Source organism: Kribbella sp. NPDC051718 (assembly GCF_040681515.1).
GTDB lineage: Bacteria > Actinomycetota > Actinomycetes > Propionibacteriales > Kribbellaceae > Kribbella.
Map to the genome: position 1 here is coordinate 115,344 of NZ_JBFAYZ010000010.1, position 57,671 is coordinate 173,014.

Consider the following 57,671-nt stretch of genomic DNA (forward strand, 5'->3'; position numbering starts at 1 on the left):
GTCGCAAGAAATACAGCGTCCGAAGTGCTCTCAGCTTCGACCGGAATAATCGTAGCGGCTTCCCGAGCATCCCAGCATGATGCTGGGAGAGTGCTGCGCCAATTCAACGCTTCGCCCCTCGCTTTAGAGTGACATGGGTTATCCGCGCCTCGTCGTAGCGCGACAGCCGGACTCCTTCAGCATCGGCAAGGGTCTCGAACGTCACTCGACCGCGGTCGGCCAGGATTCGCAGTGCCTGACCGACTGAACTGTCGGCGCAACTGGCGGCGACGCCAGGGTCCGGGTCTGTGCCGAGGAGCGCGGCGAGACTAGTGCGTGCAACACTCCCATGCAGAACCGGAAGCGCCAGCGCTAACTGGGTCAGGAACTGGTTGATCGGGATACGTCCAGCCGGCAGTTCGTCCAGGACATCGTCTATGGCCGTGGTCGGCAGCGGGATCAGGCCGGGCTTCTTCTGCACCAGCGACGGCGACACTAGACCAAGCGCCGGCGCCCACCGGCTGAAAGCACCCCAGCGCGTGTCATTGGTCAACGCCCAAGTCTCATTGTCGTTTGATGGAAACTGCGTCAGTTGCAGCGTTTGGACCGGCGCAGAGGAAGCGGTCCAAGTCAGTGATCCGCCGAGCGCGTCCTGGGCCAAGAACCAGGACAGCGCTCGTGTGATGTCGCGGGCACCACTGGTGTTTCCCTCCCCATCGCGGATCTGCCATGGGTCGCCATCACGATCGGTATCCAAGACCTGAATTTGAAGCAAACGCCGGAACGAGGTCCGCGAGAGCACGTGGCCGCTGGAATGCTTCAGCACGGCCTCCGAGGGGGTCAGCCCGTCCTCTATCGTCAACAGGCCGATCGACCGGAGCGCCAAGATGGTGTTCTTTACGCCGTGTTGTGCAGTTATATCTTCATTGAGTCCGCTCGGCTTGAACACATCCAAAAGTGCGTCCTCGTCCCAGGAGCGCTGCGACTCTAGTAGTAAATTGATGATCGTGCGCCCGAGGCCAGGTAACGCACGGGGTGGGTTCAGGACGGCCATCAGACTCTCCGGAGGAAATCGTCTGCACCCAGGTGCGGACTGCGGACATTCTTGACGAGTTGCTCTGGGTACACCGGGTCAGGGGTGCTCTGCGGAAGCAGCACCACTCGCAACGGCCCGGCGCTAGGGGCGAGCCAGGACACCTGAGGGATGTCGCCTCGATCAAGCACGATGAGGGTCGGGACTGCGAACCGAAGCGGCTGGGCGTCTTGGGGAACTGTGTCGACGATGATCAGCCCTTCGTCAGAGAAGCGCGCCGCCGAGGCGATCGCCCTTGCATTGACCAGTGACCGTGAAGCAACGATGCTCCGGATCCCGTGGGTGACGCATGACTGGACGATGGTGGCGAGAACCGTCCGCAGACGCTCGTCCGGATAGGTCACCACGATGCTGTGGTGCGTTGTTAACCCGGCGAGCGTTGGACTCACTCTACGATGCAACATCGTCATCGACGCGTCGGTCACCAGTGGGCGAGCGGCGCTATAGGTAGGGTCAAGCCGGTGCCCCGTAGCCGGGCATCCCGAGCACGCTGAACCGACACTCTGGCTAGCCTTCATTGACCCGACATCGCTGTAGACGTATTCCTCGCTCAGAATCGTGCCCCAGCACTCAGACCTGGCCAGCAGTCGATCGATGCGGCGGGAGGAAGCGGCCTCAGAAGACTTGATTTCGGCACGGACTGCGGCCAGCGCCTGCTCGAACCCTGCCTCACTAAGGTTGACATTGCCCCTTACCAGCACCGCGACATGGCTGCGGAACGCCTGCCAGGCGACTTCTACGCGGGCATCCCACGAGCCCTGGGTTTCGTTCGGGTCGCGGTTCAATCGAGGGGCCTGCGTCCGTTCCATGTCGATCAGACCTGCCCGCTGCATGAGGATCAGAGTGTTGCGGTTCCACAGGCGGTTGCTGTCCGAGGGCTGCTCATTGTGGGCCGGCACAACCTCGGTGTCGACAACAATTAGCCCGGCAGGACCGGTAGCCGGACTACGGAGGCGCATACTTTCCCACCGTTTCCAGGCCTTCTCATGTCCGATCATGGTGGCTCTCTCAATGCGCTGGCCGTCGGCACGATCCTGGGCGGCGGGCAACCACACCGATACAGCTGCGTGACCGTCGCGACCCGCCCGTCCGACCTCCTGATAGAACCTGTCGACGGACGCCGGGATGCAGGCGTGCACCACCGTGCGGACGTCGGCTTGGTCCACTCCTAGCCCGAACGCACTTGTGCCGACGACGACGTCACAGGAGGTGGGCACACCATCACCAGACCACTTCTTGAGGATCTCCAGGCGCTCAAGCGAGTTGACGTCACCGTGGAACACTTCAGTGCGATTGAAGCCGGCCTGACGTAGCCGCTGGGTGATCGTGACGGCCTGCTCCTTTCGTGTGGTGTAGACGATTGCCGGTCTCGGTAAGTGGTGTAGCGCCTCGACCAGTCGGTCTAGGCGCTGGTCGGCTGTCGTCGTCTCTCCAAGCAGGTAACGCAATTCGGTGCGCAGGAAGGTGGACCCGACGAACAACGACTCCGCCGGGCCGCCGAACAAGGCGTCATTGAGGCGAAGTCCCTGCTCAGACAGGGTGGCGGTGAGAAGGGCCACCCGAGGCGCCGGATGGCCGGCTGCCGATGCGATGCCGCGGAGTTCGGCAAGCAACGCTGCGAGCATTTGGAACTGGGGCCGAAAACTCAGTCCCCAGGACCGGATCAGATGTGCTTCATCGATCACAAAGTGTGTGAGCCCGCCCATGGCAACTAGCGCCTGTAGCGCTGTGGAGAGGCTTTCGACGATGGCCTCGGGGGAGCTGAACAACACCCGTTGAGTGCCTGCACGCAGCCGCTCTCGGATTGCGCCTTTCTCCTCCGCGCTGCGGTCCCCGTAGTAGGCGAGTTCGGCTGGCAGTCCGGCCTTGGGGAACCGGGCATGCAGTTGCCTTTCCTGGTCCAATGCCAGGGCGATGGTGGGCACCACGAACACAGTCGTGCCACTCTGCTGGAGCAGGCCTGGCGCCAAGCCGACTACGGATTTGCCCGTCCCGGTCGGCAAGACGACGTGCACCGTTGATGCCGGGTCCGCCAGTGCAGCCGTACGGACAGCGGTGGCTTGGGTACGGGATCTGTATTCCTTTATGGCGGGCGCAATCGCGTGGAGAGCAGGATCGACCGGGATGGGCCTGTCCGGCCGAGCGTTGGTTGATACGGGATTGCCTGTTGCCTGGGTCAGTTTTCCTGGGCTCGCGCACGCGACGTCGATCCAGTGCATGTCGCCGTGTAGCCACCCCGGTTGCCAAAGGCGGCCGAGGATCACGCGATGGTTCGAACCCCCGAACCTTGCAACGCCCAAGTTGCTCACGCGGAAGACCTCCGGATCGACCCCACGCGCGTCGAGCGGAACTTCGAGATAGTGCCTGCTGTGCCCGGTGGTGGCGCACTGGTGGCGGAGGATCTGGCCGACCAGTGCCGCGAGGTCACCGCTGATCGCGCGCCCGTCGACATCTGACGCCCACGCGTCTGCCAGGCGCCGGTATGGACCGGTCAAGACACTTGGGTCAATCGGCCCGCCGAGGAGCGCACGCTGAACGAGATCGAACTCGTCAGTCATGCGATATCCACCGGATCGAGAGCTCGGCCCGAGAGCACGACGACTCCGGTGCTATCGAGGCGAAGAGTAGGCCTCCGGATGGAACTCTCCAACATCCTGGTGACGGTCGATTCGAGTTCGATCTCCTGCTCTAACCGGGCAAGTTCGGCATCCTCAGTACGCGCCGATCGCAACCGCAGTTGGTTGAGACGGGTCACGGCCTCGCGATGGGCGATCGCCAATGCACGGTCCAATGCATCGCGAACCACTGGGTCGCTGGAGACGTGCCCACGGGCAGCCGCCTCGGCTGCGCGCCATCGCTCACTCCACACGGCTGGTGGGATCAGTTCATAAGCGTGCTGAATCCGACTGCGATTCAGCGCGTAGTCGCCCCCCGACACACCAGCGATCGGTTTCGCGTAGGGAGCCTGAAGGGCGCCGAGTTGACGAGTATCGGTGAGCAGTGCCCCCTCTTGGTCCAGCCACAGCGACACGATGAGCGGTGGGAGGAGTCCGTCGGCCCGTCGGCACAGGGACAGCCGATCCAAGCCGTGAGCGAGGGCCACACTCGGGTGTCGTTCGTCGCTCCCCTCGGTGGTTCCGAGCGGATTCGCTTCGACTGCATAGTCGAACCGATAGAGCAGACGCTCTTCATGCATCCAGTCTGGAAGCCAGCGCCACATGCCGAACGCCCGGCCACGATCATCGTTCCACAAGAAGTCGGAGACGGCGTCAATGAATCGATCGCCATAGCGGTAGAGGCGCACGTCGCTGCGCTCGATCGCAACTCGACGCCGAAAGGTACCTAGATGGCCCTTGAGCGGAACGAAGTCCCTTAGCAGCCGCCACCCCGGCACCAGTGGCGTCTGAGCGTGCTTGCCCGGGACTCTCCCGACGACTTCGTAGCTTCCGACGCCGTCCATCGGATCCCCGACCCGCTCGAAGCGGAGATTCCCACCCATCCTTCGCGCCGAGAGGAGCGCATCACTCAGATCGGCGAACTCCGAAGCGTCTGCCTCCACCAAGTTCATCTGGCTGAACACGGAGCGCCCGTCGCCCGACGACTCGATGCTGTCGAGGGCATCTTGCTCGCGGACACGCTCGGCCTCAGCGGCGAGATACTCACGGACCATTTCGATAGCATCTTCGGCGGCCTCGACACCACGGTCGAAGAGCATTTCCCAGGCAGCTACTGAGGCGTTGTCAACCGCGTGCTGCAGACTGGCAACGGAGGACTCCAGGACCCCAAACCCGTGCCTCAAAATGCGGAGCCAGGAAGCCGAGAACGATGCATCATCGCCTGCCTCGCGGACCCAGTACGACCGCCAACCGGCACAGTCCTCGCGGACGCTCCATCGGTCGCACCGGCCGATCCGCTGTTCGAGACGGTTTGCATCGGCTGGCACGCCAACATGCACCAAGACATCGACGAACTGCAAGTTGCGGCCTTCCTCCGCGGAGGAATCAGCGACAAGCACCCTGGCTGGCCCTGGCGCCGCGAATGCCCGGATGGCTCGCTCAGTGACCGCTGGATCGTCGGATGACAGGTGCTGGGTGACGTGCCGAGCATTGATCAGGTCACCCAACTCCGTGACGAGTTCGGATGCCATCTGAGTCGACTGGCAGAACACCACAACGCGTTCTATGGCCCCGAACAGGTAGGTGATGGCATCCGCCAGAGGCCGCGTGATAGCGGCGCGGCGATCGACGTAGGCCAGGTTACTCTCAATGTGATCGAGAGCACGCTCTTCGTCAGCGTTCGCAGGCTGGCGAGACCGCGCCCATTCCCGCAGTCCCTCCGGATCCAGCGACATCGAGACCGCCCTCGCCAGCGCGCGGGCCGCCGCGGAACGAGCCTGACCGTCATGCTCGCTGGCAGCCAGCGCTGCCTGCCGCCAATCATCCAGCAGACGAGTGGTGTCCAAGAAGGTTGTCGACTCCAACACGATTGGCTCGGGCGTTGTCCGCCCGGTCACTCGGTAGGACTGCTCCAGCGCAGTCGTCCGGCGGGTGCGGAGCATCCGCCGATGCACCCGATAGACCTCAGCAACGTGCGTCCGAAGAGCCCCAATCGCAGCAGCGATCTCCCTTTCCGTGTGCAATTCGACCGCCGTTTGTACAGAGTCGGCCAGTTGAGCGACGTCGCCGTCGTCGGGGAAGGCCGATCTCACTTCGGCAAGACGGTTCTTAAGCAGCACCCCAGGGAGTTCTGGTATCAACCCCAGGAACAGTCGACCTAGATGAGCGCGCGATTCGAGGCGCCGACGCAGATCTTCGACGGTGCTCCGACCGTATACCGCGGGGTCGAGCAGTTTGAGCATCGCCAGAAACGTCTGCTCGTTGTGAAGTGCAGGCGTCGCCGAGAGCATCAGCAGTCGCGGGCTCGCGGTGGCAATTTCTATCAGGCGATGGTGACGCGCCGCCAAGGCCTCCTGACGGCTCGTCGCAAGACGGGCCAGATTGTGGGCCTCGTCGACGACCAACAGGTCTGCGGCCTTCCAGGTGGTGGGGTCGTCATCCCGGGAGAACCTGATTTGCGCTCGGGAGAAGTCTCTGATTCGGAATTTCTCCTCCAGTTCGCGACGCCACTGGTCAATCAGAAATGGGGGAAGCACCAACTGGACAGTGAGTTCCGGATCGTCCAGTAGCAGTTGCCGGATTACGATGCCGGCCTCGATGGTCTTGCCGAGCCCGACCTCGTCGGCGAGAAGGTACCGCTGGATCGGATCCTGCAGAACCCTCCAGGCCGTCTCGATCTGGTGCTCGTGGAGCTCGATACTGCTTGACAGTGCCGAACTCATTCCGTGGGCCGCCGACCGCTGGCGTAGAATGCTCTGCAGGAAAGGGCGCCGTACGTCGACCAGCAGTGGCGACTCCAGCAAGCCGACGGAGGCAAACCCAACAGGATCGGTCAGCGGGCGGGCCCACCGCACATGGATGCGCTCCTCAGAAACGAACCCCTCCCACTCATGCCCTTTGACGTAGATGTCCCCGTGAATGTTGGTCTCGAGGATACGCCCCGACTGCCAGCGCCCAACTTCATCAGACCAGAAGACTCGGAGTTCGGGAGTTAACACCAGTCGTTTCAAACTCGCCCGCGAGACACTCTCTCGGTATCGATCATCAACGGCCTGCCCCGGAGTGTCGAAGTATTCCAAGGTCAAATCGTCACGCTCGCGACCGACGAGTTTGCCAGGGCCTAACGCATTGTCACTGGAGATCAGGAGATCGCCACGCTTGAGTGAGAGGCGTGCGTTCGCCGCAACGCTCCCAACTGTCCGTGAAACACCGCTCTTTGACGGTGACCGTTTTGCCGATGCTGCCGATCCGTCAGCATTCCGGGAACCTCGACAATGCGGGAATCTAGAACATCCCCAAAACGCCTTGCCGACGTTCCGTCCCCGCGAGGCGATCTGCATGGACATCGGCGCCTGACACAAGGGACAGTCCTGGACTTCATCACTCATACGCTACTCACCATACGACGGAAGGTGAGTACTGTAGCGCGAGGTTCCTTCGAAGAACAGCAAGCCAAACTCCCATCAAGGACGTCTGGGACTACTTTCGCAGCTTTCTCAAGAGGTGACTAGTCAGCAACTTGATGTCGTTGGGGGTATTTTGGAGGCTGTTCCACCGGCGATGGTCTGTCTCCGACATCCGCCATGTCCCAGCCGTCCAGGCGCAGTGATCGCGGAGGCCCCACAGAGCAGTCGCGAGATCGTGAGTACCCTCGGCCACCAGATCGTGGTCTTCGGTTAGTTGGTCCATGACGTACCCCATGGACTGGATACCGACACCGTGGGTCAAACGAGACTTACGTGGCTCAAGTTCCCATGCCTCGTAGAAAACCTCAACAACCGTTGTCCAGAACAGGTTGAGGTGCTCGATGATCCCCTGGACATCGCCGGCCCCGTCTTCACGGCGGAACCGGTACAACGCACCGTCCGACAAACTGTTCTCGATCATCTTGAGGACACTGTTGTCCTTGATATAGCCATTTGGCTGAGTAGGGGTGGCGATTCGTCCGGCAAACGGATGACCGACCCAGTTCCGCGGCCCAGAGTTCAGTTTAATCATGATCTCGGCGGGAAGTTGTTTCCGTGCATACGCGGGCGGAAGATGCCCTATCGAGTCCGGAAGCAACTCGTGAATCAAGCCCTTGGGTAGGGGCTTGGTGTTGTTGACAAGAATGAACTGCGATCGCTGCTCGGCCTCATCTTTGGCTATGAAGCCGACCGCCGCTACGGGGAACTCCGCCACATCAGCATCCCTGATCGCCGCGGATCGCTGCTGTCCGTCGACCAACCACGCGGCACGATCCTCCTCGGCGAGACGTTCGTCCACAGGAATGACCAACTCTCCTGTCGCTACGTAGTCGAGCGCCGACTCGAGCGGTGCAGTCTCGAAGGTCACTCGCTGATCGAAGGCAAGAACCACCGCGTTCGGAAGCATGGCGTCCGGGGATTCGAGGTAGCGACGGATCGCCTTGATGTGGGTCAGCACCTCAGGTCGTTGGTAGCCCTGAAGGGAGTCATCGTCACGATGGACGCGGGAGACGGCGGCGAAGTCGTGAATGCGCTTGCCGTCGACGCCGAAGCAGTAGATGAAGTGGCTGCCCTGCCTGATCCGAATAGCCGGCAGGCGGATGTCGTAGCGATCAGCCACTGTTGCTCCTTTGCGTGGGCCTGACTGGTAGACGTTCCATCTTCGCAGCAAGGACCGACAGGTTGTGAAAACCGCGCCGCTTGTTCCGTTCGGTGCCCCGGAAGATGGCGATCTCGATCCCCAGTTCACGACAAAGCGTGCATTCGCAGGCAGTCCACGGAGCAGCGCTGAGTGTGCGCTCGTACTCCGCGCCGTACGACTTCTTGGACTGGCAGAGAACCTCGTAGTCTGCCAGGAGAGCCAGGGCACCCTGCAGGCTCGCCTCACTGCGATCGAATTCACGCAGCGCCTTCAGGCATGCGCGCTCGAGTTGAATCGCATCCTTCTGTGAAATCTGGCCCGATAGGATCCCCCGCCTCAGAGTCGGATTGCCATCGACCTGTGGAACTCGCAGGGCGACGAACGAATCGTTCTCGGTGTGGAAGTTGTCCCTGTCATCCATGAAAGCTTGACGGAACGCGGAGGTGCTGTCGAAGCTCGTCACGCCGTATCCCGCGAAGGCGTTCATCGAGCCAACCCGAGTCACGCCAAGTAGGTGCAGTTCCGTCTCCGGGCCACGGACCTCGTCGATCGCGGCGAGACAGTCCATGATATCCACGGTCTTGAGCGGCACCATGCCGCCCAGCGCGATACGGCGATACCCCATGTCTTGTAACTGCCGGACGCTGTCCGCATAACTGGCCGGACTCCACCCCTGCGCCGCCCCTACCGGCTCAACACGCAGTCCCTGGTCAGAAATCTGGCCGATGAATTCCTCCGCCAGGCGAAGAGTGAGCAGACGCCGCTCTGCCCAGGCAGGGTCGACGGTCTCGAAGTCATGGTCGCGCTCGTAACCGAAGATGATGTGATCCACGCTGACACCCGAGGTGAACCCACATCCTTCGTAGAAGTCGAGAGTCTCTGACACGGAAACCGGTGGGACCTGTTCGTCGGCATAGTTGAAGGCCCCATTGTCACCAAGCGACTCGATGGTATCGGGAAGACGAAAGAACTTCTCAACACCTAGCCGGTACAGCCGGGCGCGTTGGGCGGACGTGTACTTGCCGGCGCCTTTGACGGACCCGTCAACTATCGACTTGCTGACCAACATCCCGTGGTATGGCGCCCGAGCGAGCACTTCGTGCGCGTAGCGATCGTCACGCTGGCGAACCCGGAACGGGGAGTATTCGTCTTGAACGAAGTTGTATGTCGGGCTGACAAGGTCCTGGCTGTCCGGAAAGTAGAATTTCACCTCGCCGCCCGCTGCGTCACGTAGGTCCGTGCAAGGAAGTTGGAGAGTGCGCTGATATGGCGCGGAGTGTTCTGAAGTTCGTCCCAGGGCAGCCCGAGTTCACTCCACGAGCCTTTCGTCCAACTACAAACGTCGGCCACTAAAGCCAACTCCTCCTCTGCTTGCTTCACACAAGCGGGGTTTGAGACGTCCACATGCGCCATCACACGTTCCATCAGTCTCCCCATTGCCCGAATCCCTACTCCACCCATCAAACGCGACTGAGTCGTGGGCTTCGCCCACGCATCCGGGAAGGTGTTTCGTACTGCGGACCAATAAGTGATCAGAACGGCTCTGATGCCGGCGGTGTCCGTCGTTCCCGCCGCGATATTGCGATAGGGGAACAGCACGCCCGACGGTGACTCGAGCGATTCTTTGAGCGCCTCCACGAGGCTTGTGTCTGTGACGACGGCAGCCCGCTTTCCTTCGGCAGTTGATGATGCGCGGCGGATCAGTTGATAGAAAGGAGAATCCGCGTCCTGGTTCAGCATGTCGACAAGTGCAGATGGCAACTTCCGCGTGGACATCCGAGATGACGGCACACGCGCAATCTCCGGTAGGAGTTCGGTGACTAGATTCGAAGGCAATGGCTGCACTGTATTGACCCGCAGAAACTGCTCGCGTTGCAACTCGAGGTTCACCGCGACAAAACCAGCCACCGGAACTGGCAGGCGAGTATTCTTTGTTTTTGCAAGCGCGAGACTCCGCTGCTGACCGTCAACGATCCATGCTGGACGTGGCCCTTCGGCGACACTACTGATAGGCATCTCCAACGTTCCTGAAACTGCAAGGCCATCCGAAGCACCTGGCCCACGGCTTGACTTGAACCTGACTTCCTGCGGTAACGCTAGGATAAGTCCGTTTGGGAACAGCACGTTTGCACTATCGAGGTAGTCTTGGATCTGCTTCACATGCTTGCGCTTCTCCGGACGCTGATACCCGATCAACTTGCCGGCTTCGTCGCGGCCGATACGTGCTACGTCGGCTACCAGATCAACCTCTTCTGCTGCCAGAGCAAAGAGATACAGTGGCATGTCCTCGTTCTGCAGGATGCGGAGCGCGCGCCTCTCGATCCATCCCTCAGTCATACGTCCTCCGTAAGTCGGCGGAACAGTTCGCCGAATCGGCGCTGCTCGCAGGCCGCCCCTGAGTCGCGGAGAAGACGCAGCGCAGCCGTCTTGCTCAAACTCGGCTGCCTTTTCCGGGCGTCACGAATCCAGTCGATGACAGCCGCGTCGTCCAGTGGCTGGCGACCATAAGTGGTAGTTGCGCGTACCTCGACCGCCCAGGTCTCCCAGTCCTCACGGTTGCGATTCGCTTCCACCTCGATCTCATCTTGCCGCTCCACCCACGCAATCGCCATCCGCAGATTGAGGCTGACCGCGGTACCTCCCAGCACGCTTCGAAGTCCGAGGTCCGACGGGAAGCGCTGCCTCTCGAGGAGACCGTCGCTTCCGCCGAACACAACCACGTCATTTCTGCGCTCGAGCAACGCTAGATCATTGGTCATAGCGGACGCGTACGTCTCCGACAGCACTAACAGTGTCGGACCGCCGAACGGCTGTTCCAGTTCGCTTGTGGCAGCAGCTTGGCGGAGTTGGTCCCACCACGCGCGCGATTGAAGACGATTGGCACCCACGCTATCGGGATGGCCGGGTGCGAAGGTGGCAGAGTACGACGGGCTCTCGAAATCGAGAGAACACAGTCCCAGCCCGGCTGATGCAACCAGCACTCGCGGCGTGACACCTTTGGCTCGTATCGCGGCTTGCAACTTGCTCACTTGGTGCCAAGCCTCTCCGCGGTACAGACGACCAAGGGGCCAGGTGTCAGTTGCCCGCGAGATGATGTCGCGCCACGTGGCAGCCCGTACGTCCGTAGGCGCCTCCGGCAAGTGGCGAACTTGATACTGCGGCGGCGCCGGGGCCGCTTTGCGATCGGTGCACGTCACCACTACCGTCAGTTGTTTCGCCATCGACACTGACTCCTGAACCCGAAACTGTCGCCCCGTTGCGGCTACTCTAGCGTGCAGTTACTAGCAGTCGAATCGGACATGCGCCGATAGATAGGACCGATGACATGCCTCGCAAGGCCGTAGTTCTACTCAGCGGTGGACTCGACTCAACCACGGTGCTGGCGCACGCCAAGAGCCAGGGGTACGAAGTCTTCGCGATCAGCTTCAGATATGGCCAACGGCATGTGGTGGAGTTGGAGGCGGCACGTCAAGTAGCCGCCGCACAAGGAGTCACCAACCATGTGGTTTGCGATATCGACCTGCGGGTCTTCGGTGGTTCGGCCCTGACCGCTGACGTCGACGTTCCTAAGCATGAGTCTGCCAACGAGGTCGCCGATGATATACCGATCACCTATGTGCCTGCCCGCAACACGGTGTTCCTCTCGTTCGCCCTCGCCTATGCGGAGGTATTGGGCGCAACCGATATTTTCATCGGGGTGAGCGCTCTCGACTACTCGGGCTACCCAGATTGCCGGCCAGAGTTCATAGCCGCCTACGAGACCATGGCGAACCTCGCTACGCGCGCGGGAGTCGAAGGAAACGCCGTCAAGATCCACACGCCTTTGATCGACCTCACCAAAGCGCAGACTGTGGAACTTGGACTGTCTCTCGGCGTGGACTACTCGCTGACATCGTCGTGCTACGACCCTGATGCGCAGGGGGCCCCCTGCGGACACTGCGATTCGTGCTTGCTCCGGATCAGGGGCTTCGAGGAGGCGGGCACCACTGACCCACTCGTGTATCAGGTGTCCTGAATGACGTACAAGATCAAAGAAATCTTCTACACCCTCCAGGGGGAGGGTACGCATGCGGGCCGGCCGGCCGTTTTCTGCAGATTCAGCCTCTGCAATCTCTGGACCGGGCGCGAGAAGGATCGAGCACGCGCAATCTGCCAATTCTGCGATACAGATTTCGTGGGAACGGACGGACCCGGCGGTGGCCGCTTCACCGATGCGAACGCGCTAGCCGACGCAGTCGAGGCAGCCTGGCCTACTGCGCCGACCGCGAATCGAATGGTCGTCTGCACGGGCGGTGAACCTCTTCTTCAACTCGACTCAGACGCAATCGACGCTCTTCATGGCAGAGGCTTCTACATCGCCGTTGAAACCAACGGCACGCGAGTGCCCGCACCAGGAATCGACTGGCTCTGCGTGAGCCCCAAGATCGGCGCTGACCTGGTAGTCACCGGAGGCAACGAACTGAAGTTCGTCTTTCCACAGGGCGGCGTCGATCCGCGGGTCTTCGAAGAGTTGGATTTCGACACCTTCCGGGTCCAGCCGATGGATGGCCCAGACAGCAAGCGCAATACGGAACTGGCGGTCGAGTATTGCCTGAACAACCCGAAGTGGCAACTCAGCCTTCAGACTCACAAGTTCCTGGGGATCCCGTGACCTACGACGCAGAAATCTATCGCGAGTTCACCTTCGAGGCGGCACATCGCCTACCCAATGTGCCGGCAGGCCATAAGTGCGCTCGCCTGCACGGGCACTCGTACAGAGTTGAGGTCCACATCAGCGGTCCGGTGCCTGACGAGACGGGGTGGGTTCGCGATTTCGGAGACATCAAGAGCGCCTTCAAACCGCTCGATGAGCAACTTGATCACCGCTACCTGAACGACGTGGAGGGTCTGAGCAACCCGACGAGCGAAGTACTCGCCAAGTGGATCTGGGATCGGCTGAAAATAGACCTCCCCGATCTGTGCGCTGTCCACGTTCGTGAGACATGCACGTCCGGATGCATCTACAGGGGGTGAGCGAGATGCTGCCAGACATCCAGGATCAGTATGAACCGCGGGGCATCCCTCTCCACCGAGTGGGAATCGCCGGCGTCCGCTATCCCACCCGGTTCTGTGACGGCGAACTCAAGCAATCAGGCATAGCCACCTTCGATCTCGCAGTCACACTCGAAGAGCATCGGCGCGGCACGCACATGAGCCGGATGGTCGAGGCCATTCACGAAACGATGCAGGAATTGGATCCTCGATCTCTTCCCGTTGCCCTCAAGTCTGCAGCAGGTCGGCTCGATGCCGCCGAGATCGAAGTCCGGATCGCACTTCCAGTCGCTACTACAGTGACGTCTCCTGCGTCGGGACGCGAATCCTGGCAGGCCAGCGACGTTGAGATCGTGGCTACCTGGAACTCACAGATGTCTCGAGTCGCAACAACTGTCATATCCGAGGTCACCAGCCTTTGTCCCTGCAGCAAAGCCATCAGCGACTTCGGTGCACACAACCAGCGCAGTTCGGTAAGGGTAGCGATCATAGGGCGAGACGACACTGCTTACCCACTCGACGTAATGAGCATCATCGGCCTCATCCGGGAGGTCGGATCCTGTCCTATCTATCCGTTGATCAAGCGACCGGACGAACGCTTCGTCACAATGCAGGCGTACGAGCACCCTGCCTTCGTGGAAGATATGGCACGCGACGTATCCACTCGCCTTCGCGAGCAGCAGTTGGAGCATTCGGTGCAGGTTCGCAACTTCGAGAGCATCCACAGCCACGACGCAATCGCCGCTGTTCAATGGAGTCCGGACAGCGCCATGTGAGCGCCTCCATGGCGCCTTTCCTTAAGGGATCAGCAGTTTGGGGAGGGTTTTGTCGACGCCGTCTTTGAGGGTGTCGAGGGCCTTGGGGTCGCCGGAGAGGTGGCGGAGCAGGGCTTGCTGGAAGAGGCCGTCGAACTGGGCGTAGGCGGTGGCCGGTGAGACCGTGATGGGCTTGCCGCTCAGATCGGCGTACGTGCTGACGATCCGCCAGATCATCAGCTCGAGCGTCTGGTCGATCTCCAGCACGTCCTCACGGAACGACTCCTCGAACAGCGCCTGGTTGCGCAGGTCGTACCAGAGCCGGTGCATCGTCCCGTCTTCGTCACAGGTAGTGGCCAGGGCCTGGGCGAAGTCGACCCGGAGCTGGTCGGCCGTCCGGGCGGTGGCGACGATCTGGTCGTACCGGGTGACGCACTCGGCCTTGTAGAGTTTCACGCAGAACATGATCAGCTCGACCTTGTCGCGGAAGTAGTAGTGCAGGACGCCGTGCGAGAAGTCGGAGTTCTGAGCGATCTCCCGCAGGCTGGTGCGGGCATAACCGAGCTCGGACAGGGTGCGCAGCGCCGAGGTGGCGAGCTGGGCACGGCGCTCAGCGAACTTGTCCACCTGGCGGCGCGAGATCCGGTCCGACACGTCGGTCACGGTCAGCCTCCCGAGGTTCGTTCCAGCGAGTTTAACCCGGAGTTCAGATTTTCTGGACGGCTGTCCAAGAAAGTCTTGACGACTGTCCAGAAGTCCGTGACGCTGTGCTCATCGCCCGATCACCGCCTCACCGGTGATCGGGCGGACCGAAGGGGTCCAGCAGCCCGGCCGAAGGGGACAGTTATGAGCGGGTACGACCTGACCGGACGAAAAGCCTTGGTGACCGGGGGTGCACGCGGACTCGGGGCCGGGATGGCCGAGGCGCTCGCGGCAGCCGGCGCCGCCGTGGTGATCGCCGACATCGCGGAGGATCTCGGCAAGGCGACCGCCGATGCGCTGAACGACAGCGGCGCGACCGCGGCCTTCGTACCGCTCGACGTCACCGACGACGCGAACTGGGAGGCGGCGATCAGCGCCACCATCACCGAGCTCGGCGGCCTGGACATCCTGGTGAACAACGCCGGTGTCGAACTGTCCGGCCTGGTGATCGACCTCGACCCGGCCGACGTCCGCAAGATGCTGGAGATCAACGTCCTCGGCACGGCGCTGGGACTGAAGCACGCATTTCGCGCGATGCGGCCGGAGGGGCCCGCCGGGACTGGCGGCTCGGTGGTCAACATCTCCAGCGTCGCGGCGACGATCCCGTTCCCCGGTATCTCCGGGTATTCCGCGACCAAGTCGGCGGTCGACCGGTTGACCCGGGTGGCCGCGATGGAGTCCGGCAAGCTCGGGTACGGCGTACGGGTGAACTGCGTGTACCCCGGTCTCGTACCAACCGAGATGGGCATGAAGCTCGCCGCCGACATGGTGACGCTCGGGCTCTGGCCGTCGGCCGAAGCGGCGGTCGGGGACGTCATCGGACTGACGCCGCTGGGCCGGCTCGGCGAGGTCGGCGACATGGCCGACGCGGTCGTCTTCCTGGCCTCGGACGCGGCCAAGTTCATCACCGGCGCGGGCCTGCCGGTCGACGGCGGAATGGGGATGTGACGATGAGCAAACCCGTCGTCGTCTACGGCGCCTCCGGCTACACCGGGCGGCTCGTCTGCGAGTACCTGCGCGAGTTCAACGTCCCGTTCATCGCGGCCGGCCGGGACAAGAAGCGCGTGCAGGAGGTGCTCGACAAGGTCCCCGGCATCGACACCGTCGACCACGAGGTGGTCGAGGTCGAGCACGAGGTGAGCGCGCTGACGGACCTGTTCCGCGGCGCGAAGGTGGTCAGCAACATGGTCGGCCCGTTCGTCAAGTACGGGCCGGAGGTCGTCGAGGCGAGCCTGGCGGCCGGCTGCCACTACCTGGACACCACTGGTGAACAGGACTGGCTGCTGGACGCGCAGAACGGGTGGGGTGACAAGTTCACCGCCGAAGGACTGTTGCTTGCTCCGGGAGTCGCTCAGATGTACACGACCGGCGAGATCGCCGCGAACATCTGTCTGGAGACCCCTGGCCTCGACACCCTCGACATCCTGGTGCTGTGGAAGGGATTCCCGACCTATGCGTCGACCCAGACCATCTTCACCATCCTCAAGGCGGACTGGCACTACCTCGAGCAGAACGAGCTGGTGAAGTGGGATCCGCTCACCACTACCGAGGTCAATGTCCCGGGCCAGCACGCGACCGCACTCGCCCTGCCCTGGGGCGGCACCAGCCATCCGGTCTGGTTCAAGAACGACCCGCGGGTGGCCAACGTCAAGGTGGCGGGTGGCGTCTTCGACCGGACCGTGATGCAGGGCGTGGTCGAGGCGGTGAAGATGGTCGAGTCGCAGATCAAGACGCTGCCGGCCGAGCAGCAGGACGCCGCCCTCGCCGAGGTGGCCGCCTCGGTCCAGGCCAGCATGCCGCCGCGGGAGAACCCGCGGATCAACACGTCGCTCGACTCGGTCCACGCGTCCGGTCCGCTCGGACGCGCGCACTGCGTCATCTACGGCAACAGCAACTACAAGCAGACGGGCGTGCTGCAGGCCTACGCCGCCTATTCGCTCCTCCAGCAGCCACCGAAGCGTGCCGGGCTCGCCTCAGCCTGTCAGGCCTTCGGGCACCGCGAGCTTCTCGGCGTACTGCGGAGCTTCGGGCTGGTCCTCGAACCGGTATTGACCGTCCACCACTGAACCGGGTGCGGGGGCGCCCACTCTCACCCCCCAAGGGTTCCCCCGCACCTGTACCACCTGGAGTTCGCGTGAGGCTGTACGACTATCTGGACAAGGGCGCATCGCTCGGAGCCGATGCCCCATGCCTGACGATGGCCGGTACTTCGCTCAGCTACGCCGAGGTGCAGCAACTGTCCTGGCAGGTCGGCCGAGCCCTGCACCGCTCGACGGTGCTGCCCGGTGACAAGGTGGCGATCCTCTCGGCGAACAACCCGATCTCGTTCGCCTGCATCTTCGGCATCGCCCGGGCCGGCGCGATCTGGTGCCCGATCAATCCACGCAACGAGGCTGCCGAGAACCGGGACCTGCTCGACGCCTTCGACTGCTCCGCACTGATCTTCCAGCGCGCGTTCCTCCCGCTGGTGGAGAAGGTCCTGCCCGAACTGCCGAAGCTGACCACGGTCATCTGCCTGGACGATTCGTTGCCTGGGGCAATCAGCCTGGCGGAGTGGCTGGCGGACGTACCGGCCGATCCCTGGTCGTTGGAGCCGTTGGACGAGACGGCGCTGGTCGTCGGTACCGGCGGTACGACCGGGCGGCCGAAGGGTGTGATGCTGACCGAGCGCAACCTCGAGACGATGTCGGCGATCACGTTGATGAGCTATCCCTTCGACGGGCGGCCGGTCTACCTGGCGCTGGCGCCGCTGACCCACGCGGCCGGAGTACTGTGCTTCCCAGTACTGACGCTCGGTGGCGAGATCGTGATCATGCCGTCGCCCGACCTGGACGAGTTCCTGGCGTTGATCGAGCGGCATCGGGTCACCCATACCTTCCTGCCGCCGACCGTGATCTACATGGTGCTGGCGCATCCCTCCTTGTCCACCACGGATCTCGAGTCACTGCAGTGCTTCTGGTACGGCGCCGCCCCGATGTCCGCGGCCCGGTTGGAGGAGGCGCTGACCCGGATCGGGCCGGTGATGGCGCAGCTGTTCGGTCAGAGCGAGGCGCCGATGATGATCTCCACGATGGCGCCGGCCGACCACTTCCGCACCGACGGTTCGTTCGCGGTCGAGCGGTTCACGTCGGCCGGGCGGCCGTCGCCGCTGACGCAGGTGGCGATCATGGCCGACGACGGGCGGCTGCTGGGGACCGGGGAGCGCGGCGAGATCGTCGTCCGGGGCTCGCTGGTGATGGCTGGTTACTACCGGGACGCGGTGGCGACCGCGGCCGCTTCGCAGTACGGGTGGCACCACACGGGTGACATCGGATTCCTCGACGAAGACAACTACCTCTACATAGTGGATCGGGCGAAAGACATGATCATCACGGGCGGATTCAACGTGTACTCGGCAGAGGTCGAGCAGGCGCTGATGACGTACCCGGCGATTCGCGACTGCGCGGTCGTCGGCCTACCGGACGAGAAGTGGGGCGAGAGGGTGACCGCGGTCCTGCAGTTGCACCCCGGACTGACGGTGACCGAGTCGGAGGTCCGCAACTACGTGAAGAGCAAACTCGGCAGCGTCAAGGCGCCGAAACAGGTGGTGGTCTGGCCCGATCTACCACGCTCGAAGGTTGGCAAAGTGCTGAAAACCGAGGTCAAAGCACGCCTGTTAAATCAGTAGGCCACCGCCGCAGGCAACGCTACTGTGTGCCTCAATGAGCCCTGTATCGCGTCCCCCGCTGACGTCTGACGAGCGGACCCAACTCACCGGCTGGCTGGACCTGCAGAGGTCCTTCGTCCGGATGAAGTGCGAAGGCCTGACCGAGGCCGACGCGCACCGCAAGATGCTCAGCACCTCGCCGTTGATGACGATGGCGGGGCTGGTGGCGCACCTGCGCTGGAACGAGTACTCCTGGTTCCAGCTGAGCCTGATCGGCGTACCGGACACCGGGCAGACGCCGTGGACCAAGGACGGTCATCCCGACGCCGAGATGTTCGTCGACGACGTACCGCTGGCTCAACTGCTGGACGAGTACGACGAGGAGTGCGCGCGCTCGAACGCGACCATCGCCGACCTCTCCCTCGACGCCCTCGAACAGGGCACCGGCGACGACCCGCCCGCCTCCCTGCGCTACATCCTGTGCCACATGATCGAGGAGACGGCGCGCCACGTCGGCCACCTCGACATCATCCGCGAACTCCTCGACGGAGCAACCCGCTACGACTGGCAGAACCCCGCGTGAAGGCACTCCACACAGCCGATGAGCGAACCAGCCTCATCGGCTGGCTCGACCTGCAGCGCTCACTCGTCCGGCCGAAGTGCGAGGGGTTGAGCGAGGCCGACGCGCATCGCCAGCTCCTCCCGACCTCGCCCCTCACCACCGTGGCGGGCCTGGTCTCCCACCTCCGCTGGGTCGAGCACTCCTGGTTCACCGAGAACCTGCTCGGCACCCCCGACACCGGCCAGACCCCTTTCACCGAAGGCGGCCACCCCGACGCCGAGATGTTCGTCGACCACCGGCCCCTGCCCGACCTGCTCGACGAGTACGACGCCGAATGCGCCCGCTCGAACGAGATCCTCGCCAAGTTCACCCTCGACGACGTGGAGACAGTGGTTCCTCCCCGCCCCTCGGGCCAGCCGGCCTCGACCCGCTACATCCTCAACCACATGATCGAGGAAACCGCCCGCCACCTGGGCCACCTGGACATCCTCCGGGAACTCCTGGACGGCAAGCGCGGCTGACCTCTTGCGAGTTTAGTCTGCACGGAGATAGTCTTCGTGCAGACTAAACCGAAGGAGCTTCTGCCATGTGGGTTCACGAGCACACCGCCGAGACCGCCGTACCGCGCGAGCTGATCTGGAAGACGCTGGCCGACATCGACGGCTGGATCGCGTGGGACACGTCGATGGAGGCAATCAAGTTGGACGGCCCGTTCGCCGTCGGCAGCAGGGTGCTGATGACGCCCGCCGGCCAGGACCCGATCGAATCAACCATCGTCGAGGTCACCGAGCTCGAGCGCTACGCCGACGAAACCAGCTTCGGCGGCGCCGTCCTGCGCTTCAGCCACACCCTCTCCACCCCCGCTGAGGGCACCACCCGCATCGTCCACCGCCTGGAAATCACGGGCCCAGATGCAGACCGACTGGGCCCAGAGCTCGGCCCGATGATCACTGAGGACTTCCCCGAGGCGATGACCGCCCTGATCGCCCACGCCGCCAAGTGACCCGCTACCCCGGCGGCCCCGCCGAAAGCCCCGGCTTCCTCCTCTGGCACGTCACCCACAGCTGGCAACGCGCCGTCACCGCCGCCCTCGCTCCGCTGGACCTGACTCACGTCCAGTTCGTCCTCCTGGCCTGCACCTGGTGGCTGACCAACGAAGGCCACACCCCCAACCAGCAAGACCTCGCCCACCAGGCCGGCACCGACATCAAGATGACCTCCCAGGTCCTGAAAACCCTGGAGAACAAGGGCCTCCTGACCCGCGAGGTCTCACCCACCGATGCCCGGGCCAAGACGCTCACCCCCACACCGGCCGGCATCAAGCTCGCGCAGAAGGCGATCACCGCGGTGGAAGCCGTCGACACCGAGTTCTTCGCCCCGGTGCCGACCGACTCACTGACGAAGCTGCTGTCCCGGCTGACCGACCTCGACTAGTCCAGCCACTCGCCGAAGGCGTACGGCTGGCGGGTGCAGAGGTAGGTGGCCCAGTGGAGGGTGGTGGGGGTGCCGTTGGGGTCTCGGGTGATGCGGAGGAGTTCGCCGGCTTCGCGGCCGGAGACCGTGCGGTAGACGTCTTCGGAGACCTGCTCGAAGACCGCCGGCGGCTTCCAGTCGGGGGCGCCTTGGGCGACCGCCTGCAAGACCCCTTCGCGGATGAAGAAGACGAAGGGGCTGCCTTCGGAGTACCAGGTGCCGAGGAGGCCGGAGAGGTCTTCGGGGACTGTGGTGCCGGGGGTCCACGGCTTGGGCTTCGCCGGGTCGTCTTCCAGGACCTTGACGAGTAGGTCGGTGGCCAGGCCGGCGGGGTCGGGGGCCGAGGTGGTGTTCATCAGGGCGATGCCTGCGGTGCCGGACGGGCGGTGGACGAAGGTGCCGGTGATGTGGCCGGGCATGCCGCCGGTGTGGCCGACAGTGGCGCGGTTGCCGAGGCGGAACAGCATGAAGCCGAGGCCGAAGCCGAGGGTCCAGCGCTCGTCGACCATGATCTGCGGCTGGCACATCTCCTCGACGGTGTCCGCGGACAGCACCGAGTCCACCGGGTCGGCGATGAACGACGCCCACTTCGCCAGGTCAGCGGCGGTACTCGCGAGACCGCCGCACGCGTTCATCGCACCGATGTCGAGCACCGGCTCCTTCACCGGTACGTCGGTCCACGGCGGTACGTAGTACCCCTGAGCGGCCGGCCCACCGTCGAACCCGACGGTCGTCCGGTCCATCTCCAGCGGCTGCAGGATGCGCGCCTTGATCGAGTCGTACCAGGTACGGCCCTCGAGCCGCTCGATCACCTCGCCGAGCAACGAGTAGACCAGGTTCGAGTAGTGGAACCGGTGGTGCGGCTTGCCGATCCGCTCGGAGTCGTTCCAGCCGGTCAGCAGCTCGTCGCGGTTCGGGAACGCCATCTTGTCCCAGACGTCGCCGACGGGTTCGCGCTGCATACCGCTGGAGTGGCTGAGCATCTGCCGCACGGTGATACCGCCGTGCTTGGTCTCGGGCAGCAATTGGTCGAGCTGATCGTCCAGGGTGAGCTTGCCCTCGTCGCGCAGCGCCATGATCGCCACCGCGGTGAAGGTCTTGCTGTGCGAGGCGATCAGGTACTGCGTATCGGCGGTCGGCGCGACGCCCGGCTGGTCCAGATCGGCGGAGCCGACCCCTTCGGACCAGGCCAGCGCACCGTCGCGGGCAACGGCCCCGACAAGCCCGGGCACCCGCCCTTTGGCCTGGCGTTCGGCGACGATCCGGCTGAGCGCGGACTGGGTCTGAGCGGAGATCTCGGTCACCAGCCGACATTAAGCCATCGGAGGGCAGTTTCGGATGTGACAAAAGACAGGGGTCTGAACGGGCACGTGTGGGAGGCTGGTGGGGTGCGCATAGCGGTGCTCGGTCCTCTCGCCATGTGGGCGGCCGACGGATCTCCGCTGGACGTCCGCGGAGTCCGCCTGCGCGGCCTGCTGGCCAGGCTCGCGCTGAGCGCGGGCCGCCCGGTCGGCATCGACACCTTGGTCGACGGCCTGTGGGGCACCGAGGCGCCCAGCGCGAACGCCCTGCAGTCGCTGGTCTCGCGACTGCGCGCCGGCCTGCCCGCGACCGAGTCGAGCATCTCGGTCCAGTCCGGCCCGGCCGGCTACACCCTGACCATCTCGCCGGAGTCCGTCGACGCGCTGCACTTCGAGGAACTGGTACGCCGGGGCCGCGAGCTACTCACCACGGACCCCAGCCAGGCCAAGGCACTGCTCACCCAGGCCGAGCGACTCTGGCGCGGTGACGCTCTGGCGGACCTCCGTGACCTACCGTTCGCAGCGATCGAGGCCGACCGCCTCGAGGAGCTGAAACTAGGCGCCTCCGAGGACCTCGCTGAGGCCGCCGTCGCGAGTGGCAACGCCCGCGAGGTCACCGCGGAGCTCGAGCGCCTCACCGCCACCCACCCACTCCGCGAGCGCGTCCACGAACTCCTGATCAGAGCCCTGTACGCCGACGGCCGCCAAGCCGAAGCACTAGCCGCGTACGAGCGAGTCCGCACAACCCTGGCCGACGAGCTCGGCGCGGACCCGGGCGCCCGGCTCCGTGAGCTCCACGTGTCCGTACTCCGCGGAGACGCGATCGACCCGGTCGCCACGACTCCCGTAGTACCGGCTGCTCAGACGTCGGCCCCGCGCAGCAACCTGCGAGCCCCGATGACCAGCTTCGTCGGCAGGGCCGGTGATGTGGCCGAGCTGGCTCGCCTGCTCAGCAACGGCACCAGGCTCGTCACGATGGTCGGCCCTGGTGGCGCCGGCAAGACCCGGCTGGCCACCGAGACCGGCCGATCGCTGGTCGAGCAGACCGGCGACGGCATCTGGTTCGTCGAGCTGGCTCCGCTCGCCGATGCGGCCGACGTGGCGCCCGCGATCCTCGGCACACTCGGCGCCAGCGAGTACGTCGACAGCATGCAGCTGGGCCTGACGCCGAAGCACTTCCCGAGCAGCCGCGCGGCCACCCAGCGGCTCGTCGAGGTGGTCGCCGACCGGCGCGTGCTGCTAGTGCTCGACAACTGTGAGCACCTCGTCCAGGAGGTCGCCGACCTGGTCGACTCCCTGCTCGCCGCCTGCCCCCGGCTGCGCGTGCTCACCACCAGCCGCGAGCCCCTGAGCATCCCCGGCGAACACCTGCATCCGGTCGGCTCCCTCGGACTGCCGCCGATCGACAGTACCGACGACACGTACCCGTCGATCCAGCTGTTCGTCGACCGGGCCCGCGCGGTCCGCCCCGATTTCGCCGTCAACAGCACCAACCGGCAGGCGATCGGCGAGATCTGCCGCCGCCTCGACGGCATGCCACTGGCGATCGAACTCGCCGCAGCCCGTCTTCGCGCGCTCACCCCGCTGCAGATCGTCGATCGGCTCAACGACCGATTCCGCTTGCTCACAAGCGGTTCGCGGACCGCTCTCCCTCGCCACCAGACGCTGCGCGCGGTCGTCGAGTGGAGCTGGGATCTGCTCGACGACGACGAGCAAGCAGTAGCGCGACGACTGTCCCTCTTCTCCGGCGGCGCGACACTCGAAGCCGCGGAACGCGTCTGCAGCGGCCCAGGCCTGCCGCCGGAAGCAGTCCTCGGCGTACTGGCCTCCCTGGTCGACAAGTCGCTGGTCGAAGCCGCTGCCGACGACAGGTCGGTTCGTTACCGGATGCTCGAGACAGTGAAGGCGTACGGATCCGAGCAGCTCGCAGCATCCGGTGAGTCGGCGCAGGTCCGCGAGGCGCATACGGCGTACTTCAGCGAGCTGCTCCGGCAGGCCCGGCCCAAGCTGCACACCGGCGAGCAACTGCAGTGGATCGCCCGCTTCGACGCGGACAACGAGAACCTGCTCGACGCACTCCGCACAGCGGTCGACGCCGGCGATGCGCAGACAGCACTCGACCTCGTGTCGGTGCTCGGCGAGTACTGGAACATGCGCGGTCGCCCGACCGAGGCGGTCACCTGGTTCGAGGCCGCGCTCGAACTCAAGGGCCCGACCCATCCGCTGATCCGCGCGACCACACTGATGATGTACGCGCTCGGCACTCTCTCGAACGGTGAGGATCCGTCCGCCTCGTACGGCGGTGCGATCCGCGGCCTGGCCGAGGTACGGCTGTTGAGCCGTCGGCATCAGGTTGTCAGGGAGTCGGGGGTCGGCCGGTTCACCAATGCCGTCTGGGCGATGGTCCGCCGGGACAAGGCGACCTGCTTCCGCGAACTCGAAGAGGCCAGCCACAACGAGGATCCCTGGGTCCGGAACATGGCCATGATGATGACCGCGATGTTCCGCGAGAACGAAGGCCAGGTCGAGGAGATGGCCGTCGACCTCTCCACCGCGCTGGACGGGTTCCGCGCGCTCGGCGACCGGTGGGGCACGTCCCTGGCGCTGCGCGGACTGTCGAGTCACCAGGCCAGCCGGGGCGACCACGAAGGCGCGCTGGCGTCGCTCACCGAGGCGCTGCAACTGGTCGACGAACTCGGTACCACCGAAGGCGTCGCGCAACTCCTGGCCCAATGCGCTCAGAGCCGGGCCGAGCTGGGCGACCTCGACGGAGCACGGGCCGACCTGACCCGGTCGCTGCAACTCGCCGAGGAGCATGGAAGCCGTGGCGGGCAAGCGATCGCGCTGATGGGGTTCAGCACGCTGGCCCGCCGCGAAGGCCGGCTGGACGACGCCAAGGACCTCGCGGATCGGGCGTACGCGATGCTCGATCTGGTGGCCGAGCGGGTCGCACCGCACGGACAGGCGATGATCCTCAGCCAGCTCGGCCGGGTGGCTGTCGCCCGTGGCGAACTGGATGTGGCACGCGACTACAGCAGGCAGGCAGTCGGCCTGGCGCTCAACACCGAGGACATGCCACTCGCATCGGGCATCATCGAGGCGGCCGCCGAGGTGGAGCTGCTGGCCGGCGACTACGAGCTGGCTGCCCGGACGATCGGCATCGCAGTCGGTCTGCGCGGAATGCGGAGCATCCCGGACTCGGACGTACGCCTCACAGTCGAGCGCTTACGCGCGGAGCTCGGCGACGCGCGCTACGAGACGGCGTACGAGGCAGGTGCCGCGCTGGGCCGCGAGGACGGGTCCAGTGAAATCCGCAAGCGACTCAACCTGCCGGAGAGCTCTGCCGGGCTGGCCGGACTGCTCATCGGCAGAGCCGACGACGCGCACCAGGAGAGCGGGTCGATCCGGATCGCCGCCGGACCGACAGGCTCGCTGCGGACTGGCGGCGGATCAGCCGAGCATGAGTGAGACGGCCAGGTCGCGCAGCGCGGTCTGGACCTGCTCCTCCGGCGGGCGTGGCTCGGTCAGCATCCAGTCGTAGACGACGGTGTTGACCGCGCCGATGAAGCACAGGCCGAGGAAGCGGAAGTCCTTGCGGGTCAGCTCGTTGCGCGACACCGCGACCTCACCGACGCCGACGACGCTCGAGATCAGCAACTCGCGGAAGGCGATCCGCTGCTCCTCCACCGCCGGGCTCGCGCCGACCACCTCGACGAACGAGATCCGGGCCCGGCGCAGATCGGCCATGATGGTCCGCAGGTAGCCGTCGACGGCGGCGACGATCCGCTCCCGGACCGGCGCGTCGGCGGTCGCCGCGAGCGCCTCACCGGTACTGCGGACCGCCAGCTCGATCACCTGGGCGTGCACCGCGAGCAGTACGGCTTCCTTGTTCTGGAACTCGTGGTAGAAGTGCCGGGTCGACACTTTCGCCTGCGCACACAGCCGTTCCACCGAGGTCGCGGAATAGCCGTCGGTCCCGAACAGCTCCAGCGCGGCGTCCAGCAGACGTTCCCGTCGCGCCGCCTTCCACTCCTCGACGGAGCGACCGGAGTAGCGGCGTTCGGAGGGTTCGCTCATTGCACCTCTTGTCGATACCCCGTGCGTGAACTCTTGCCATCTTAGCCAGATCGGCTCTACATTACTGACCAGTTTCCAAGTGAAAAGGCTGCTTTTCACTTATCCTCCGGAGGCTGCTTGATGAAGACGGCCGAAAGACTGCGCGCGGTGCGGGTACTTCGCGCCGCGGGGCTGCTCGATCTGAGCCGCCCGGTTCTCACTGCCACCACTTCCCTTGCGATGCGGCGACTGGGACCGATTGCAGGTGCCGCCCACATCGCCGCCCGGCGCGACCCTGCCGACCTCGCGCTGATCGACGAACTCGGCGAGCTGACCTATGGCGAGCTGGACCGGCGCGCGAACGCCGTTGCCCGCGGTTGGATCGCGGCAGGCGTGACGCCCGGTCAGGCGATCGGCGTGCTCTGCCGCGATCATCGCGGGGTCGTCGACGCGATGATTGCCTGCGGCAAGCTCGGTGTCCGGTTGGTGTTGCTGAACACAGGTTTCAGCCGGGTACAGCTGGCCGATGTCGCCCGCAGGGAAGGGATTTCGGCACTCGTCCACGACGAGGAGTTCGAAGATCTACTGTCGGCGATCCCGACGGAGGTGCGCAGATTCAGCGATCTCGAAGCGATCATCGCCACGCACCACGGCGGGCCGCTCGAGTTGCCCAAGGAGCAGGCCGGGATGGTGCTGCTGACCGGCGGCACGACCGGTACGCCGAAAGGCGCGCCCCGGCAGGTCCGGTCGCCGTTGATGGCCGCGCAGTTCCTCGACCGGGTGCCGTTGCGCCGCGGCGACACCGTCTTCATCGCGGCGCCGACCTTCCATGGCACCGGCCTGACGCAGTTCATCATGACGCTCGCGCTCGGCTCGACGATCGTGCTCCGCCGGCGCTTCGACGCGACCGCCACCCTCGCTGGGATCGAACGGCATCGGGCCACCGCGCTGATCGTCGTACCGACCATGCTGCAAAGGATTCTGGCGGCCGGGCCCGAGCGCTACGACACCAGCTCGCTGCGGGTCATCATGAGCGCAGGCGCCTTGCTGCCAACGGATCTGGGCAATCGGACGATGGCCGCGTTCGGCCCGGTCCTGCACAACCTCTACGGCTCGACCGAGTGCGCCGTCGCCACCGTCGCGATGCCCGCGGACTGGCAGGCAGCGCCCGGGACGGCCGGCCTCCCGCCTGTCGGTTGCCAGGTCCGCCTGTACGACGACGCCGACCGCCCGATCGAGCGACCTGGCACCACCGGACGGATCTTCGTCGGCAACGGGCTCAGCTTCGCGGGCTACTCGGGCGGCGGCCACAAGGACATGATCGACGGGCTGCTGAGCACCGGCGACCTCGGCCATCTCGACGCCGGCGGACGGCTGTTCGTGGACGGGCGCGACGACGACATGATCGTCTCCGGCGGCGAGAACGTCTTCCCGATCGAGGTCGAGAACCTGGTCGAGGCGATGCCCGGCGTCGCCGAGGTCGCCTCGCTCGGCGTTCCCGACGAGGAGTTCGGCCAGCGCCTGCGGCTGTACGTCGTACTGGCCGACGGCTCGACCCTCGACGGCGACGCGATCCGCCGTCACGTCAGGGAGAACCTGGCGCGTTACAAAGTGCCCCGCGACGTCGTTTTCCTCGATGAGCTCCCCCGCACCGCGACCGGCAAGGTCTACCGCCCCCACCTCGAAGGTAAGGACACCGCATGAACCGTCCACGAAAAGCCCTGATCGCCGTCGCCGTCTCGCTGGGCCTGCTGGCCACAGCCTCACCACCGGCTTCGGCCACGACCATCACCGAGCCTGACCAGGACGCGTTCTACCAGCCGGCTCCGGGGTACGAGTCGAAGGCGCCCGGTACGGTGCTGAAGAAGCGGTCCGTGACGGTGACCGGGCTCGGGATTCCCTTGCCCGTCAAGGCGTTTCAGCTGCAATCCCGGAGTACCGACGCCAAGAACCGGCCCGTGACCGTCATCTCCACGGTGATCGTGCCCCTCACTCCGTACCTGGGCCAGCGGCCGTTGTTGTCGTACCAGCCGGCCACCGACTCACTCGGCGACCAGTGCAACCCGTCGTACACGCTGCGCACCGGGTTGGAGAAGGAACTCCCGCTGCTGGCCCTCGGCGTCGCGAAGGGCTGGGCCGTCGTGGTGACTGACTACCAGGGTCCGCGGGACGCGTATGGCGCCGGGCGGATGGAGGGGCACGCAGTACTGGACGGCATCCGGGCGACGCTTGCCTCACCCGAGGCCGGGCTGACCCCGACGACGAAGGTCGGCATCTGGGGCTACTCCGGCGGCGGCCTGGCCACCGGCTGGGCGGCGGAGTTGCAGCCGTCGTACGCACCCGAGCTGAACCTCGTAGGCGTCGCCTCCGGCGGCACCCCGGCCGACCTGGCGGCGGCCGGACGCCAGATGGACGGCGGCCCGTTCTCCGGGTTGTTCCTAGCGGCGGCGATCGGCGTCACCCGCGAGTACCCCGAACTCCTCACCATCTTCAATGCCCAAGGCAAGCAACTGATCACGGCAATGGACGACCTCTGCGTCACCGAAGAGGCCCTCTACACCTTCCAAAGCGTCAAGCAGTACAGCGATTCCCCCGACCCACTGGCCGAACCCATCGCCCAGCAAGTCCTCACCACCAACAAGATGGGCGCCAACGCCCCCAAGGCCCCCGTCTACCTCTACCACTCGAAGTTCGACGAGCTCATCCCCTGGGCCGTCGGCAAGTCCCTCAACGACACCTGGTGCGCCAAAGGCACAAAGGTCACCATGTACACCGACTACGCCAGCGAACACAACGTCCTGGCAGTAACCGGCGCCCCCGCAGCAATCACCTACCTATCAGCCCGCTTCGCAGGCCTGAAAGCCCCCACAACCTGCTAATCGACCGCGCCGGCCGCTCGCCGTTAGGCGGGCGGCCGGCGCGGGGTCAGACCCGGCGGCGGTAGGCGCGGAGGGCTAGGGGGGCGAAGACTGCTACTACTCCGGCCATGAAGGCGAAGGTGATCAGCAGGGGCTTCTGGATGTCGCCGCCGAGCATCAGGCCGCGCATCGCGTCCACCAGGTAGGTGATCGGGTTGACCTTCACCCAGGACTGCATGAAGTCCGGCAGAGTGCTCGCGTCGACGAAGACGTTGCTGCCGAACGTCAGCGGGAACATCACCAGGAACGCGACCCCCTGGACCCCCTGGGCCGTCTTCATCGTCAGCCCGAGCCAGACCCACACCCAGCACAGCGCCAGCGCGAAGCTGAGCACCAGCAGGCAGGCGAGTACGCCGTACAGCAGCCCGTTCTCGAACCGGAAGCCGAGCGCGAAGCCGGACACCATCAAGATCACGACCGAGGTCAGGTAGCGGACGGTATCGCCGAGCACCGCACCGATCAGCGGTGAGATCCGCGAGATCGGCAAGCTGCGGAACCGATCGAAGACCCCCTTGGCGAAGTCGTCGTTCAGGCCGACCCCGGTACCCATCGTCGAGAACACCACCGACTGCACCAGCACCCCAGGCAGCAGCATCGGCAGATAGTCGTGCCAGGTACCACCCGTCTTGGCGACAACCGCGCCACCGAAGACGAACAAGAACAGCAGCAGAAAGATGATTGGCTGGAACGTGACGTCGGCCAGCGCTTCGGGGTTCTGCCGGATCCGGACGATGTTGCGCCAGGCCAGCGTCAGACTCTGCTCGACCCAGGCGAACGGCCTGGACCGGCGGGCCGCGTGAGCAGCTGGTACTTCGAGTGTCGCGGTGCTCATCGGACCGCTCCTTCCAGGACGTCGGCGGGCGATTCTTCGGCGGCGTGCCCGGTCAGGGCGAGGAAGACCTCGTCCAGGCTCGGCAGCCGCAGGGACAGTTCGGTGACGGCGATCCCGGCCTCGTCGAGCCGGCGGACCACCACGGGCATCGACGTACCGTCCGAGACAGGCACGCTGACGACAGCGTTCACCACGTCGACGGTCGGCCGGGTACCGACGGATTCGGAGACGATCGCGGCGACCCGCTCCAGGTGACCCGGCTCGGCCGGCCGGACGTCGAGCGACTGCTTGCCGGCCTGCGCCTTGAGCTCGGCCGGCCGCCCCTCGGCGACCACCCGGCCCTTGTCGAACACCAGCAGCGAGTCCGCCAGCGCGTCGGCCTCTTCGAGGTACTGCGTGGTCAGCAGCACCGTCGTACCGTCGAGCACCAGGTTGCGGATGGTGTCCCACACCCCGTTGCGAGCGTGCGGGTCGAGTCCGGTCGTCGGCTCGTCCAGGTAGAGGATGCTCGGGTTGCCGACCAGGCTCGCGGCCAGGTCGAGGCGACGGCGCATGCCGCCGGAGTACGTCTTGGCGATCCGATCCCCTGCGTCGGACAGCTCGAAACGGTCCAGCAGCTGGGTCGCCCGCGCCTTGGCCTGAGCCCGCGGCAGGCCGAGCAGCCGGCCGATCATGACCAGGTTGCGGCGGCCCGACATGTCCTCGTCGACCGAGGCGTACTGCCCGGTCAGCCCGATGATCTCGCGGACTCGCGGCGCCTGCCGGATGACGTCGAACCCGCCGACGGTCGCATGCCCGGCGTCCGGCCGCAGCAGCGTACCGAGGATCCGGACCGCGGTGGTCTTGCCTGCGCCGTTCGGCCCGAGGACCCCGAGCACAGTGCCGGTCGGCACCGTCAGGTCCACGCCGTCCAGCGCGGTGGTACTGCCATATTTCTTGACCAGACCCTCGGCCGAGATGGCGACGTTGGTATCGGTGGACATTTGGTTCCTCCCAGATGAGTGCTACTGGGACAACCGTGCGCCCAAGCGCTGACAGGCGCCTGGCACTGGACTGGTAGCCCGTGCCAGGCGCTGTCAGGACTGTCTCAGCTGACCTTCGTGAGCTCCGCGGTGTCGGCCTTGAGCGGGACGATCTGGTTGGCGCGGAGCGCTTCGTAGACGTCCGGGTTGTACCGGGCCAGCGTCGCGCGGGCGCGGCGGCGATAGCGGAGGATCTGGATGGTGCCGATCGTCCAGAGGACGTACTGGAAGGCCAGTGCGGTCTTGAAGTCACCGAGGGTCTGCGGGGCGCCGCCCGAGGAGGCGTCGAGCAGGATGCCGACCATGCCGATACAGATCAGCATGGCGATGAAGCCACCGGTGTTGACCATCCCGTTGGCCGCGCCGAAGCGGGTCGTCGGGTTGAACGTCCGGGCGTAGTCCAGGCCCAGCATCGACCCGGGACCTCCGGCCGCCTGCACGATGATCAGCAGGAGCAGTACCGGCATCGGAGCGCGGCCGGGCCAGGCGAGCACGATGGTCCACATCAGCACGGAGCCGGCGATCACGGCCAGCACGATCCAGGAACGGTAGAAGGGGAACTTCGCGGCGTACCGGCCGACCAGCGGGCCGTAACAGAACCCGGCCAGCACCGGCAGGATGAGCATCGCCGCAGCCGTCGTCGGTGCGACGCCCTGTCCCTGGACCAGGAACGGGTAGCCCCAGAGCAGACCGAACGTGCCACCCGAGAAGCTCGTGGTGAAGTGCGTCCAGAGTCCGAGGCGGGTGCCTGGCTCACGCCAGGCGCGACGGAGGTTCCGGCGTACCAGGGAGAGCGGCTGCTTGGTGCGGTGGGGCGATACGTCGTACGGGCTGTCCTTCAGCAGGAAGAGGACGGCCAGTCCGGCCACCAGGCTGAGCAGGCTCGCACCGGCGAAGGTGGGCGTCCAACCGAACGCGTGGAACGCAGCAGCCATTGGCACCGTCGACACGATCGCGCCGAGGCCACCGAGCATGCCTGTCACCTGCGACATCACGGGCTGCTTGAGCGCCGGGAACCACGACATCACGACCCGCAGCACGCTGATGAAGACCAGCGCGTCGCCGACGCCGAGCACCGCCCGGGCAGCGAGCGCCGCCGGGTAGGAGTCGACCAGGCTGAACGCCGACTGCGCCGCGAACAGCAGACCCGAGGCGGCGATCAGCAGCCGCTTCGAGCCGTACCGGTCCAGCAGGATGCCGACCGGGACCTGCATCGCGGCGTACACGGTCAGCTGGACGACCGTGAAGCTCGCCAGGGCGGAGGCGGAGATGTGGAAGCGCTCGGCCGCTTGCAGGCCGGCGACGCTCATCGAGCCGCGGTGCAGCACAGTCACCAGGTAGGTGAAGACAGCAGTGGCCCACACCGCCCAGGCTCGCCGACCGCCCAGGGGGAAGAGGAGTTCGGTCACTGCCCGCCCCGCAGATCCGTCGCGGCGACGTGGATGTGGTCGATGACGAGCTCGCGGAAGCGCTTGGCGCTGTTGCCGCCGAGCGCGTCGATCATCTCCTGGTGCGCGGCGATGGACTTGTCCATCCGGGCCGGCTGCATCTCGATCCCGGGCACGCCCATCCGGACCTGGCGGTCGCGCAGGCTGTTGTAGAGCTTGGCCAGGATCTCGTTGCCCGCGGCACCGACGATCGCCTCGTGGAAGACCCGGTCGGCGACCAGGAACGCCTTCGCGTCACCGGCCTTGCGGTGCGTGCGCATCTCCTGGACCAGCGGGACCAGCTTGTCGACCAGTTGCCTGCGGCGCGGCCAGACCTTCGCCGCGGCGTGCGTCTCGATCAGCTCGCGCGCTTCCAGGACGTCGTTGACCTCCTGGGCCAGCACCGGCAGGACGAGCGCGCCCTTCTTCGGGTACAGCTTCACCAGGCCGGATTCCTCCAGCCGGAGCAGCGCCTCGCGGACCGGAGTACGGGAGACTCCGACCGCGGTCGCCAGCTCCCCCTCGGTCAGCAACTCGTTGCCCGGGTAGACCCGGTCGAGGATCGCTGCCTTCACGTAGGCGTAGACGCGCTCTGCCGCGGGGATCTTCTCCACCCCCGGCGCCGCGTCCGCGACTATCCGTGCGATCTCCGTCGTCTCGTCACCCAACACCAACCCACTCACCGGCTCGTCGCCGGGCACCCCGCTACCCACAACACCCCTCACGTCACGTATCTCTGTTGTATCTATCTTACACGCAACAGAATCCAGCGCTCGTTTCATTCCCACCCACCGAGTTATCCACAGGTTGGTCCACAGATGTGGGCTGTTGTGGATGAAGGGTTTCCCGTGCTTTCCGAGTCGATCGGCCCGTGGCGCCGCGATGCGTTCTAGAGTTCGGCCAGCGTTCCCGTCCGATCGCCCCTGATGAGGAGATTGTCTTGACCCCACGCTCGCGTACCCGCCGGCTGAGCGCAGGCCTGGCCGTCGTGGCCCTGGCGTTCGCCGGCGCCGGCACCGCCGCCGCCCACGCCACCCCTGTCTCCGCCACCGGATCCGGTGCGGCCGCGGCCGCACCGGGCATCCTGATGAACTACGTGGTCAACACCAAGCCCGTGGCGATCCACGTCGACCGGGCCGAGCAGGCGATCGAGGCGGCCGGCGGCACCGTCGTGCAGTCGTACGAGGACCTCGGCGTGATCATCGCGCAGTCGACCAGCACCACCTTCCGTACCGACGTGAAGCTCGGCAAGAACGGCAAGAGCGTCCAGTCGGTCGGCGCCACCCGCACCGCGGCCGTCTCGGAAGGCCCGGTCGGTGCGGCGAAGCCCGCTCAGGCCGCCGCCAAGGGGCTGCAGGCCGGCGAGGCCACCCCGGTGCTCGACCCGCGTGAGGGCGAGCAGTGGGACATGGTCCAGATCAAGGCGGACCAGGCCCACAAGGTCACCGACGGCACCCACCGCGTCCTGGTCGGCATCAACGACTCGGGCGTCGACGACACCCACCCGGACCTGGCGCCGAACTTCGACGCCGCCGACTCGGTCAACTGCGTCAACAACGGCGTACCGGACACCACGCCCGGCGCGTGGCGGCCGACCACCAGCTCGCACGGCACGCACGTCGCCGGCACCGTCGCCGCCGCCCGTAACGGCGTCGGCATCGTCGGGGTCGCGCCGGGTGTCCGGATCGCGTCGGTGAAGGTCGTGAACGACGACGGCTTCATCTACCCGGAGTACTCGATCTGCGGGTTCGTCTGGGCGGCCGAGCACAAGATGGACGTCACCAACCACAGCTACTTCATCGACCCGTTCGAGTTCTGGTGCGCCAACGACCCCGACCAGGGCGCGGTCCAGGAGGCAGTACGCCGGGCCGTCGCGTTCGCCACCAGCAAGGGTGTGCTCTCGGTCGCGGCCGCCGGCAACTCGAACTACGACCTGGCGAACAAGACCACCGACTCCGCCAGCCCGAACGACACCACCCCGGTGACCAGGACGATCAACAACGACTGCCTGGACATCCCGACCGAGCTCCCGGGCGTCATCACGGTCGCCAGCACCACCAACACCAAGGCGAAGAGCAGCTTCTCCAACTACGGCCTGAACAAGATCGACGTGGCCGCGCCGGGCAGCAGCATCCTGTCCACGCTGCCCGGCAACCGGTACGGCACGGCCAGCGGTACTTCGATGGCGTCCCCGCACGTCACCGGCGTCGCCGCGCTGATCAAGTCGTCCCGCCCGTGGCTGAAGCCGGCCGAGATCGAGAAGGCCCTGCGAGTCGACGCCGACGACCAGGCCTGCCCCGCCGTCGTCGACGCCCGCTGCACCGGCACCACCGCCAACAACGCCTTCTTCGGCGAAGGCCTGGTCGACGCCCTGGACGGCATCAAGAAGTACTGATCTGATCCCTCCCCGAGGGACCACAAAGACAGAGAGAGGGGATCCCCCGCCCGGGATCCCCTCTCTCCTTTTGTCGTCTCAGAACATCAGTGCGCGGGCCGGGTCCTCGAGGATGGCCGCTACGTCGGCGAGGAAGGTGGAACCCTTCTCGCCGTCGATCAGGCGGTGGTCGAAGGACAGTGCGAGCGTGGTGATCCAGCGCGGCACGATCTCGTCGTCCACCACCCAGGGCTGCTTGCGGACCGCGCCGAAGGCGAGGATCGCGGATTCGCCGGGGTTGATGATCGGCGTACCGGCGTCGACGCCGAAGACGCCGACGTTGGTGATCGTGAACGAGCCACCGGCCTGGTCGGCCGGCTGGGTCTTGCCCTCGCGGGCGACGGCTACCAGGTCGTTCAGGGCGCCGCACAGCTCGGGCAGGGTGAGCGACTCGGCCGACTTGATGTTCGGCACGATCAGCCCGCGCGGGGTGGCCGCGGCGATGCCGAGGTTGACCGCGCTCTTGATCACGATCTCCTGGTTGGCCTCGTCCCAGGTGGCGTTGATGATCGGCGTCCGCCGGGCCGCCAGGGTGACCGCCTTGGCGACGATCAGCAACGGCGAGACCCGCAACTCCTTGAACGCCTTGTCCTTCTTGAGGCGCTCCACCAACTCCATCGTGGCGCTCACGTCGACGGTGATCCACTCGGTCACGTGCGGCGCGGTGAACGCACTGCTCACCATCGCCTGAGCCATCACCTTCACAACACCCTTGATCGGAATCCGGGTGTCCCCCTGCGCACTGATCACAGGAGCAGCCGCAACCACCTGAGCCGGCGCGGCCGACGTGTGGCCCTCGACATCAGCCCGGGTGATGATCCCACCCGGCCCGGTAGCCGTGACAGCAGCCAGATCGATCCCCAGATCCTTCGCCAACTTCCGCACCGGCGGCTTGGCCAGCACATGCACGCTCGCCTCGTTGCCCTGAGCAACAACCGCTACAGGTTCCGGCTCAGGAACCACTACTACTTCTTCTACTGCGACAACCGGTGCTCCGCCCTTGCGGGGGCGGCGCTTTGCTTCGGTGGTTTTGGGGCCGTAGCCGACCAGGACCGCCGTGCGGCCGCCGGGGGCGGTGCCGCCGATCTTGCCTGGTTCGATGGTGTCTTCGTCGGGGATCGACGGGACGAGGTCTTCGGGGCTGCCTGCGTCCTCCGTCTGGACGGAGATGATCGGGGTGCCTACGTCGACGGTCTCGCCCTCGGGGACGAGGAGTTCGGCGACGACGCCGGCGAAGGGAACAGGGAGTTCGACCAGGGACTTGGCGGTCTCGATCTCGACGACGGTGTCGTTGAGTTTGACCGTGTCGCCGACCTTGACCTTCCAGCTGACGATCTCGGCCTCGACCAAGCCTTCTCCCACATCCGGGAGGCGGAACTGCTGGATGCCCATCAGTACCCCATCACCCGGTCGACGGCGTCGAGCACCCGGTCCAGGTCGGGCAGGTACTCCTCCTCCATCCGCGAGGGCGGATAGGGGGTGTCGAACCCGGTGACCCGCAGTACCGGTGCCTCGAGGTGGTAGAAGCACTCCTCGCTGACCCGCGCGGCGACCTCCGAGCCCGGGCCGAGCGACAGCGGCGCCTCGTGCACGACGACAGCACGCCGGGTCTTCTTGACCGACGCGAAGATCGTCGCCAGATCCAGCGGCGCGATCGAGCGCAGGTCGACGACCTCCAGGTTGCGCCCGTCCTCGAGCGCCGCCTCGGCCGCCTGCAGACAGGTCTTCACCATCGGGCCGTAGCAGAACAGCGTCGCGTCGGTGCCCTCGCGGACCACCTTCGCCTTGAACAGCGGGTACGCCGCCCCGGCGCTCTCGTCCAGCTCCGCCTTCTCGTGGTACCGGCGCTTCGGCTCGAAGAACACCACCGGGTCGTCGGTCGCGATCGCCTGCTGGATCATCCAGTACGCGTCGACCGGGTCGCCGGCCGCGACCACCTTGAGCCCCGGGACGTGCGCGAACAGCGTCTCCGGCGACTCCGAGTGGTGCTCGACCGCGCCGATGCCGCCGCCGAACGGGATCCGGATCACGATCGGCATCTTCAGCTTGCCCATCGACCGGTAGTGCATCTTGGCGACCTGGTTGATGATCTGGTCGTACGCCGGGAAGACGAACCCGTCGAACTGGATCTCACACACCGGCCGGTAGCCGCGCAGCGCCAGGCCGACCGCGGTGCCGATGATGCCGGACTCGGCCAGCGGGGTGTCGATCACCCGGTCCTCGCCGAAGTCCTTCTGCAGCCCCTCGGTGACCCGGAAGACGCCGCCGAGCTTGCCGATGTCCTCACCCATGATCAGGACCTTCGGGTCCTTCTCCATGGCGGCCCGCAGGCCCTGGTTGATGCCCTTGCCCAGGCTGATCTTCGCCATGATCACTGCTCCCCTTCGCTGTATCCGTCTTGGAAGGAGGCGGCATAGGCGTCGTACTGCGCCCGCTGCTCGACCAGTTGCGGGGTCTGCTCGACGTACGCGTGCTCGAAGAAGTCGGTCATCTTCGGGTCGGGCATCGCCAGGCAGCCCGCGCGCAGCGTCGCGGCGACCTGATCGGCCTCGGCCTCGATCTGCTCGAAGAACTCGTGCTCGACACCGATCGAGCGGGCCAGGTAGGCCTTCACGCGCTCGATCGGGTCCTTCAGCTTCCAGTACTCCAGGTCCTCCGACAGCCGGTACTTCGTCGGGTCGTCGGAGGTGGTGTGGGCACCCATCCGGTACGTGTACGCCTCGACCAGCGTCGGGCCGCTGCCCTCGCGAGCGCGCTTGAGCGCCTGCTGGGTGACCGCGTACGTCGCCAGGACGTCGTTGCCGTCGACGCGGACGCCGGGGAAACCGAAGCCGGCCGCGCGCTGGTACAGCGGGATCCGGGTCTGCCTGTCGATCGGCTCCGAGATGGCCCACTGGTTGTTCTGGCAGAAGAACACCACCGGCGCGTTGAAGACCGAGGCGTAGATGAAGGCCTCGTTCACATCGCCCTGGCTGGACGCGCCGTCGCCGAAGTACGCGATCGTCGCCTCGCCGTTCTCGTCGCCGACCGCGTGGTCGCGCTGCTGGCCCATCGCGTACCCGGTCGCGTGCAGCGTCTGGGCGCCGATCACGATCGTGTACAGGTGGAAGTTGTTGTCGCGCGGATCCCAGGCGCCCTGGTCGACGCCGCGGAACAGGCCGAGCAGGTTCAGCGGGTTGACGCCCTTGCACCAGGCGACGCCGTGCTCGCGGTAGGTCGGGAAGACCATGTCGTTGGTGTGCAGCGCGCGGCCGGAGCCGATCTGAGCGGCTTCCTGGCCGAGCAGCGAGGCCCACAGGCCCAGCTCGCCCTGCCGTTGTAGCGCGGTCGCCTCGGTGTCGATCCGGCGAACCATGACCATGTCCCGGTAGAAGCCCTTGATCGCCTCGTCGTCGAGGTCGAACGAGTAGTCCGGGTGCTCGACGCGCTCACCTTCCGGCGTCAGCAGCTGGACGAACTCGACCTCCTCCAACGGCTGCGAGGGACTGACCGGCGCCTCGACGGGCGCGAACACTTCCGGGGCAAGGCCCGGCACCGACTCACTCACATGCACTCCTCGGGTTCGAGCGCGGGATCGCCGCGACCGCACGTTGCACGGGCCCCGGCCCAGCCAGCCGGGTGAGGCTTCGCAGGCGGGACCGCGTGGATCCAGGTTGATGCAGGGTGGTACTCACCGCTCGGCAGTGAACCTCCTCACTGGTATCACTGCCCATCTTGCCGGACACCGTACCCAGCAGGTTGCTGTTGCGCTAACTGTCTGGACGCGGACTTGTACGGCGGTACCGAAAGCCGTCTCGCGATGAGACACCAGTCCAGCCACTGGTCATATCTCTGACTGTCGTCAGGCTTAAATCACCGGTCTGTGACCCTACCGAGAGGTTTTGTGCGATCTGCGTCACAAACCGGTCTCGATCAGGGCAATTGCTCCAGGCGTACCAGTTTGAAGTTGGTCCCCTCCCGGTCGCCGTCACCGGGGGTGTTCTCGCCGTCATGCACGGCAAGCAGGCCGTGCGGGAAGAGCGGGCCGAGCGGCTTCGTCGTCACCGCGGCACCGTCACTGTGTTGTACACCGTCCGTGGCCGCGCCGTCGACGACCTTGAAACCGTTGCGGTACTCGAGGCCCTTCGCGGTGATCCGGTAGTTCGCGAAGGTGGAGTCGCCCTGGCTCGACGCGTAAAGGGTCTTGGCGGCGCCGCGGTAGGCGATCGTCAGGCCTTCCGCGTCGGCGCTGAGATGCTTGCCGCCGTCCTTCGAGACCGGGCCGGTGGGCGCGCACTCCTCGGTCTCCTCGTCGTACGCCCCGGGCTGGCCGAATTCGCGGGTCTTCTCCAGCAAGGTGGGCCGGCCGGCGAGCGGGATCTTCCAGATGCCGATGTCCTCCTGGGCGGCGTACAGAGTGGCCGTCGTCTGGTCGAAGACCATGCCCTCGATCTGCGGGCGGTCGCCCGGGTCCTCACATGGTGACCAGGTCGAACCGTTGGACAACTGGAAGGTCGAGGGCAGATCGAGCTGCTTCACGGCCTGGTAGCTGATCTTGCCCGTGCGATCGGCGACCAGCCGGAAGAGCCCGATCCGCGTCTCGCTGCGACGACTGACGGCGACGAACGCCTGACCACCGAGGTTGAGGGCCGCGACGCCGTACGCCGTCCGCTGCTCCTCGACCTCCGCGTCGTCCCTACTGAAAACGAGAGGAGCTGTGGGACTGGTGACATCCGTCAGCACCTTGTCCTTGGCATCCGACCCGCGCTGGTCGACCGCATACACCCGCAACTTGTCCAACCCACGATCACTCACCACGGCCAGGTCCCGCCGCTTGCCCCCGACGAAGACCCCAATAACAAGGTCAACGTTGTTGAACCGCCCATCCGGCGCAGTAGCCACATGCTGCAGCTCCTTGCCGCTCAGATCGAAGACCGTCAACCCACCGTTCTTCAACGTCCCCAACACCACACTCTTAGCCGCCACCCGCGGATTCACCCAGATCCCCGGATCATCCGCATTCGCATCCCCACCGGCTTCGTCATCCCAGTTCGGCGCCGTCTCAGCCACAGCTCGTACTTCCGCCAAGCGCGAGGGCTGCCCGGCCCGCTGCGAAGCCGGCGCCGAACTCGCGGCCAGCGCCGAACTCGTGACCAGCGCCGAACTCGTGACCAGCGCCGAGCTCGTGACCAGCGCGGCTCGCGGCGGAGCCGCGGCCGACGCGCCACCCAGCACCAGGGGCGGCGCCTCTCGCACCTCCTCTTTCTGGGCCGATGCCGAAGGCGAGGCGAGTGCAGTTGCGGCGGCAGCCGTCAACAGGACGGCGAGTGGGATGCGCATGGGGTCAGGCTGGTGGGTGTCGGTGACCGGGGGTGGACCAGCAGGTGAAAAGTGGCTTGTGGGGTGGTGTGGGGCGGAGTTAGTGTCAGCATCGTTCGTGCATTTGACCCATGACAATCGAGAGGAACCGCGATGACCGCCGCCGCGCCAGCGCCTGCAGTACTACCGGAGGCCACCGGCAAGCCGGCCTCGGCGGCGATGATCTGGTCGGCGCTCGCGGTGGTCTACGTCATCTGGGGCTCGACCTACCTCGGCATCCGGATCGTCGTCGAGGCACACATCCCGCCGATGCTCGGGATGGGCACCCGCTTCCTGGCGGCAGCCGTCTTGCTCGCCGCGTTCCTCGCCCTCAAGTCGGGCGTCACCAGGCTCCGCGTCACCCGCCGGGAGCTCCTCGGCGCGGCCGTCGTCGGGCTACTACTCCTTGCCCTGGGCAACGGCGCCGTCGCGATCGCGGAGAAGACCGTGCCGTCCGGCCTGTCCGCGCTGCTGGTCGCCGCGGTGCCGCTCTGGCTGATGCTGCTCCGCGTCGGCGGCGGCGAGCGCCCGCGCGCGCTGACCTGGCTCGGCGTACTGATCGGATTCACCGGCGCCGCCCTGCTCGCCCTGTCCGGCGGCGACACCAGCGCCAAACCGCTCTCGGTAGCGATCCTGGTCGCCGGCACGATCAGCTGGGCAGTCGGCTCCCGCTTCTCCCCGCGACTCGGGCTCCCCAAGGATCCGCTGCTCGCCACCCTGTACGAGATGCTCGCCGGCGGCACGGCGATGCTGCTGATCGGCGTAGCGGCGGGTGAGCCCGGCCGGCTGCACCTCGACGCGATCGAACCGAAGGGCTGGATCGCCCTCGCGTACCTGGTCGTCTTCGGCTCGCTGCTGGCGTACTCCGCCTACTCCTACCTACTGGCCAACGCCCCGATCTCGCTGATCGGCACCTACGCCTACGTGAACCCGGCGGTCGCGGTACTGCTCGGCTGGCTGATCCTCAGCGAGCCGGTCACCGCCGAGATCATGCTCGGCGGCGCGATCGTCGTCGTCGGTGTCGCCCTGGTGGTCAGCGCCGAGCGGCGCCGCACCTCTTAGTACCCCCGAAGAGAGAAGTACCCCTGGAAAGGGAAGAACCCGGGCTCCCATGGGGTGCCCGGGTCTCCCACCGCTGCCGATGCGCGCGGCAGCGGGTCCGTGTTGCCGAGCCGGCGCCGTGCCCCGAAAAAACACGGCGCGAAACTCCGGCAATGATGCGTGACAATCCGTTTCGTCATGGTAATGCCATTTCGCCGGCCACCGAGCCCGCCGAAAATACCCCATGAATGACGGGCAATCGTTCGCCCGCGATCAGACAACGACGAAACCGCCGATCGGTTACGGCCCGGCGAAAACGAATGCGGCTCACCTCCGGCCAGCCGCCGTGCGCCCCGCCTGGGTGACAAGTTGCCTGGTCAGAGACAGATTCCTGCTGCGGCAACGAACCCATCACTCGCCTGCTATGGGCTACCCCGGGATTCCCGCCTGAACCAAAAATGCGGCCAAGAAATTTGTAACCCACCCCATCACCCGTCGTTACCCACTAAGACGAATCCGTCATACCCGAAAGGAAACCTCGCATAATGCAGGTAACACGCAAGATCGCCGCTGCAGCGGCAGTGGCGACCGTTGCCACGCTGGGCCTGGCCACCGTCGTCAGCGCGAACATGATCGACGACAGCACCAAGGCCACCGGCGGTGTCACCGACGCCTCGGCGCTGAAGGGCTACGCCAAGGGCGGCAAGAACTGGTACTTCGTGCGTGACAACGGCGGTCTGGTCGCCGTCGACGACAACAACGTCGGCCCGTTCCAGGCCTGCCACAACGACGTGCCGATCAACGCCGTGGGCGGATCCGCTGCCGTTGACGACATCGTCGGCGTCGTCGGCATCGACAACGACGACAACCACGCCACCGCGGTGAAGACCTGCGAGCAGAGCTCGAAGCAGACCAACCACGGCAAGTGGTACCGGATCGGCGACGACGGCCTCGTTTCGGTCAGCCGCAACAACGTCGGCCCGTTCCAGGCCTGCCACAACAACGTCCCGATCAACGCCGTCGGCGGGGCCGCTGCTGTCAACACGATCTCCGGCATCCTCGGCTTCGGCAACGACGCCAACACGACGGACATCCTGAAGACCTGCGAGCAGGACTCCGAGCAGAACAACTGACCACTCCCTGGTCAGTAGTGATGATGGACACCGGACAGATCGCCTCGGTGGGGTGATCAACCGGTAGCAACACCTCGAAGCGGCATCGGGAAGTAAGCCTCACTCCTTCCCGGTGCCGCTTCTCAGGCTCCAAGAGTTTCGGTACGACGATCGCCCGGCCCCCGTCCCAGCGGGGGCCGGGCGATTGCGTTGTTGACCCGTCCGAGCGCGAGGGTCAGGCGGGGAGATCCCGGAGGTCGAGCACCGACCCGGTCGGGTACTGCGCCTGGATGACGGCCCACAACCCGGCCGCGGCCTGCTCGGGTGTGGTCAGCCCGCCCGAGCGCTTGAGCTCACGGAACCGCTCGACAGCGGGGAACGCCTGCTCGTCCACAGCCCGGATCTCACCCTGCATCGCCGTGTCCACCACTCCCGGCGCCACCGCGATCACCCGGCAACCCTTCACTGCGCCGGCGCTCTCCCGCTCAACCGCCGCCTCCTCGAGCCCGACCGTCCGCACCCAGTGCTCAACGGCTGCCTTGCCCGCGTTGTACGCGGACCAGCCCGGATACGCCTTGGTCGCGGCACCCGACGACAGCATCACCAACTGCCGCTCACAGTCGAGCCCAGCTGTCGCTCGCAGAAACGCCCGCCCGAGCACCTGCGGCGCCGCCGAGTTCAACAGCACCGCCTTCGCGTAGGCGGCGGCATCAACCGCCGCGGCCGCTCCGATCGGTACGACCGTCCCGGCGTTGTGGACGAAGATCACCCGCTCGCCGTCGAAGCCGGCCAGCTCCGCGGCGAAATGCTCCTCGACCCGCACCCAATCGGCCGGGTCGGCGAGATCGGCCGCGAAGTGCTCGACCACTCCACCCCTCCGGGACAGGTCGATCACTCGCGCGTCCGCGTACGGCGTACTGACGGCCAAGGCCGCCCCGATCCCGGCGGATGCGCCCGAGATCCAGATCAGGTTCCTCACTGGCGCCAGGCGCACGCGATCGTCAGGAAGAGGTCGTTGGCTTCGCGCTCGCCGATGGTCACCCGGGCACCCTCGCCGGGGAACGGCCGGACCGAGACGCCCTCTGCCTGGACGGCTTCGGCGAAGGCCAGGGTCTCGTCGCCGAGCGGCATCCAGACGAAGTTCGCGTGCGTCTCGGGGACGTCCCAGCCGGCCGCACGCAGCTCGCCGACGACCCGGGTCCGCTCGACCACGAGTGCCTCGACGCGGTCCAGCAGCTCCTTCTCAGCGCGCAACGACGCGACAGCAGCCGCCTGGGCGATCTCGCTGACGCCGAAGGGCAGCGCGCACTTGCGGATCGCGGCGATCACCGGCGCATGGCCGATCGCGTAGCCGATCCGGAAACCGGCCAGCCCGTAGGCCTTCGAGAAGGTCCGCAGGACGACCACGTTCGGCCGGTCCCGGTACATCTCGGTGCAGTCGGGCGTCTCGGTGTCGCGGACGAACTCGCGGTAGGCCTCGTCGAGTACGACGAGCACGTTGCGCGGTACGGCGTCGAGGAAGGCGACCAGCTCGTCGCGGTGGACGACGGGGCCGGTCGGGTTGTTCGGCGTACAGACCATGACGACCTTCGTGCGGTCGGTGATGGCCGCTTCCATCGCCTTGAGGTCGTGCCGGGCGTCCTCGGTCAGCGGGACCTGGACGGAGGTCGCGCCGGTCAACTGCACCGCGATCGGGTATGCCTCGAACGACCGCCACGCGTAGACGACCTCATCGCCTTCGCCGCAAGCAGCCTGAAGCAGGTGGTAGAGCACCGCGACCGAGCCGGTCCCGATGGCCAGATCCGTGACCGGTACGTCGAACCGCTCCGACAACGCCTCCAGCAACGGCAGCGCGCCCATGTCCGGGTACCGATTCATGTTCCCGGCGGCCTCGGTGGCAGCGGCGAGCACCCCCGGCAACGGCGGGTACGGGTTCTCGTTGCTGGACAACTTGAACGACGGGCGCCCGTCAGTGCGCTCCGGCGGCTTGCCCGGCTTGTACGCCGCGACGTCATCCAGCACGGAACGGAAGCGCACCTCGTTGTCAGCCGTCATGGCGGCAGGCTAGCTCCATACCCGCCCGCTTAGAACCCCGCGAAATCGGACTGGACAAATTGCCCACCAAACCCACGATTCCAGCACCACCAGCCCATCAACCTGGCCGAACCACCCACTCATTCGTCCAGCAAACAACCTGAACACTAGCTGGGGAGGATGACCTCGCCGCCGGGGACGGCGATGGGGCTGAGGTCGAAGTCGAGGGGGTTGGTCATGCAGCGGGCCGAGCCGCCGCCCTTGTGGAACTCGGACAGGTCGAGGACGACGACCCGCAGGCCCAGGCCGGTCAGGATGTCGCGGAGGCGGGGGGAGCAGGCCGGCATGATGATCGTCTCGTTGACCACCAGGGAGTTGCCGCTGAACGCGAACGCCTCCTCGTCGGTGAGCACGATCGGGTCCGGCACGATGCCGAACAGCTCGGCCTGGCTGGCGGCGTCGAGGGCCGGCGGGTAGACCATCGCGTGCGTGCTGTCGACCGGGCAGAACGGCAGGTCGAGGTGGTACATGCCCTCGTGCTGGATGCGCAGGCCGCGGACCCGGATCCCCCATTCGGTCGCCAGGTGCTCGAGCGCCCCGGCCTCGGTACGTGGGCCGTAGCCGACCACCAGGCTGTCCCCGAAGACGAACGCGTCGCCCGACTCGAAGTGCGAGCCGATGCCGTCGGCGCCGGTCCGCTTCAGCTCGAAGTCGTGGCCCATGAACCACTCGGCCGCGGTCAGCGACTCCTTGCGGCGCGGCTCGAACCGCATGTGCGACAGCATCGCCTTGCCCTGAGCAGTGGCGAAGCCCAGGTTCATCGCGTAGACCATGTCCGGCGAGTCGTCCCGCTGGGCCAGCACCTCGACCTCACCGCCGGCGTCGACGATCGCCTGCCGCAGCGAGTCCCACTGCTTGAGTGCCAGCTCCGGGTCGGGCTGGTCCTGGGTCGACATGTACGGATTGATCACGTAGTCGATCCGGAAATGATCCGGCCGGACCATCAGATAGCGGCGACCCCACCCCAGCGGCTGACCCATGTGTTCACCTCGTTGACTCCGGACCGTCAAAATTGACCGATCCCCTGATTGTCCGACAATCAGTCAGTGTGCAGGGCGGCCGAGATCGCGTCAACATGACTTACGCCTCGGCCGACGGCCAGGCGTAGGCGGCACCCGGAGGCAGGCTCAGCTGGTGGTGTAGATCAGGTCGAGCGAGTCGGGATCCCACCCGTTGCCGGCGATCCACTCGAGCGCTTCCTTCTTGCCGGAGGGACCGTAGACGAGGATCTTGACCGAGATCGCCTCGGGATTCGTCGGGTCCGACTTCGACTTCTGGTACGTCGCCTTGAAGTCGGGCCCGATGTACGGCAGCTGGGCCAGAATCGGGTACTTCTCCGCCAGCCGGCCCTGGATCTCGTCGTACTTGCGCCCCGCCTCGGCCTCGGTCTCGAGCTCCTGCTCCGGGTTGTTCTTGCCCCACTCGCGGCCGACCGGCCCGTTCGCGTAGAGGTAGACCTTCACCGACAGCGGGTCCTTGCCGCGCACCGTGATCGTCTGGGTGTAGCTCTGGAAGCCGTCCCGCTCGCCGGTCAGGGTGTGCGTGCCCGGCCGGACGTCGACCGCGCCGTTCGCCGCGATCGGCGCGCCGTCCAGCGTCAGGGTGAGGTCGTTGGGGATCGACGTCACGGTCAGCTCCGCCTTGGGATCGTGCCGCCAGATCAGCACGCCGCCGATCACGATGACGATCACCAGCAGGGCGACCGCGCCCATCACCAGCGTCCGCCGGCCGTCCTCCTCCATCAACTGCTCCTACTCATCGGGCTAGGGCTTCTTCTCGGGCGCCGGCTGGTTCTTCAGCCGGGCGACGGCGAACTGGTACTTCTTGCCGACGTTGTACGCGTACCCGGCCTGCGGGACGTGGCCGCCCAGCGATCCGGCCACCGAGTTGTACTTGCCGTACTTGCCGACGAACAGGTAGGTGTGCCCCTCCCCGATGAAGATGTCACCCGGCAGCAACTGGTCCTCGGTGATGTCGTCGATCACCTGGTACTTCGGCGAGGAGCGCAGGTAGGCGTCCTGGACGCTGGTGCCCACCTCCGGATAGTCCGGGTCGGCGCCACTCATGTGCATCACGGTCGAGACGAAACGCCCACAGTCGCTCCACACCCGGTCACCCTGGTCACTGTTGTACTTCGGCAGTGCCGCCTGGTACGCCGGAGTCGCGTCGCTCTTGTCCGGGCCGTGCCCCTCCTCCGGCCAGGCCAGCGAGATCGCCACCGCGGCGATGTTGCCACTACCCGCCGCACACGCCGTCGCCGGCCCCGCCCCGGGCTTGCCCGGCTCGGCAGCACCGCCACCGAAGGTCTTGAACACCTCCCGGGCAGTGGCTTGGCGCCGCCCGTACTCCGGGTCGTTCGGGTCCGTCGTGAAGATCTCGAACTTCGCGGCGAACACGTAGGCCGCGTCGTCGACCGTCTTGGTCGCCTTCATCGCGGTCCCGACGTCCGGCAGCGCCACCTTGCCACTGCCGTCGAGCTGGTGGATCAGGAAGTTGAGCTGGAACTCCAGCGTCTCGATCTGGCTGTCGGTGGCACCCATCGAACGGCCCGCGTTGATCACCTTGCTGGCCGGATACCACTGGACGATCCCCCAGGCCTTGTTGCCCAGGTTGACGGCCGTCGCGGCCGGCGTCTTCACGCCCGAGGTGGTGCCGTTGAGTCGTTGGGGCTCGACGCTCGACTCGTGGATCATGTTGCCGACGATTCCGGCCGCCTGCTCCTTGGAGTAGCCGTTCGTGACCAGGAAGTTGAACGCCTTCTCCTGGTTGGTGCCGCCGACCAGCGGACCGCCGGCGCCGCCGCAGCCGCAGCCGCCGCCCGCGCCGCCGGAGTCCGTCGTGCTGAAGAGGGTTGCCGGGTCGGTCTGTTTGAGGTCGGTGCCGTCCGAGTCGGACGCGGCCCAGACCTCGAAATGCAGGTGGGCGCCGCTCTTGCCCGGGGCGTCCTCGTTGCCCTCGCCCACCGTGCCGATCACCTGGCCGCGGGTGACCGCGTCGCCCTTCTTGACCGCCTTGGTGTCGAAGAACCGGTACCAGGTCTCCAGGCCCTCGCCGTGGCTGATCTTGATCCAGTCACCCTCGGTCGAGATCACGTCGCCGGCCTCGACGGCGTACACGTTCTTGCCCTTCTCTACGACGAAGTCGACGCCCTTGTGGGTCTCGTCGCCCTCGTCGTCCCAGCCCTGGTCGGGGGTGTGGTTGTCGGTCGGCCAGGCCATCGAGGTCTCGCTCGCGCCGGACGACGGAGTGCACGCCGCGGCGCTGTCCATGCTGCTCAGCACGCCGACGATCATCGCGATCACGATGATCAGCGGCAGGAAGAACACGAGCATGACGCCACCGATGATCGGCAGTGCCTTGCTGTCACCCACGGTGCTCTCCTCGCTGTGTCTCTTCCGGGCGGGCCAGGAGGGGCCACTGGGTCAAAGACTGCCCGAAAACCAGGTCATTATGTCGAGAGTTATCCACAGGTTGACCGCCGACCTGCTCGCCGCCGGGTGCCGAACGCGACAACGGCGGCTGACTGGACGACAATCGCTGCATGTACGAACGGCTGCGGGTGGACCGCTCGACCACGGTGGACCGGGTCGTCGACGCGCTCCGCGCCGCCCTCTTCTCGGGTGACCTCGAGCCCGGCACCCCGCTGCGCGAGCAGCCGCTGGCCGAGGCGCTCGGTGTCGCCCGCAGTACGGTCCGCGAGGCGATGACGATGCTGGTCACCGAGGGCCTCGCGGTCCGCGAACCGAACAAGGGCGTCAGCGTCGCGATCCTGCACCCGGCCGCCGTGGCGGACATCTGCCGCGCCCGGTTCGTGCTCGAGTCGGCCGGGATCAGGGCCTGGTTCGACGCCGACGAGGTCGCCCGCGAGCGCGTCCGCGCCGCGATGCGCACCTTCGCCGCGACCGCCAAGGAGGGCGCCGACCCCGAGGCGATGACCGAGACCCACCTGGCCATCCACCGCAGCCTGGTCGCGCTCACCGGCAGCGAGCGGCTGACCGCCACCGCCGACTCGATCACCGGCGAGGCGAGGCTCGCGCTGGCCCGGGTCGACGCGCTGCGCCAGGACGCCAAGCAGCAGGTCGCCTCGCACCGCAAACTCGTCCGGCTGCTCGAGAAGGGCGAGCTCGACGAATGCGTCGAGGAGCTCCGCCGGCACCTGGCCGGTGCCGAGGAGTCGCTGCTCGAAGCCATCGCCACCCCGCCCTCCTGAAGTCATCCGTCCTCCGACGCAGCGAAGGACCGGCCGGATCCGCGTACGGCGTGGGACGGGTGTGATGAACCCCGGGGTGGCAGGATCGACGTATGAAGAACTTGATCATCAAGTTGCTCGCCAACGCGGTCGCGCTGGCGGTTGCGAGCTGGGTCGTCAGCGGCATCACGCTGGAAGGCTCGACCACCGGACGCCGGGTGCTGACGCTGCTGATCGTGGCGGCCATCTTCGGGATCGTGAACGCGGTGGTGAAGCCGATCGCCAAGCTGGTCTCGCTGCCGTTCATCATCCTGACGCTGGGCCTGCTGATCTTCGTGATCAACGCGCTGATGCTGCTGCTCACCTCGTGGATCACCGGCAAGCTGGACGTCCAGTTCCACGTCACCGGCTTCGGCGCCGCCCTGCTCGGCTCCCTGGTCATCACCCTGGTCGGCATGCTGCTCAACGCCGTCCTCCCCGACAAGGCCGAAATCAACTGAGCCCGCGATGACTTCGACGATGAGGCGGATCGAGGTCGTCTGCACGGGCAACATCTGCCGCTCCCCGATCGGCGAGGTCGTGCTGCGCGCGAAGCTCGCCGACGCGGGGGTGGACGACGTGGTCGTGACGAGCTCCGGAACGAGCGGCTGGCACATCGGCGACCCGATGGACTCCCGCGCCGCGGCGGCGCTGGCCAGGCGCGGGTACGACGGGAGCACGCACCGGGCGCAGGAGTTCCGCAGCACCTGGTTCGCTGATCGGGATCTGGTCCTCGCGATGGACTCCAGCCACCTGTCCGCGCTGCTCCGGCGCGGCGGCGGCGACCTCGTCGTACCGGTCGAGCTGTTCGCCGACGACGACGTACCGGATCCGTACTACGGCGACGACGCCGGCTTCGACGACGTCCTCGACCAGATCGAAAAGGCGGCCGACCGCTGGGTCGACCGCCTCTCGCACTAACCGTTCGCTACTTGGTCTGGCCGATCTCCGTCAGCAAGGTGGCGAACCACTCCACGGAGGGGTCGAACTCCTTGCCGCCTGCGATCCGGGGGAACTCGATGGCGCGCAGTTCGTCGCCGCGCTCCTCGTCATGCCCGACGACACCGCTCTCGCCGCGCAGCGCCGCGTCGACCGCGTAGTCGGTGCACTGCTTGATCAGCGCGAGGTCGGCGTCGTTGGCGGCCGCCGACCGGCTGAAGTAGCCGCTCTTCTGCACCATCGTCTTCTCCGCGCCGATCCGCTCGGCGAACTGCTTCGCGAACCAAGCGCCCGGGTTGACCGCGTCCAGCTTCACGTGCCCGAACGGATCCCGCGGTACGTCCTCGCCGCGCGCCTCAAGCTCGGCCACGATCGACGGTACGCCGGCGCCCTCGGACAAGAAGATGGTGACGCAGTCGTTCTCGTCCATCACCGCCTTCAGCCGCTCGGCCTCGGCGTCCAGGTCGATCGTTGCCTCAGGCACGTACACGGCGTGGACGTCCCAGCCGCCCGCCTCCAGGCCGATCCCCGGGTTCCACTCCTGCGCCTTGACCCACTTGCGGTACTCCGCCGCGGTCGCGGCCGTCAGCCAGCCGCAGTTGCGCCCCATCACCTCGTGGACGACGAGCATCCGCGGGTTCGAGCTGTGCTCGGCGATCACGTTCTTCGCGAAGATCGCGCCCTGCTCGGCGGCGGTCCAGGCGCCGAGGCTCTGCTTGATCGGGATGACGTCGTTGTCGATCGTCTTCGGCAGGCCGACCACGGTCAGGTCGTAGTCGTGCTCCTGCAGGTACGCCGCCAAATCGGCCGCGGTGGTGTTGGTGTCGTCGCCGCCGATCGTGTGCAGCACGTCGACGCCGTCCGCGACCAGCCGCTCGGCCGCCACCTGCAGCGCGTTCTGGCCGTCCTGGATCAGGCCGCGCTTGATCAGGTCGGCGGTGTTGGTCAGCTTCACCCGGCTGTTGCCGATCGGGCTACCGCCGAACTTGTGCAGCAGACCGGCCTTGGCCCGGACCTCGGGCGTGACGTCGAGATGCCGGCCGCTGAGCAGCCCGTGGTACCCGTTCAGGTAGGCGATGATCTCCACGTCGGGCGCAACTTCGCTGTAGCGCTCGATCAGCCCGCCGACGGCGGACGACAGGCAGGGCGCGAGCCCACCCGCGGTGAGAAGGGCAACTCTGCGGACGGACTTGTCGGCAGCCATGGTCAGGGTCCTTCCAGAGGTCACTGAAGTCGCCCTCAGCGTAGTGATGCAGACCACTCCTGGCGCTGGTTGGGGTTCAGCCTTCGGACACCAGCCATCAGAACCAGTACTGCGACCAGCCCGAAAATCGCGTTGCCGATCAGGTCCACCGTCGGCGATCCACCACTCTCGGGCCGCGTCGGGAAGGCCACCCAGGTGTAGGTGAGGGTGGCTCCGGCGGCGAGCGCGAAGACCTGTACCTGTCCCCAGCCGTCTTGGCGAGACCAACGCGGAATGAGCGTGAGCCCGAGCCCGGCGACCACGCACCCCACGATCACCCCCGGCCACTCGTACCAACCCGCGCTGATGAAAGCAGGCGGCGCCAAGTACGCACTGGTCGCCACGAGCGCACCGACCCCAACCATCAGCGGCGCCGGCGCTCGACCCGGGATAGGTGTCACAGGCTTGCACGGTCTGAACGCCAGTACGACCAAGGCGACGATGACGACGGCAACTCCGATGAGTTGCGCCGGAGAGGCGAGGAAATGCTCTTCCGAGTAGTTGCCGAAGAAGACGAAGACGCCGCCGGCGACGTAGAGGAGAGCGGTGACGACCAAGCCCGGCGTCCGCAACCAGGGCGTAGTGCGACGGGGACCGGCCAGCGTCTCGATGATTGCGATCGGGACACTGATGCTCCAGACGGCGTGCAGCGCGATGATCGCCAGGGTCAGCTCGACGCTCATGCCGACGGCCGGGAGGTACGAATCCCCGTGCAGCAGGTCCTGTCCGGCGTACGAGTCGTTCCAGAGCAGCTGATCGATCGGCCCTTCCTCGATCAGCGCGTACGCCGTCGCCAGCAGCGCCATCGTCGGCCAGCCACGCCCGGTACGCCGGGTCACCTCACGAATCAGCAGCGCACCCGCGCCGTACATCGGCGCCAGCAACAGCCCGATCCCCAGCTCCCCCAGCGTCAGATTCCCGAGCAGGAACTCCCCCACGAACGGCGCGAGGAAAGCCAACCCCAACGCCGGCGCGACTCGTCTCATACCGCCGCACGCTAGTGCGCCTCAAAGCCGCCCGCGTCGGACCAACGCACCGACCTCACTGACCAAAGTTGATCGGTCTCGGCTCGATCGGGCTGGAGACGATGAAGGAGCTGGTGGTCTGGCCGTGGACGAGGAACTTGTCGAGGACTTCCTCGAGCCCCGCGATGGCGGCGACCTGCACGCGCATCAGGAAGCAGTCCTCGCCGGAGATCCGATGGCACTCGACGACCTCGGGTGTGCGCTGCGCGAGCTCGATGATGCGCGGGATCTGACCCGGCCCCGGGCGCAGCCGGACCCACGCCGCGACCGGCAGGCCAAGCGCCGCCGGGTCGATGTCGAGCCGATACCCACGGATCACACCGGACTCCTCGAGCCGCGTCACCCGCTCCCGCACGGTCGGTGCCGACACTCCCAGCCGCCGGGCCAACTCGGTCGTTCGCAACCGCGGGTCGGCGGACAGTTCGGTGAGCAGCCGGACATTCAATTCATCCAGAAACTCAACTGTCGATTCTGCGTTCGTTCCGGCAACCATTGCCCGCCTCTAGGTTTCATATCTGCATGGGAAAGTACTGAAGACCTTCCTAGGGTAGAACGGTGACGACAGTCCTGGAAGCTCCTCCCAAGACCCTGCTGGTGACCGGCGCGGCCGCAGTATCCGTCCTCCTGTGGGGTTCCTCCTTCGTAGCCATCCGCCACGCCGGCACGGAGTTCTCGGCCGGCTCGCTCTCCCTCGCCCGCCTACTGGTAGGCAGCGTCCTCCTCGGCGTCTACCTGTACTTCCGTGAGCGCCCGACCCGAGCCAGCTGGCCGACCAGACGCGACTGGCCGCCACTACTCGCCTGCGGCCTGCTCTGGTTCGGCGTCTACAACCTGACCCTCAACGCAGCCGAGCGCCGCCTGGACGCCGGTACCGCGGCCATGCTGGTCCACATCGCTCCACTCCTGATCGCCCTGATGGCCGGGCTGACTCTGGGCGAAGGCTTCCCCCGCCAGCTCATCATCGGCAGCCTGATCGCCTTCGGTGGCGTAGTGCTGATCGGTACTGCGACCTCCACCGGCCGCGCCGAGACCTGGGGCGTCATCCTCTGCTTCATCGCCGCCATCTCGTACGCCGTCGGGGTAGTCGCCCAGAAGCCGCTACTGACCCGTCTACCCGCTGCACTGGTCACCTGGCTGGCCTGCATGATCGGCACGGTCGCCTGCCTCCCTTATGCACCCACCCTGGCCAGCGAGGTCAGTACTGCGAGCGCAAGCACCATCTGGTGGGTCATCTACCTAGGCGCCTTCCCCACCGCCCTCGGCTTCACCACCTGGGCTTACGCGCTGCGCCGCTCGACGGCCGGCCGGATGGGCGTGACCGTCTACGCCGTCCCAGTGGTCGCCATCGGGCTCGCCTGGCTGTTGCTGGGCGAGACGCCGGCCCTACTCGCACTCATCGGAGGAGCGCTCTGCCTCGGCGGGGTCGCCGTCTCCCGAAGTACCGGAAGGAAGTCTCGATGAAGTTCGGAGTATTCGTACCGCAAGGCTGGCGGATGGATCTGGTTGAGCTGGCCGATCCGGTCGACCAGTGGGAAGCGATGACGGCCGTCGCACGCGCCGCCGACGCCGGGCCGTGGGACTCGATCTGGCTGTTCGACCACTTCCACACCGTGCCCGAACCCGTCCGCGAAACGGTCTTCGAGGTCTGGACCGCGACAGCCGCCCTCGCCCGTGACACCACCAGGGTGAAGATCGGCCAGCTGGTCGGCTGCAACGGGTACCGCAACCCCGCCCTCTACGCGAAGATGGCCGCCACCGTCGACGTCGCCAGCCACGGTCGGCTGTTCACCGGGCTCGGCGCGGGCTGGTCGGAACACGAGTGGACGGCGTACGGATATCCGTGGACCAGCATCAGGGACCGGATGGGCTCGTTCCGGGAGTCGGTCGAGCTGATCCACCGGCTGTGGACCGAGGAGGACGTGGTCTTCCACGGCAAGTACCACTCGGTGGACAAGCCGTACGTCGAGCCGCGCCGCAAACCGCCACTGCTGATCGGTGGCGGCGGCGAACAGGTCACGCTCAAGCTGGTCGCGCAGTACGCCGACGCCTGCAACTTCGGCACCGGCCGCGTCGACGCGATCAAGCACAAACTGTCGGTACTGCGAAAGCACTGCGACGCCGTCTGCCGCGACTACGACGAGATCGTGAAATCCACCAGTCTCAACCTGTTCCCGATCGACTCCGGCGACGATCCGGTCACCGCCACCGCGCGGGCTCGCGGCCGCTACAGCGTGGACGAGTTCCGCGAGCTCGGGTCGGCCGGCAGCGCGATCGCCATGTCCGACATCCTCACCACCAAAGAGATCCGGACCCAGTTGGAGCAGCTGGAAGAGGCCGGCATCCAGTACGTGATCCTCTATATTCCGGGCGTCGCCTATGACCACGAGCCGTTGCAGCGGTTCGCGGCGGACGTCGTACCGGCCTTCTCCTAGAGGGTGGCGGCCAGCTCGCGCAGCTGCCGGTGAATGTTGCTGTAGGCATCGACTGTGGGGAGCAGCCGCTTGGCGACCTTGGTGACGACGCTGTAGTTGGCGTCGACGACGTTGGCCAGCGGGACCTCGCTGATCTGGCTGAGCAGCTGGTAGGCATCCAGCTTGTCGAGGCCGTAGAGGTCGCCGAGCCAGCCGACCATGTCGACCTGGCCGGCTCGCCAGGCGTCTTCGAGCGGGCGGCTGGAGCCGACGACGGCCAGGTGGGTGTCGTTCTCGATCCGCGGCCAGGCCGGGCCGGGGGTCTTGAGGAGTTCGACGATCAGGACGACGTTCATCGAGCCCTCGACGGCGGTACCGCAGGACTCGCCCTCGCCTTGGCGGTAGTGGCCGTCGCCGACGGAGAACAGGGCGCCCTCGACGTTGACGCGGAGGAAGCAGGTCGCGCCGGCCCGCATCTCGGGGGTGTCCATGTTGCCGCCGAACACGTCCGGTACCAGCGACGAGCGGACCTCGCCGGCGGCCGGAGCGACCCCGACCGTACCGAGCATCGTCTCGATCGGCAGCGCGAGCTCCAGGTCGCTGCCCTGCGCCTGGAATCCGACCGTCTGGCGCTCGGTGTCGACCTCGTAGATCCAGGTCCGCTCGGGCAGCGGATCCTGCAGGGTCGCCGTCCGGTCCGTGCTGGTCAGGCCGCCGAAGAACGGGATCGTCGCGGAGGCGCCCCAGCTGCGGGCCGGGGTCAGCTCGACGAAGTGCAGGACGAGCGTGTCGCCCGGCTCGGCACCTTCGACGTAGAACGGACCGGTCTGCGGGTTCACGAAGGGCATGTTGAGGCTGGCGCCGGCCAGATCCGTCGTACTGCGGAGCCGGCCGCAGAACGCGTCCTCGGTCCACAGCCGCATCGCCGTACCGGGTTTGACCCGGCGCAGCGGGGCCGCGCCGCCGAAGGTCCAGGTGAGCTGCTCGTTCGACGGGGTGAATTCGACGATGTCCACGCTCGAAACCTACGTCGGACCGGCCTCCTTCGCGACTGATCAGCGGGGTTCTCAGCCGATTCTCAAACAGACGGCATAACCTCGTGACGCGGAGTTCGGCCGAGCCCCGCCTTCGAGGACAGTGGCGAGCGGGAGCGCGAGATGCGGGTACTGGTGGTGGACGACGACCGGGCGGTCCGGGATTCGCTGCGCCGTTCGCTGGAGTTCAACGACTTCGAGGTGGTGACCGCCGCCGACGGCGCCGAGGCGCTCGCGGTGATCGGCAACGTCGAGCCCGACGTGGTCGTGATGGACGTGATGATGCCCCGCCTGGACGGGCTGGAGACCACCAAGGCGTTGCGGGCCGCGGGCAACAACGTGCCGATCCTGGTGCTGACCGCCCGCGATGCGGTGGCCGACCGGGTCGACGGGCTGGACGCCGGCGGCGACGACTACCTGACCAAGCCGTTCGCCCTGGAGGAGCTGCTCGCTCGACTGCGGGCGCTGCTGCGACGGAGTACGACGCCGGGCGAGGGCGGCCCACGCGGTGAGGTTCTGCAGTACGCCGATCTGGTGGTGGACGTGGACGCGCACGAGGTGCACCGCGGCCAGACCCCGATCCCGCTGACCCGGACCGAGTTCTCCCTGCTGGAGCTGCTGATCCGCAACCCGCGCCGGGTGCTCGAGCGCGCGGTGATCCTGGACGCCGTCTGGGGCTACGACTTCCCGACCACGGCGAACTCGCTCGAGGTCTACATCGGCTACCTCCGCCGCAAGACCGAGGTCGACGGACTGCCCCGCCTGATCCACACGGTCCGCGGCATCGGCTACGTCCTGAGAGACACCCCACCGTGACCACGCAACCCCCACCCGACGACTTCCCCAAATACGTCGCCGACGAAGAAACCCTCGAGCTCGGCCCCGGCCACAACCGCCCCGGCGCTCGGCCGACGGGCTATACGGCCGGCGGTGCTCCGCAGTCCTCGCCACGACCGGACTACGCCGCCCGCCGCGGCCCAGGTGGAGCCGCGCAGGCAGGGTCCGCGCAAGGCGATCCGACCGAGACCGATCCAGGCGGGTCCGGTCCAGCGGGACCTTCGGGCAACGGGAACCGGATGGTCGCCACCGCCGTGCGGACGCAGGGCTGGTGGCAGGAGAAGCTGCACCAGCTGAGCCTGCACGCCCGGGTGACGCTGCTCGCCGCCGTCACGGTCGGCCTGGCCGTGATGATCGTGAGCATCTCGGCGTACATGACGGTCCGGCAGCAGATGTACCGGAACCTGGACGCCAGTCTCGCCGACCGGGCCGGGCAGGCCGCCAAGAACGGCACGCTCACCAACCCGACCATCCTCCAGGAGGTACCGCCAGAGGCCCTCGGCCTGAGCGACATCCAGCTTGGGCTGGTCACCGCTGAAGGGCTGCGGTACGGCGCGAAGGGCACGACGCCGCCGATGGGCGCGGAGGAGCTGGCAGTCGCCGTGAACCAGAGCAGCGAGCCCAGTATCCGAACGGTCGGGGTGCGGAACGGCCCCCACTACCGGGTGATCGCGGTGGCAACCCCGTTCTGTCCCCTGCCGGGCCAGCAACGGTGCGACTCGGACGAGTTCGAGCCGGGCGCGCTGGTCGTCGCGCAGTCTCTGAAGCCGATCGACCGGACTCTGCACAACCTCGGGATCGTCTTGTGGGCCGTCGGTCTGCTTGGGGTGATTGGGGCGGCGTTGGCGGGGAATGCGATTGCGCAGTCGGGGCTCAGGCCGTTGGCTCGGTTGACCGGGGCTGCGGAGACGATCGCGCGGACCGAGGATCTGCGGCCGATTCCGGTGACGGGATCGGATGAGATCACCCGGCTGGCGGTGGCGTTCAATGCGATGTTGGCTGCTTTGGCCCGGTCGCAGGACCGCCAGCGGCGGCTGGTCGGTGATGCGGGGCATGAGTTGCGGACGCCGTTGACGAGCATCCGTACCAACCTGGATCTGCTCGCACAGGCGGACAAGCGCGGCGGGCTGCGTGCCGAGGACCGGCAACAACTGCTCGACGATGTCCGCGCGCAGATGGACGAGTTGACCGCGTTGATCGGCGACCTGACCGAGCTGGCTCGCGACACCCCGCAGGTGCGGGATGCCGAGCTGATCGAGATGCAGAACGTCGTCGAGGACGCCTTGATCAAGGTGCGTCGCCGCGCCTCGGGTATCGAGTGGGACGTCAAGCTGTCGCCGTTCCCGGTCTGGGGTGACGAGCGGTTGCTCGGGCGAGCCGTGACGAATCTGCTCGACAACGCCGCGAAGTACAGCATCCCGGACGACTCGGTGCCGCGACCGCCCGAAGGCGAGCCACTCGGGCGGGTCAGCGTTCGCCTGCTGGACGGCGTACTGACCATCACCGACAGCGGACCGGGCATCGCCGAAGCCGACCTACCGCACGTCTTCGAGCGCTTCTACCGCTCCAGCGAAGCGCGCAGCCGCCCAGGCTCCGGGCTCGGCCTCGCGATCGTCAAACACGCGGCCGAACAACATGGCGGCATGATCTACGCCCGCAACGCCCCCAACGCCGGCGCCCAGTTCACCCTCTGGTTGCCGCACGCCGCCACGCAGTCGCGCTGATCGCAGGTACGTCCGGTAGTTCGGATCAGTTCTGCTCGTCGTCGCCGCAGAGTTCGGCGTTGATCCGCAATGCGTCGGCGAGCTCGTCCTCGAGGATGATGATCCGGCAGGCCGCGTCGAGGGCGGTGCTCCACTTGCCGGCTTGGGGTGATGCCACCACCGTGTCGAGGGCCCCGGCGCTGTGCGCCGGGG

53 protein-coding genes (1 of these 53 only partly in view) are annotated in these 57,671 nt (G+C 66.4%); 24 read left to right on the forward strand and 29 right to left on the reverse strand.

Going from position 1 to position 57,671, the window contains the following annotated elements:
• The 8 genes from dpdH to AB0M15_RS31985 all read right to left on the reverse strand — a co-directional run.
• A protein-coding gene (gene dpdH / locus AB0M15_RS31950; protein WP_363826375.1) for a protein DpdH crosses the window boundary here: on the reverse strand, positions 1-107 show its 5' end (the start). It extends 2,965 nt beyond the left edge of the window; the window shows 107 of its 3,072 coding nt (coding positions 1-107); the start codon lies at positions 105-107; its stop codon lies beyond the left edge, outside the window.
• A complete protein-coding gene (gene dpdG / locus AB0M15_RS31955; RefSeq protein ID WP_363826378.1) occupies positions 104-1,033 on the reverse strand; it encodes a protein DpdG in 930 nt (309 codons plus the stop codon). The genes dpdH and dpdG overlap by 4 nt, the downstream gene beginning before the upstream one ends.
• Entirely contained in the window at positions 1,033-3,630 is a 2,598-nt protein-coding gene (gene dpdF / locus AB0M15_RS31960; RefSeq protein WP_363826381.1) for a protein DpdF, read from the reverse strand. The genes dpdG and dpdF overlap by 1 nt, the downstream gene beginning before the upstream one ends.
• The gene (gene dpdE / locus AB0M15_RS31965) at positions 3,627-7,076 is read right to left on the reverse strand and encodes a protein DpdE (RefSeq protein WP_363826384.1); all 3,450 of its coding nucleotides are present in this window, start codon (positions 7,074-7,076) and stop codon (positions 3,627-3,629) included. Before dpdE ends, dpdF begins: the two co-directional genes overlap by 4 nt.
• Before the next feature lie 91 nt (positions 7,077-7,167).
• On the reverse strand, positions 7,168-8,274 hold the full coding sequence (gene dbpB, locus AB0M15_RS31970; protein WP_363826387.1) for a DGQHR domain-containing protein DpdB: 1,107 nt from the start codon (positions 8,272-8,274) through the stop codon (positions 7,168-7,170).
• Positions 8,267-9,505, reverse strand: a complete 1,239-nt coding sequence (dpdA, locus tag AB0M15_RS31975) for a tRNA-guanine transglycosylase DpdA (RefSeq protein ID WP_363826390.1) — start codon at positions 9,503-9,505, stop codon at positions 8,267-8,269. Before dpdA ends, dbpB (AB0M15_RS31970) begins: the two co-directional genes overlap by 8 nt.
• Positions 9,502-10,632 (reverse strand): DGQHR domain-containing protein DpdB, encoded by a 1,131-nt coding sequence (gene dbpB / locus AB0M15_RS31980; RefSeq protein WP_363826393.1) that lies wholly within the window; start codon positions 10,630-10,632, stop codon positions 9,502-9,504. Before dbpB (AB0M15_RS31980) ends, dpdA begins: the two co-directional genes overlap by 4 nt.
• Positions 10,629-11,324, reverse strand: a complete 696-nt coding sequence (locus AB0M15_RS31985) for a hypothetical protein (RefSeq protein ID WP_363826396.1) — start codon at positions 11,322-11,324, stop codon at positions 10,629-10,631. The genes dbpB (AB0M15_RS31980) and AB0M15_RS31985 overlap by 4 nt, the downstream gene beginning before the upstream one ends.
• A 296-nt stretch (positions 11,325-11,620) precedes the next feature.
• On the opposite strand from AB0M15_RS31985, the gene queC reads away from it, so the two are divergent.
• Genes queC through folE2 form a run of 4 tightly spaced genes read left to right on the forward strand, consistent with a single transcriptional unit; the run spans position 11,621 to position 14,102 of the window.
• The gene (queC, locus tag AB0M15_RS31990) at positions 11,621-12,310 is read left to right on the forward strand and encodes a 7-cyano-7-deazaguanine synthase QueC (protein WP_363826399.1); all 690 of its coding nucleotides are present in this window, start codon (positions 11,621-11,623) and stop codon (positions 12,308-12,310) included.
• Positions 12,311-12,946 (forward strand): 7-carboxy-7-deazaguanine synthase, encoded by a 636-nt coding sequence (gene queE / locus AB0M15_RS31995; protein WP_363826404.1) that lies wholly within the window; start codon positions 12,311-12,313, stop codon positions 12,944-12,946.
• Positions 12,943-13,308, forward strand: coding sequence for a 6-carboxytetrahydropterin synthase QueD (gene queD, locus AB0M15_RS32000; protein WP_363826409.1), 366 nt, complete (start codon positions 12,943-12,945; stop codon positions 13,306-13,308). Before queE ends, queD begins: the two co-directional genes overlap by 4 nt.
• Positions 13,309-13,313: 5 nt before the next feature.
• Positions 13,314-14,102 carry a GTP cyclohydrolase FolE2 gene (gene folE2, locus AB0M15_RS32005; protein WP_363827170.1) on the forward strand — a complete coding sequence of 263 codons (789 nt, stop codon included), beginning with the start codon at positions 13,314-13,316 and terminating at the stop codon, positions 14,100-14,102.
• Between the two features lie 21 nt (positions 14,103-14,123).
• Here the strand turns inward: folE2 and AB0M15_RS32010 are convergent, their stop codons facing one another.
• Entirely contained in the window at positions 14,124-14,744 is a 621-nt protein-coding gene (locus tag AB0M15_RS32010; RefSeq protein WP_363826412.1) for a TetR/AcrR family transcriptional regulator, read from the reverse strand.
• A gap of 183 nt (positions 14,745-14,927) precedes the next feature.
• Between AB0M15_RS32010 and AB0M15_RS32015 the strand changes: the two genes are divergently transcribed.
• The 7 genes from AB0M15_RS32015 (at position 14,928) to AB0M15_RS32045 (ending at position 20,425) form a co-directional block, all read left to right on the forward strand.
• On the forward strand, positions 14,928-15,731 hold the full coding sequence (locus tag AB0M15_RS32015) for a glucose 1-dehydrogenase (RefSeq protein ID WP_363826415.1): 804 nt from the start codon (positions 14,928-14,930) through the stop codon (positions 15,729-15,731).
• 2 nt (positions 15,732-15,733) lie between these two features.
• Positions 15,734-16,849, forward strand: coding sequence for a DUF5938 domain-containing protein (locus AB0M15_RS32020; RefSeq protein ID WP_363826418.1), 1,116 nt, complete (start codon positions 15,734-15,736; stop codon positions 16,847-16,849).
• 68 nt (positions 16,850-16,917) lie between these two features.
• Positions 16,918-18,450, forward strand: coding sequence for a long-chain fatty acid--CoA ligase (locus tag AB0M15_RS32025; protein WP_363826421.1), 1,533 nt, complete (start codon positions 16,918-16,920; stop codon positions 18,448-18,450).
• Positions 18,451-18,484: 34 nt separating this feature from the next.
• Positions 18,485-19,012: a DinB family protein gene (locus tag AB0M15_RS32030; RefSeq protein WP_363826424.1), complete on the forward strand. Its 528-nt coding sequence runs from the start codon at positions 18,485-18,487 to the stop codon at positions 19,010-19,012.
• Positions 19,009-19,512, forward strand: coding sequence for a DinB family protein (locus AB0M15_RS32035; RefSeq protein WP_363826427.1), 504 nt, complete (start codon positions 19,009-19,011; stop codon positions 19,510-19,512). The genes AB0M15_RS32030 and AB0M15_RS32035 overlap by 4 nt, the downstream gene beginning before the upstream one ends.
• Positions 19,513-19,577: 65 nt before the next feature.
• A complete protein-coding gene (locus AB0M15_RS32040; RefSeq protein ID WP_363826430.1) occupies positions 19,578-19,994 on the forward strand; it encodes an SRPBCC family protein in 417 nt (138 codons plus the stop codon).
• Positions 19,991-20,425: a MarR family winged helix-turn-helix transcriptional regulator gene (locus tag AB0M15_RS32045; RefSeq protein WP_363826433.1), complete on the forward strand. Its 435-nt coding sequence runs from the start codon at positions 19,991-19,993 to the stop codon at positions 20,423-20,425. Before AB0M15_RS32040 ends, AB0M15_RS32045 begins: the two co-directional genes overlap by 4 nt.
• Here the strand turns inward: AB0M15_RS32045 and AB0M15_RS32050 are convergent.
• Positions 20,422-21,768 carry a serine hydrolase domain-containing protein gene (locus tag AB0M15_RS32050; protein ID WP_363826436.1) on the reverse strand — a complete coding sequence of 449 codons (1,347 nt, stop codon included), beginning with the start codon at positions 21,766-21,768 and terminating at the stop codon, positions 20,422-20,424. The two genes, AB0M15_RS32045 and AB0M15_RS32050, sit on opposite strands and share 4 nt — an antisense overlap.
• Before the next feature lie 84 nt (positions 21,769-21,852).
• On the opposite strand from AB0M15_RS32050, the gene AB0M15_RS32055 reads away from it, so the two are divergent.
• Entirely contained in the window at positions 21,853-25,233 is a 3,381-nt protein-coding gene (locus tag AB0M15_RS32055) for a BTAD domain-containing putative transcriptional regulator (RefSeq protein WP_363826439.1), read from the forward strand.
• On the opposite strand, the gene AB0M15_RS32060 is transcribed toward AB0M15_RS32055, so the two are convergent.
• Positions 25,216-25,842: a TetR/AcrR family transcriptional regulator gene (locus AB0M15_RS32060; RefSeq protein WP_363826443.1), complete on the reverse strand. Its 627-nt coding sequence runs from the start codon at positions 25,840-25,842 to the stop codon at positions 25,216-25,218. The genes AB0M15_RS32055 and AB0M15_RS32060 overlap by 18 nt on opposite strands.
• Before the next feature lie 120 nt (positions 25,843-25,962).
• On the opposite strand from AB0M15_RS32060, the gene AB0M15_RS32065 reads away from it, so the two are divergent.
• Positions 25,963-27,525 (forward strand): AMP-binding protein, encoded by a 1,563-nt coding sequence (locus AB0M15_RS32065; protein WP_363826446.1) that lies wholly within the window; start codon positions 25,963-25,965, stop codon positions 27,523-27,525.
• Complete coding sequence (locus AB0M15_RS32070) at positions 27,522-28,700, forward strand: lipase family protein (protein WP_363826451.1); 1,179 nt, start codon at positions 27,522-27,524, stop codon at positions 28,698-28,700. Before AB0M15_RS32065 ends, AB0M15_RS32070 begins: the two co-directional genes overlap by 4 nt.
• A gap of 46 nt (positions 28,701-28,746) precedes the next feature.
• On the opposite strand, the gene AB0M15_RS32075 is transcribed toward AB0M15_RS32070, so the two are convergent.
• The 4 genes from AB0M15_RS32075 to AB0M15_RS32090 form a co-directional block, all read right to left on the reverse strand.
• Entirely contained in the window at positions 28,747-29,571 is an 825-nt protein-coding gene (locus AB0M15_RS32075) for an ABC transporter permease (protein ID WP_363826454.1), read from the reverse strand.
• Positions 29,568-30,554, reverse strand: coding sequence for an ATP-binding cassette domain-containing protein (locus AB0M15_RS32080; RefSeq protein ID WP_363826457.1), 987 nt, complete (start codon positions 30,552-30,554; stop codon positions 29,568-29,570). Before AB0M15_RS32080 ends, AB0M15_RS32075 begins: the two co-directional genes overlap by 4 nt.
• Before the next feature lie 104 nt (positions 30,555-30,658).
• Positions 30,659-32,002 carry an MFS transporter gene (locus AB0M15_RS32085; protein WP_363826460.1) on the reverse strand — a complete coding sequence of 448 codons (1,344 nt, stop codon included), beginning with the start codon at positions 32,000-32,002 and terminating at the stop codon, positions 30,659-30,661.
• Positions 31,999-32,745, reverse strand: coding sequence for a GntR family transcriptional regulator (locus AB0M15_RS32090; protein WP_363826463.1), 747 nt, complete (start codon positions 32,743-32,745; stop codon positions 31,999-32,001). Before AB0M15_RS32090 ends, AB0M15_RS32085 begins: the two co-directional genes overlap by 4 nt.
• Before the next feature lie 215 nt (positions 32,746-32,960).
• Between AB0M15_RS32090 and AB0M15_RS32095 the strand changes: the two genes are divergently transcribed.
• Positions 32,961-34,415 (forward strand): S8 family serine peptidase, encoded by a 1,455-nt coding sequence (locus AB0M15_RS32095; RefSeq protein WP_363826466.1) that lies wholly within the window; start codon positions 32,961-32,963, stop codon positions 34,413-34,415.
• Positions 34,416-34,493: 78 nt separating this feature from the next.
• Here the strand turns inward: AB0M15_RS32095 and AB0M15_RS32100 are convergent, their stop codons facing one another.
• The 4 genes from AB0M15_RS32100 to AB0M15_RS32115 form a co-directional block, all read right to left on the reverse strand.
• Positions 34,494-35,846 carry a dihydrolipoamide acetyltransferase family protein gene (locus AB0M15_RS32100; protein ID WP_363826469.1) on the reverse strand — a complete coding sequence of 451 codons (1,353 nt, stop codon included), beginning with the start codon at positions 35,844-35,846 and terminating at the stop codon, positions 34,494-34,496.
• Complete coding sequence (locus AB0M15_RS32105) at positions 35,846-36,823, reverse strand: alpha-ketoacid dehydrogenase subunit beta (protein ID WP_363826472.1); 978 nt, start codon at positions 36,821-36,823, stop codon at positions 35,846-35,848. The genes AB0M15_RS32100 and AB0M15_RS32105 overlap by 1 nt, the downstream gene beginning before the upstream one ends.
• Positions 36,824-36,825: 2 nt before the next feature.
• On the reverse strand, positions 36,826-37,926 hold the full coding sequence (gene pdhA, locus AB0M15_RS32110; RefSeq protein WP_363827173.1) for a pyruvate dehydrogenase (acetyl-transferring) E1 component subunit alpha: 1,101 nt from the start codon (positions 37,924-37,926) through the stop codon (positions 36,826-36,828).
• Between the two features lie 440 nt (positions 37,927-38,366).
• Positions 38,367-39,773 carry a phytase gene (locus tag AB0M15_RS32115; RefSeq protein ID WP_363826475.1) on the reverse strand — a complete coding sequence of 469 codons (1,407 nt, stop codon included), beginning with the start codon at positions 39,771-39,773 and terminating at the stop codon, positions 38,367-38,369.
• A 132-nt stretch (positions 39,774-39,905) separates the two neighbouring features.
• On the opposite strand from AB0M15_RS32115, the gene AB0M15_RS32120 reads away from it, so the two are divergent.
• Together AB0M15_RS32120 and AB0M15_RS32125 are read left to right on the forward strand one after the other, a co-directional pair.
• Positions 39,906-40,853: an EamA family transporter gene (locus AB0M15_RS32120; RefSeq protein ID WP_363826478.1), complete on the forward strand. Its 948-nt coding sequence runs from the start codon at positions 39,906-39,908 to the stop codon at positions 40,851-40,853.
• Between the two features lie 524 nt (positions 40,854-41,377).
• Positions 41,378-41,965 carry a hypothetical protein gene (locus AB0M15_RS32125; RefSeq protein WP_363826481.1) on the forward strand — a complete coding sequence of 196 codons (588 nt, stop codon included), beginning with the start codon at positions 41,378-41,380 and terminating at the stop codon, positions 41,963-41,965.
• Between the two features lie 214 nt (positions 41,966-42,179).
• Here AB0M15_RS32125 and AB0M15_RS32130 read toward each other — a convergent pair whose 3' ends face one another.
• From AB0M15_RS32130 to AB0M15_RS32150, 5 genes are all read right to left on the reverse strand, one after another.
• Complete coding sequence (locus tag AB0M15_RS32130; protein ID WP_363826485.1) at positions 42,180-42,923, reverse strand: SDR family NAD(P)-dependent oxidoreductase; 744 nt, start codon at positions 42,921-42,923, stop codon at positions 42,180-42,182.
• The gene (gene hisC / locus AB0M15_RS32135) at positions 42,920-43,999 is read right to left on the reverse strand and encodes a histidinol-phosphate transaminase (RefSeq protein ID WP_363826488.1); all 1,080 of its coding nucleotides are present in this window, start codon (positions 43,997-43,999) and stop codon (positions 42,920-42,922) included. Before hisC ends, AB0M15_RS32130 begins: the two co-directional genes overlap by 4 nt.
• Before the next feature lie 146 nt (positions 44,000-44,145).
• Positions 44,146-45,018, reverse strand: coding sequence for an arginine deiminase family protein (locus tag AB0M15_RS32140; protein ID WP_363826491.1), 873 nt, complete (start codon positions 45,016-45,018; stop codon positions 44,146-44,148).
• A gap of 147 nt (positions 45,019-45,165) precedes the next feature.
• A complete protein-coding gene (locus tag AB0M15_RS32145; RefSeq protein WP_363826494.1) occupies positions 45,166-45,780 on the reverse strand; it encodes a PEGA domain-containing protein in 615 nt (204 codons plus the stop codon).
• Between the two features lie 21 nt (positions 45,781-45,801).
• A complete protein-coding gene (locus AB0M15_RS32150) occupies positions 45,802-47,409 on the reverse strand; it encodes a phage tail tip lysozyme (protein ID WP_363826497.1) in 1,608 nt (535 codons plus the stop codon).
• Positions 47,410-47,579: 170 nt separating this feature from the next.
• Between AB0M15_RS32150 and AB0M15_RS32155 the strand changes: the two genes are divergently transcribed.
• The 3 genes from AB0M15_RS32155 (at position 47,580) to AB0M15_RS32165 (ending at position 49,187) form a co-directional block, all read left to right on the forward strand.
• A complete protein-coding gene (locus tag AB0M15_RS32155; RefSeq protein WP_328330972.1) occupies positions 47,580-48,248 on the forward strand; it encodes a GntR family transcriptional regulator in 669 nt (222 codons plus the stop codon).
• Positions 48,249-48,340: 92 nt separating this feature from the next.
• The gene (locus AB0M15_RS32160; protein WP_363826501.1) at positions 48,341-48,727 is read left to right on the forward strand and encodes a phage holin family protein; all 387 of its coding nucleotides are present in this window, start codon (positions 48,341-48,343) and stop codon (positions 48,725-48,727) included.
• Positions 48,728-48,734: 7 nt separating this feature from the next.
• Complete coding sequence (locus AB0M15_RS32165; protein ID WP_363826505.1) at positions 48,735-49,187, forward strand: low molecular weight protein-tyrosine-phosphatase; 453 nt, start codon at positions 48,735-48,737, stop codon at positions 49,185-49,187.
• Between the two features lie 7 nt (positions 49,188-49,194).
• Here the strand turns inward: AB0M15_RS32165 and AB0M15_RS32170 are convergent, their stop codons facing one another.
• From AB0M15_RS32170 to AB0M15_RS32180, 3 genes are read right to left on the reverse strand one after another with little or no spacing between them, the layout of a single operon-like run.
• Positions 49,195-50,409, reverse strand: a complete 1,215-nt coding sequence (locus tag AB0M15_RS32170; protein WP_363826508.1) for a pyrophosphate--fructose-6-phosphate 1-phosphotransferase — start codon at positions 50,407-50,409, stop codon at positions 49,195-49,197.
• 35 nt (positions 50,410-50,444) lie between these two features.
• Positions 50,445-51,434, reverse strand: coding sequence for a hypothetical protein (locus tag AB0M15_RS32175; protein ID WP_363826511.1), 990 nt, complete (start codon positions 51,432-51,434; stop codon positions 50,445-50,447).
• A 55-nt stretch (positions 51,435-51,489) separates the two neighbouring features.
• A complete protein-coding gene (locus tag AB0M15_RS32180; RefSeq protein ID WP_363826514.1) occupies positions 51,490-51,966 on the reverse strand; it encodes an Lrp/AsnC family transcriptional regulator in 477 nt (158 codons plus the stop codon).
• A gap of 62 nt (positions 51,967-52,028) precedes the next feature.
• Between AB0M15_RS32180 and AB0M15_RS32185 the strand changes: the two genes are divergently transcribed.
• Positions 52,029-52,934 carry a DMT family transporter gene (locus AB0M15_RS32185; RefSeq protein WP_363826517.1) on the forward strand — a complete coding sequence of 302 codons (906 nt, stop codon included), beginning with the start codon at positions 52,029-52,031 and terminating at the stop codon, positions 52,932-52,934.
• Complete coding sequence (locus AB0M15_RS32190; protein WP_363826520.1) at positions 52,931-53,905, forward strand: TIGR03560 family F420-dependent LLM class oxidoreductase; 975 nt, start codon at positions 52,931-52,933, stop codon at positions 53,903-53,905. The genes AB0M15_RS32185 and AB0M15_RS32190 overlap by 4 nt, the downstream gene beginning before the upstream one ends.
• Here AB0M15_RS32190 and AB0M15_RS32195 read toward each other — a convergent pair.
• Positions 53,902-54,900 carry an acetamidase/formamidase family protein gene (locus AB0M15_RS32195; RefSeq protein ID WP_363826523.1) on the reverse strand — a complete coding sequence of 333 codons (999 nt, stop codon included), beginning with the start codon at positions 54,898-54,900 and terminating at the stop codon, positions 53,902-53,904. The two genes, AB0M15_RS32190 and AB0M15_RS32195, sit on opposite strands and share 4 nt — an antisense overlap.
• A gap of 141 nt (positions 54,901-55,041) precedes the next feature.
• Here AB0M15_RS32195 and AB0M15_RS32200 point away from each other — a divergent pair, with 141 nt between their 5' ends.
• Complete coding sequence (locus AB0M15_RS32200) at positions 55,042-55,734, forward strand: response regulator transcription factor (RefSeq protein ID WP_363826526.1); 693 nt, start codon at positions 55,042-55,044, stop codon at positions 55,732-55,734.
• Positions 55,731-57,479: a HAMP domain-containing sensor histidine kinase gene (locus AB0M15_RS32205; protein ID WP_363826529.1), complete on the forward strand. Its 1,749-nt coding sequence runs from the start codon at positions 55,731-55,733 to the stop codon at positions 57,477-57,479. Before AB0M15_RS32200 ends, AB0M15_RS32205 begins: the two co-directional genes overlap by 4 nt.
• Before the next feature lie 25 nt (positions 57,480-57,504).
• Here the strand turns inward: AB0M15_RS32205 and AB0M15_RS32210 are convergent, their stop codons facing one another.
• A complete protein-coding gene (locus AB0M15_RS32210) occupies positions 57,505-57,636 on the reverse strand; it encodes a hypothetical protein (protein ID WP_363826531.1) in 132 nt (43 codons plus the stop codon).
• Positions 57,637-57,671 lie beyond the last annotated feature (35 nt).

Coding starts and splice junctions, on each gene's coding strand:
- dpdG (WP_363826378.1), bottom strand. CDS start 1,033: ATGGCCGTCCTGAACCCACCCCGTGCGTTACCTGGCCTCGGGCGCACG.
- dpdF (WP_363826381.1), bottom strand. CDS start 3,630: ATGACTGACGAGTTCGATCTCGTTCAGCGTGCGCTCCTCGGCGGGCCG.
- dpdE (WP_363826384.1), bottom strand. CDS start 7,076: ATGAGTGATGAAGTCCAGGACTGTCCCTTGTGTCAGGCGCCGATGTCC.
- dbpB (WP_363826393.1), bottom strand. CDS start 10,632: ATGACTGAGGGATGGATCGAGAGGCGCGCGCTCCGCATCCTGCAGAAC.
- queC (WP_363826399.1), top strand. CDS start 11,621: ATGCCTCGCAAGGCCGTAGTTCTACTCAGCGGTGGACTCGACTCAACC.
- queE (WP_363826404.1), top strand. CDS start 12,311: ATGACGTACAAGATCAAAGAAATCTTCTACACCCTCCAGGGGGAGGGT.
- folE2 (WP_363827170.1), top strand. CDS start 13,314: ATGCTGCCAGACATCCAGGATCAGTATGAACCGCGGGGCATCCCTCTC.
- AB0M15_RS32015 (WP_363826415.1), top strand. CDS start 14,928: ATGAGCGGGTACGACCTGACCGGACGAAAAGCCTTGGTGACCGGGGGT.
- AB0M15_RS32020 (WP_363826418.1), top strand. CDS start 15,734: ATGAGCAAACCCGTCGTCGTCTACGGCGCCTCCGGCTACACCGGGCGG.
- AB0M15_RS32030 (WP_363826424.1), top strand. CDS start 18,485: ATGAGCCCTGTATCGCGTCCCCCGCTGACGTCTGACGAGCGGACCCAA.
- AB0M15_RS32040 (WP_363826430.1), top strand. CDS start 19,578: ATGTGGGTTCACGAGCACACCGCCGAGACCGCCGTACCGCGCGAGCTG.
- AB0M15_RS32060 (WP_363826443.1), bottom strand. CDS start 25,842: ATGAGCGAACCCTCCGAACGCCGCTACTCCGGTCGCTCCGTCGAGGAG.
- AB0M15_RS32065 (WP_363826446.1), top strand. CDS start 25,963: ATGAAGACGGCCGAAAGACTGCGCGCGGTGCGGGTACTTCGCGCCGCG.
- AB0M15_RS32070 (WP_363826451.1), top strand. CDS start 27,522: ATGAACCGTCCACGAAAAGCCCTGATCGCCGTCGCCGTCTCGCTGGGC.
- AB0M15_RS32075 (WP_363826454.1), bottom strand. CDS start 29,571: ATGAGCACCGCGACACTCGAAGTACCAGCTGCTCACGCGGCCCGCCGG.
- AB0M15_RS32080 (WP_363826457.1), bottom strand. CDS start 30,554: ATGTCCACCGATACCAACGTCGCCATCTCGGCCGAGGGTCTGGTCAAG.
- AB0M15_RS32100 (WP_363826469.1), bottom strand. CDS start 35,846: ATGGGCATCCAGCAGTTCCGCCTCCCGGATGTGGGAGAAGGCTTGGTC.
- AB0M15_RS32105 (WP_363826472.1), bottom strand. CDS start 36,823: ATGGCGAAGATCAGCCTGGGCAAGGGCATCAACCAGGGCCTGCGGGCC.
- AB0M15_RS32115 (WP_363826475.1), bottom strand. CDS start 39,773: ATGCGCATCCCACTCGCCGTCCTGTTGACGGCTGCCGCCGCAACTGCA.
- AB0M15_RS32120 (WP_363826478.1), top strand. CDS start 39,906: ATGACCGCCGCCGCGCCAGCGCCTGCAGTACTACCGGAGGCCACCGGC.
- AB0M15_RS32125 (WP_363826481.1), top strand. CDS start 41,378: ATGCAGGTAACACGCAAGATCGCCGCTGCAGCGGCAGTGGCGACCGTT.
- hisC (WP_363826488.1), bottom strand. CDS start 43,999: ATGACGGCTGACAACGAGGTGCGCTTCCGTTCCGTGCTGGATGACGTC.
- AB0M15_RS32140 (WP_363826491.1), bottom strand. CDS start 45,018: ATGGGTCAGCCGCTGGGGTGGGGTCGCCGCTATCTGATGGTCCGGCCG.
- AB0M15_RS32145 (WP_363826494.1), bottom strand. CDS start 45,780: ATGGAGGAGGACGGCCGGCGGACGCTGGTGATGGGCGCGGTCGCCCTG.
- AB0M15_RS32155 (WP_328330972.1), top strand. CDS start 47,580: ATGTACGAACGGCTGCGGGTGGACCGCTCGACCACGGTGGACCGGGTC.
- AB0M15_RS32160 (WP_363826501.1), top strand. CDS start 48,341: ATGAAGAACTTGATCATCAAGTTGCTCGCCAACGCGGTCGCGCTGGCG.
- AB0M15_RS32165 (WP_363826505.1), top strand. CDS start 48,735: ATGACTTCGACGATGAGGCGGATCGAGGTCGTCTGCACGGGCAACATC.
- AB0M15_RS32170 (WP_363826508.1), bottom strand. CDS start 50,409: ATGGCTGCCGACAAGTCCGTCCGCAGAGTTGCCCTTCTCACCGCGGGT.
- AB0M15_RS32175 (WP_363826511.1), bottom strand. CDS start 51,434: ATGAGACGAGTCGCGCCGGCGTTGGGGTTGGCTTTCCTCGCGCCGTTC.
- AB0M15_RS32180 (WP_363826514.1), bottom strand. CDS start 51,966: ATGGTTGCCGGAACGAACGCAGAATCGACAGTTGAGTTTCTGGATGAA.
- AB0M15_RS32190 (WP_363826520.1), top strand. CDS start 52,931: ATGAAGTTCGGAGTATTCGTACCGCAAGGCTGGCGGATGGATCTGGTT.
- AB0M15_RS32200 (WP_363826526.1), top strand. CDS start 55,042: ATGCGGGTACTGGTGGTGGACGACGACCGGGCGGTCCGGGATTCGCTG.